Annotated in this window: 52 protein-coding genes (2 of these 52 cut by a window edge); 45 read left to right on the top strand and 7 right to left on the bottom strand. The window is 54.6% G+C overall.

All coding sequences use genetic code 11. The features are described from left to right. The 4 genes from M6D81_RS05800 to M6D81_RS05785 form a co-directional block, all read left to right on the top strand. A protein-coding gene (locus M6D81_RS05800) for a glycosyl hydrolase family 95 catalytic domain-containing protein (protein ID WP_262675878.1) crosses the window boundary here: on the top strand, window positions 1-436 show its final stretch. Its footprint begins 1,814 nt before the window's first position; 436 of the gene's 2,250 nt are visible here — the last part of the coding sequence; its start codon lies off the left edge, out of view; its stop codon occupies window positions 434-436. 22 nt (window positions 437-458) lie between these two features. Continuing rightward, window positions 459-1,577 (top strand): alginate lyase family protein, encoded by a 1,119-nt coding sequence (locus M6D81_RS05795; protein ID WP_262675877.1) that lies wholly within the window; start codon window positions 459-461, stop codon window positions 1,575-1,577. 87 nt (window positions 1,578-1,664) lie between these two features. Next, entirely contained in the window at window positions 1,665-3,314 is a 1,650-nt protein-coding gene (locus M6D81_RS05790) for an alkaline phosphatase family protein (RefSeq protein WP_262676013.1), read from the top strand. Further along, on the top strand, window positions 3,286-3,447 hold the full coding sequence (locus M6D81_RS05785) for a DUF1572 family protein (RefSeq protein WP_262675876.1): 162 nt from the start codon (window positions 3,286-3,288) through the stop codon (window positions 3,445-3,447). Before M6D81_RS05790 ends, M6D81_RS05785 begins: the two co-directional genes overlap by 29 nt. 201 nt (window positions 3,448-3,648) lie before the next feature. Here the strand turns inward: M6D81_RS05785 and M6D81_RS05780 are convergent, their stop codons facing one another. Continuing rightward, a complete protein-coding gene (locus M6D81_RS05780) occupies window positions 3,649-3,972 on the bottom strand; it encodes an iron-sulfur cluster biosynthesis family protein (RefSeq protein ID WP_262675875.1) in 324 nt (107 codons plus the stop codon). A 175-nt stretch (window positions 3,973-4,147) separates the two neighbouring features. Between M6D81_RS05780 and M6D81_RS05775 the strand changes: the two genes are divergently transcribed. From M6D81_RS05775 to M6D81_RS05740, 8 genes are all read left to right on the top strand, one after another. Beyond that, window positions 4,148-5,620 (top strand): carboxypeptidase M32, encoded by a 1,473-nt coding sequence (locus tag M6D81_RS05775; RefSeq protein ID WP_262676012.1) that lies wholly within the window; start codon window positions 4,148-4,150, stop codon window positions 5,618-5,620. Between the two features lie 128 nt (window positions 5,621-5,748). Continuing rightward, a complete protein-coding gene (locus M6D81_RS05770) occupies window positions 5,749-6,759 on the top strand; it encodes an ABC transporter substrate-binding protein (protein ID WP_262675874.1) in 1,011 nt (336 codons plus the stop codon). A 31-nt stretch (window positions 6,760-6,790) separates the two neighbouring features. Continuing rightward, window positions 6,791-7,588 carry an ABC transporter ATP-binding protein gene (locus tag M6D81_RS05765; RefSeq protein ID WP_262675873.1) on the top strand — a complete coding sequence of 266 codons (798 nt, stop codon included), beginning with the start codon at window positions 6,791-6,793 and terminating at the stop codon, window positions 7,586-7,588. A 124-nt stretch (window positions 7,589-7,712) separates the two neighbouring features. Further along, a complete protein-coding gene (locus tag M6D81_RS05760; RefSeq protein ID WP_262676011.1) occupies window positions 7,713-8,477 on the top strand; it encodes an ABC transporter permease in 765 nt (254 codons plus the stop codon). Between the two features lie 62 nt (window positions 8,478-8,539). Beyond that, a complete protein-coding gene (locus M6D81_RS05755; RefSeq protein ID WP_262675872.1) occupies window positions 8,540-9,502 on the top strand; it encodes an aromatic acid exporter family protein in 963 nt (320 codons plus the stop codon). Window positions 9,503-9,650: 148 nt separating this feature from the next. Next, on the top strand, window positions 9,651-9,851 hold the full coding sequence (locus tag M6D81_RS05750) for a hypothetical protein (protein WP_262675871.1): 201 nt from the start codon (window positions 9,651-9,653) through the stop codon (window positions 9,849-9,851). A 350-nt stretch (window positions 9,852-10,201) separates the two neighbouring features. Continuing rightward, window positions 10,202-10,771, top strand: coding sequence for an outer spore coat protein CotE (locus M6D81_RS05745; protein WP_262675870.1), 570 nt, complete (start codon window positions 10,202-10,204; stop codon window positions 10,769-10,771). Between the two features lie 419 nt (window positions 10,772-11,190). Further along, window positions 11,191-12,429, top strand: a complete 1,239-nt coding sequence (locus tag M6D81_RS05740; protein ID WP_262675869.1) for a putative amidoligase domain-containing protein — start codon at window positions 11,191-11,193, stop codon at window positions 12,427-12,429. A 348-nt stretch (window positions 12,430-12,777) separates the two neighbouring features. Here the strand turns inward: M6D81_RS05740 and M6D81_RS05735 are convergent, their stop codons facing one another. Together M6D81_RS05735 and M6D81_RS05730 are read right to left on the bottom strand one after the other, a co-directional pair. Continuing rightward, the gene (locus tag M6D81_RS05735) at window positions 12,778-13,230 is read right to left on the bottom strand and encodes an SRPBCC family protein (RefSeq protein WP_262675868.1); all 453 of its coding nucleotides are present in this window, start codon (window positions 13,228-13,230) and stop codon (window positions 12,778-12,780) included. A gap of 2 nt (window positions 13,231-13,232) precedes the next feature. Further along, window positions 13,233-13,571, bottom strand: coding sequence for an ArsR/SmtB family transcription factor (locus tag M6D81_RS05730; protein WP_262675867.1), 339 nt, complete (start codon window positions 13,569-13,571; stop codon window positions 13,233-13,235). Window positions 13,572-14,203: 632 nt separating this feature from the next. Here M6D81_RS05730 and mutS point away from each other — a divergent pair. The 12 genes from mutS (at window position 14,204) to glnA (ending at window position 29,434) form a co-directional block, all read left to right on the top strand. Then, window positions 14,204-16,972, top strand: coding sequence for a DNA mismatch repair protein MutS (gene mutS, locus M6D81_RS05725; protein ID WP_262675866.1), 2,769 nt, complete (start codon window positions 14,204-14,206; stop codon window positions 16,970-16,972). A gap of 39 nt (window positions 16,973-17,011) precedes the next feature. Continuing rightward, entirely contained in the window at window positions 17,012-19,054 is a 2,043-nt protein-coding gene (gene mutL, locus M6D81_RS05720) for a DNA mismatch repair endonuclease MutL (RefSeq protein WP_262675865.1), read from the top strand. Further along, on the top strand, window positions 19,051-19,848 hold the full coding sequence (locus tag M6D81_RS05715) for a class I SAM-dependent methyltransferase (protein WP_262675864.1): 798 nt from the start codon (window positions 19,051-19,053) through the stop codon (window positions 19,846-19,848). Before mutL ends, M6D81_RS05715 begins: the two co-directional genes overlap by 4 nt. After that, the gene (miaA, locus tag M6D81_RS05710) at window positions 19,835-20,809 is read left to right on the top strand and encodes a tRNA (adenosine(37)-N6)-dimethylallyltransferase MiaA (RefSeq protein WP_262675863.1); all 975 of its coding nucleotides are present in this window, start codon (window positions 19,835-19,837) and stop codon (window positions 20,807-20,809) included. Before M6D81_RS05715 ends, miaA begins: the two co-directional genes overlap by 14 nt. Window positions 20,810-20,825: 16 nt before the next feature. Next, on the top strand, window positions 20,826-21,071 hold the full coding sequence (hfq, locus tag M6D81_RS05705) for an RNA chaperone Hfq (protein WP_262675862.1): 246 nt from the start codon (window positions 20,826-20,828) through the stop codon (window positions 21,069-21,071). Window positions 21,072-21,252: 181 nt separating this feature from the next. Beyond that, the gene (locus M6D81_RS05700) at window positions 21,253-23,787 is read left to right on the top strand and encodes a PBP1A family penicillin-binding protein (RefSeq protein ID WP_262675861.1); all 2,535 of its coding nucleotides are present in this window, start codon (window positions 21,253-21,255) and stop codon (window positions 23,785-23,787) included. 177 nt (window positions 23,788-23,964) lie between these two features. Then, entirely contained in the window at window positions 23,965-24,522 is a 558-nt protein-coding gene (locus M6D81_RS05695; RefSeq protein WP_262675860.1) for a ribonuclease FAU-1 family protein, read from the top strand. Next, entirely contained in the window at window positions 24,519-25,196 is a 678-nt protein-coding gene (locus M6D81_RS05690; protein ID WP_262675859.1) for a YdcF family protein, read from the top strand. Before M6D81_RS05695 ends, M6D81_RS05690 begins: the two co-directional genes overlap by 4 nt. A 95-nt stretch (window positions 25,197-25,291) precedes the next feature. After that, the gene (locus tag M6D81_RS05685; protein ID WP_262675858.1) at window positions 25,292-26,266 is read left to right on the top strand and encodes an AAA family ATPase; all 975 of its coding nucleotides are present in this window, start codon (window positions 25,292-25,294) and stop codon (window positions 26,264-26,266) included. A 73-nt stretch (window positions 26,267-26,339) separates the two neighbouring features. Continuing rightward, window positions 26,340-27,605, top strand: coding sequence for a methionine gamma-lyase family protein (locus M6D81_RS05680; protein WP_262676010.1), 1,266 nt, complete (start codon window positions 26,340-26,342; stop codon window positions 27,603-27,605). Between the two features lie 60 nt (window positions 27,606-27,665). Then, on the top strand, window positions 27,666-28,073 hold the full coding sequence (locus M6D81_RS05675; RefSeq protein WP_262675857.1) for a MerR family transcriptional regulator: 408 nt from the start codon (window positions 27,666-27,668) through the stop codon (window positions 28,071-28,073). 32 nt (window positions 28,074-28,105) lie between these two features. After that, window positions 28,106-29,434, top strand: coding sequence for a type I glutamate--ammonia ligase (glnA, locus tag M6D81_RS05670; RefSeq protein ID WP_262675856.1), 1,329 nt, complete (start codon window positions 28,106-28,108; stop codon window positions 29,432-29,434). A 254-nt stretch (window positions 29,435-29,688) separates the two neighbouring features. Here glnA and lexA read toward each other — a convergent pair whose 3' ends face one another. Next, window positions 29,689-30,309, bottom strand: coding sequence for a transcriptional repressor LexA (gene lexA, locus M6D81_RS05665; RefSeq protein WP_262675855.1), 621 nt, complete (start codon window positions 30,307-30,309; stop codon window positions 29,689-29,691). Between the two features lie 218 nt (window positions 30,310-30,527). On the opposite strand from lexA, the gene M6D81_RS05660 reads away from it, so the two are divergent. From M6D81_RS05660 to M6D81_RS05645, 4 genes are all read left to right on the top strand, one after another. Beyond that, window positions 30,528-30,851, top strand: a complete 324-nt coding sequence (locus tag M6D81_RS05660) for a LysM peptidoglycan-binding domain-containing protein (protein ID WP_262675854.1) — start codon at window positions 30,528-30,530, stop codon at window positions 30,849-30,851. Between the two features lie 247 nt (window positions 30,852-31,098). Beyond that, window positions 31,099-31,293, top strand: coding sequence for a DUF896 domain-containing protein (locus M6D81_RS05655; protein ID WP_262675853.1), 195 nt, complete (start codon window positions 31,099-31,101; stop codon window positions 31,291-31,293). Window positions 31,294-31,365: 72 nt separating this feature from the next. After that, entirely contained in the window at window positions 31,366-31,875 is a 510-nt protein-coding gene (locus M6D81_RS05650) for a hypothetical protein (protein ID WP_262675852.1), read from the top strand. Window positions 31,876-31,896: 21 nt separating this feature from the next. Then, the gene (locus tag M6D81_RS05645; protein WP_262675851.1) at window positions 31,897-32,685 is read left to right on the top strand and encodes an HAD family hydrolase; all 789 of its coding nucleotides are present in this window, start codon (window positions 31,897-31,899) and stop codon (window positions 32,683-32,685) included. A 72-nt stretch (window positions 32,686-32,757) separates the two neighbouring features. Here the strand turns inward: M6D81_RS05645 and M6D81_RS05640 are convergent, their stop codons facing one another. Beyond that, window positions 32,758-33,297: a 1,2-dihydroxy-3-keto-5-methylthiopentene dioxygenase gene (locus M6D81_RS05640; RefSeq protein WP_262675850.1), complete on the bottom strand. Its 540-nt coding sequence runs from the start codon at window positions 33,295-33,297 to the stop codon at window positions 32,758-32,760. Between the two features lie 151 nt (window positions 33,298-33,448). Here M6D81_RS05640 and metH point away from each other — a divergent pair, with 151 nt between their 5' ends. The 13 genes from metH (at window position 33,449) to M6D81_RS05575 (ending at window position 52,710) form a co-directional block, all read left to right on the top strand. Then, a complete protein-coding gene (gene metH, locus M6D81_RS05635; protein ID WP_410795698.1) occupies window positions 33,449-36,880 on the top strand; it encodes a methionine synthase in 3,432 nt (1,143 codons plus the stop codon). 119 nt (window positions 36,881-36,999) lie between these two features. Continuing rightward, window positions 37,000-37,941, top strand: a complete 942-nt coding sequence (gene rnz / locus M6D81_RS05630; RefSeq protein ID WP_262675848.1) for a ribonuclease Z — start codon at window positions 37,000-37,002, stop codon at window positions 37,939-37,941. A gap of 128 nt (window positions 37,942-38,069) precedes the next feature. Continuing rightward, entirely contained in the window at window positions 38,070-40,355 is a 2,286-nt protein-coding gene (locus M6D81_RS05625; RefSeq protein ID WP_262675847.1) for a DEAD/DEAH box helicase, read from the top strand. Continuing rightward, window positions 40,352-41,707, top strand: a complete 1,356-nt coding sequence (locus M6D81_RS05620) for a ribonuclease H-like domain-containing protein (RefSeq protein WP_262675846.1) — start codon at window positions 40,352-40,354, stop codon at window positions 41,705-41,707. The genes M6D81_RS05625 and M6D81_RS05620 overlap by 4 nt, the downstream gene beginning before the upstream one ends. A 44-nt stretch (window positions 41,708-41,751) precedes the next feature. Beyond that, window positions 41,752-42,570, top strand: a complete 819-nt coding sequence (locus tag M6D81_RS05615; RefSeq protein WP_262675845.1) for a TIGR01457 family HAD-type hydrolase — start codon at window positions 41,752-41,754, stop codon at window positions 42,568-42,570. Window positions 42,571-42,600: 30 nt separating this feature from the next. Next, complete coding sequence (locus M6D81_RS05610; protein ID WP_262675844.1) at window positions 42,601-43,407, top strand: Fpg/Nei family DNA glycosylase; 807 nt, start codon at window positions 42,601-42,603, stop codon at window positions 43,405-43,407. 42 nt (window positions 43,408-43,449) lie between these two features. Then, window positions 43,450-43,776 (top strand): cyclic-phosphate processing receiver domain-containing protein, encoded by a 327-nt coding sequence (locus tag M6D81_RS05605; RefSeq protein WP_262675843.1) that lies wholly within the window; start codon window positions 43,450-43,452, stop codon window positions 43,774-43,776. 1 nt (window position 43,777) lies between these two features. Further along, window positions 43,778-44,797, top strand: a complete 1,020-nt coding sequence (locus tag M6D81_RS05600) for an SAM-dependent methyltransferase (RefSeq protein WP_262675842.1) — start codon at window positions 43,778-43,780, stop codon at window positions 44,795-44,797. A 4-nt stretch (window positions 44,798-44,801) separates the two neighbouring features. Next, complete coding sequence (locus tag M6D81_RS05595; protein ID WP_262675841.1) at window positions 44,802-46,505, top strand: serine/threonine-protein kinase; 1,704 nt, start codon at window positions 44,802-44,804, stop codon at window positions 46,503-46,505. 101 nt (window positions 46,506-46,606) lie between these two features. Continuing rightward, window positions 46,607-47,305: a response regulator transcription factor gene (locus M6D81_RS05590; protein ID WP_262675840.1), complete on the top strand. Its 699-nt coding sequence runs from the start codon at window positions 46,607-46,609 to the stop codon at window positions 47,303-47,305. Further along, the gene (locus M6D81_RS05585) at window positions 47,302-48,657 is read left to right on the top strand and encodes a HAMP domain-containing sensor histidine kinase (RefSeq protein WP_262675839.1); all 1,356 of its coding nucleotides are present in this window, start codon (window positions 47,302-47,304) and stop codon (window positions 48,655-48,657) included. The genes M6D81_RS05590 and M6D81_RS05585 overlap by 4 nt, the downstream gene beginning before the upstream one ends. A 142-nt stretch (window positions 48,658-48,799) precedes the next feature. Continuing rightward, window positions 48,800-50,317: a glycine betaine uptake BCCT transporter gene (locus M6D81_RS05580; RefSeq protein WP_262675838.1), complete on the top strand. Its 1,518-nt coding sequence runs from the start codon at window positions 48,800-48,802 to the stop codon at window positions 50,315-50,317. 419 nt (window positions 50,318-50,736) lie between these two features. After that, window positions 50,737-52,710 carry an endonuclease MutS2 gene (locus tag M6D81_RS05575; RefSeq protein WP_262675837.1) on the top strand — a complete coding sequence of 658 codons (1,974 nt, stop codon included), beginning with the start codon at window positions 50,737-50,739 and terminating at the stop codon, window positions 52,708-52,710. 48 nt (window positions 52,711-52,758) lie between these two features. Here the strand turns inward: M6D81_RS05575 and M6D81_RS05570 are convergent, their stop codons facing one another. Continuing rightward, window positions 52,759-53,397, bottom strand: coding sequence for a thiamine diphosphokinase (locus M6D81_RS05570; protein WP_262675836.1), 639 nt, complete (start codon window positions 53,395-53,397; stop codon window positions 52,759-52,761). A gap of 206 nt (window positions 53,398-53,603) precedes the next feature. Between M6D81_RS05570 and M6D81_RS05565 the strand changes: the two genes are divergently transcribed. Together M6D81_RS05565 and M6D81_RS05560 are read left to right on the top strand one after the other, a co-directional pair. After that, window positions 53,604-54,284, top strand: a complete 681-nt coding sequence (locus M6D81_RS05565) for a trimeric intracellular cation channel family protein (protein WP_262676009.1) — start codon at window positions 53,604-53,606, stop codon at window positions 54,282-54,284. Further along, a complete protein-coding gene (locus M6D81_RS05560; protein WP_262675835.1) occupies window positions 54,274-54,783 on the top strand; it encodes a low molecular weight protein-tyrosine-phosphatase in 510 nt (169 codons plus the stop codon). The genes M6D81_RS05565 and M6D81_RS05560 overlap by 11 nt, the downstream gene beginning before the upstream one ends. 32 nt (window positions 54,784-54,815) lie before the next feature. Here the strand turns inward: M6D81_RS05560 and M6D81_RS05555 are convergent, their stop codons facing one another. After that, window positions 54,816-55,553 carry an alpha/beta hydrolase gene (locus tag M6D81_RS05555; RefSeq protein WP_262675834.1) on the bottom strand — a complete coding sequence of 246 codons (738 nt, stop codon included), beginning with the start codon at window positions 55,551-55,553 and terminating at the stop codon, window positions 54,816-54,818. A gap of 270 nt (window positions 55,554-55,823) precedes the next feature. On the opposite strand from M6D81_RS05555, the gene pdhA reads away from it, so the two are divergent. Beyond that, a complete protein-coding gene (gene pdhA / locus M6D81_RS05550) occupies window positions 55,824-56,891 on the top strand; it encodes a pyruvate dehydrogenase (acetyl-transferring) E1 component subunit alpha (protein WP_262675833.1) in 1,068 nt (355 codons plus the stop codon). A 20-nt stretch (window positions 56,892-56,911) separates the two neighbouring features. After that, window positions 56,912-57,671, top strand: the 5' portion of a protein-coding gene (locus M6D81_RS05545) for an alpha-ketoacid dehydrogenase subunit beta (RefSeq protein ID WP_262675832.1). It continues 218 nt past the right edge of the window; the window shows 760 of its 978 coding nt (coding positions 1-760); its start codon is at window positions 56,912-56,914; its stop codon lies off the right edge, out of view.

Raw genomic sequence — 57,671 nt, 5'->3', positions numbered from 1 at the left:
AGCGGGCGCAGAGGCCATTCACGACATGCTCCTACAGAGCCGGGGCGATACCGTCGCAGTATTCCCTGCCATGCCTGGCGGGTGGCGGGAAGCAAGCTTTCACCAATTGCGTGCGGAGGGGGCATTCCTCGTCAGCGCCGTCAGATCGGAAGGACGCACAGCCTGGATAGCCGTACGTAGTCTGGCCGGTTCGCCGTGCACATTAATGACGGATATGACCGGCTGCGTGAATATTGTTCGGGGGACCGCCAGACCGCTCGGCGATGGCTGCTTCGAGCTGAAGCTGAACGCCGGGGAGGAGCTGCTGCTGGTTGCCGAAGATGATGAAGGGGAGGAATTGGTGCTAGAGCCCGTTGCTACAGTACCTCATATGTGCGGTTTCTTCGGAAGCTATAAGCCGTGGAGACGATACGGACTGCCAGTCGAGAGGAAGTAGCGGACACAAAGGGGGGAGCGCGGTGACCATTGCCAATGAAATGCACTTGCGGTGGATGGACTGTGACAGGATTATCGCGAAGGCGGAGCGAAGCATGGCCGCGCCGCTCCTCAGCATAACCGATTATGCGGCGGAGATGAGCGAAGGAGGCCAGTGCGACTACTATTCCAACGGCGACTATTGGTGGCCGAATCCGGATACGCCGGACGGCCTTCCATACATAAGAAAAGACGGCCAATCGTATCCAGGCGCATTCACCGCCCATCGGGAAGCGCTGCGCGGCATGCGGACGAGTGCCGCCAATCTGGCCGCCGGATATGCCGTGACCGGGCGCGGAGCATATGCGGAGAGAGCGGCGGCGTTGCTGCGCCGCTTCTTCCTGGACGAGGAGAAGCGGATGAACCCCCACTTGACCTATGCGCAAGCGATACCCGGTGTATGTACGGGCCGCGGCATCGGGCTTATCGATACGCTTCATCTTATTGAGGTGCCCGCTGTCGCGCGGGTCATTCAGCGGTCCGGCGCATGGCCTGCGGAAGAGCATGAAAGGCTGCAAGGCTGGTTCTCGTCTTATCTGGAGTGGATGCTGTCGCATCCTTACGGCATTGAGGAGCGGGACACCGACAATAACCATGCGGTATGCTGGCTCGTTCAAGCAGCCGCATTCGCGAGGTTCACCGGCAACGGTTCCGTGCTGGCCATGTGCCGCGACCGTTACAGGAACGCTCTGCTTCCGCACCAGATGTCCGCAGACGGCAGCTTCCCGCGGGAGCTGGCACGTTCGAAGCCTTACGGCTACTCCATATTCGTGCTCGACAACATGGTGACGTTATGCCAGCTGTTGTCCGGCAAGGGAGATGACGACCTATGGCATTTCAGCCTGCCGGACGGACGTTCCATCTCTCTGGCGCTGGACTTTCTATATCCTTATCTGGCGGAACGTTCATCCTGGCCTTATTCGCACGATATCGAGCATTTCGACGATTGGCCGGTCGGCATGTCGTTCATGTTGTATGCGGGCATCGCGTTGCAAGATGAGCGTTATCTGGCGCTCTGGCGGTCGCTTCCTGCGGATTCGGACAATGCCGAGGTCAGACGCAATACCGCGATGCGCCAGCCGCTTCTGTGGCTGATGCAATGACGATCTCAAGCCCACTTGGGATGACATGTCGCCGCTTGAGGCACAATGTTCATAGAACATTTGTCATAGCGGGGGGACGAATTGAAGGTGAAGCTGTCTCATGTCTTAGCCGTGCTCGTATTCTTATTGCTGATTGGCTGTTCCGGCGGGAGGCCGGGCCAAGAGCAAGATCTGCTCCGGATGAAATCTAGCCGAGAGACGAAGAAAGTGATCTTTATTCTTGTTGATTCTCTGATGGCAAGTTCGATAGATGAGGGCATCGCTGAAAATCGGCTGCCGACCTTCAAATATTTGGTGGAGCACGGCCAATATTACAGGGATATGGTCAGCTCCTTCCCTACCATGTCAGTATCGATTGACAGTTCCTTGCTTACCGGAGCGTATCCCGATGTCCATCGTGTACCCGGTCTCACCTGGTATTCGTCGCAGGAGCAGCGGGTCATCAACTACGGTACCGGGCCGATGGAAGTGTTAAGGAACGGCATTGATTCTACACTCGCCGATGCGCTGATCCATTTGAACGGCAAGCATCTGAACACTCGAATAAGAACAATATATGAGGAACTGGATGAGCTTGGGCTTACTTCGGGCACCATTAACGGACTCATCTATCGAGGGAATACTGAACATAAGCTCACCATACCGAAGTGGATTCGCAGAACGGCGAATATGGCAGAGACGATCACAGTGAAAGGGCCGGACTTCCTGACCATGGGAGCGCTGTCCAATCCGTTGATAGGCAAGAAGAAGTTGAAGGACGGCTTGGTGAATAAGCTCGGATTCAATAACGGTTATGCGATAGGAACGTTGAACCATTTGATCGCGACTGACAAGCTGCCGGATTTCTTGCTGGTGTATATGCCCGATCTGGATCAGTCTCTGCATCAGAAGGGACCTGCGGATCTTGACGGGGTTGAGAAGGTCGACCGTCAGTTGCAACAGGTTATAAGAGCATTCGGCTCTCCGGAGAAAGCGTTGCGGGAAGCGGTTATTATTGTTGCGGGCGACAGCGGTATGACGCAGTTGCTGCCTGCCAATAAAGGGGCAGTTATCGAACTGCCGCTCTTGCTAGGCAAAGAGAATGTCATGCGAACAGGCGAAAGCGCAACCGAAAACAATTCCATAATACTCGCGGTCAACGAAACGATGGCTTATGTCTATTCCCTGGAAGGGCAACGGCTATTAGAGGGAATCGCATCCGTTCTTCGGCAGGACCCTCGCATCGACTTCATAGCATGGAAAGCGGAGGACTGGGTATCTGTCGTTCAGGGGGGTTCGGGCAGCAGATTAAGATACAAGCGGAACGGCGGTCTGACAGACGCTTACCAGCAATCGTGGCAAGTGGAGCAGGATTACAGCGTACTGGATCTTCAGGTGAATGAGCGTGCCGGAACGGTTGCTTACAGAGAATATCCCGATGCGATGCGTCGATTGTCGGCTGCTCTGCAATCTCACGAGGGTTCATACCTTGTCGTCACGGCTAAGCCCGGTTACGAGCTGGCGGACATGAGCTCGCCCAGACATGTTGAAGGCGGCGGACATGGCTCGATCCGACGGAAGGAATCCCTGGTCCCGCTTATCATATGCGGAACGGACCTGAAGCCGGATTATTTGCGAATGGTCGATCTGAAGCCTTTTTTGCTGAAGTTGTTGACAGATGTGGGGGAAGAAGGGAGGATGAGTGTAAAGAACAAGAGGAGTGGCGGCGATGAGCGTGTTCCTGATGGAGTCCAATAAGTTGCTGGATACGTATGGGAACTGGATTGAGCGGTCTATGGATAAAATTGATGAAGCGCAGCTGTGGGCCAGAATGCGGCAGGATACCAACAGTATCGGAAATCTCTGCTTGCATCTGGCCGGGAACGAGTAGCATCATATCATATTGCCGCAGGTATCGGCGGCATTCCGTTCACAAGGGAGCGATCTTCCGAATTCACGGCGGCAGGCAGCATGAACAAGGAAGAGCTGCTTGCGAAAATGAAGATGGCGCGCAGCACTTGCCGATAAATACTGGATTCGTTGAACGATGATGATCTGGGCAGGGTTGTGCTGGAATGGCGCCATTAGCCTGCTACGGTGCGGTCATGAACCGCATGCTCGTCGTATAGATCTGATTGTCGCTCTTCAGGCTGAACGTATCCCTCGCCGCATCGTAATCGATGCGCATGCTTGGCTCGTAGAATACTTCGTGTCGCCGCTCATAGAGGAACGGCAGCGGACGCCCTTCTCCTTCCGAATCGTGCTGCGACGGCTCGACTACTAGCTGCAGTGCGGGCACGCCGCTGACGACGCAGCCGCAGCCTTCCGTATCATGCAGAAATTTCAGCTTGATCGCATCCTCTTCAAGATAGGGAGCCAGCTTGCGTACGGCGGAATCTGTAAACGTAATTATCATGATAAGGTCATTCCTTTCTTGCATCCTGTTGTCCATCAGGTTTAAGATGATTATAAGGAGTCGGCAGTTGATATACAAGCTGCCGACTTCTTATCCATGAAGAATGATGAGGAAGGCAGGTGTCGCAACAGTGGCCAACGGAGTGCAAGACACATTAGTCCTGTTCCGGGACAGAATGAATGCGATTAGCAGCTATGGCGAGGCGCTGGGCGTTCTCTACTGGGATCTTCGCACGGGAGCTCCAAGACGGGGAATGGACAGACGATCGGAATCCATCGGCGTATTGTCGGGAGAGATGTTCAAGCTGTCGACGGCGCCTGAGCTGGGCGAATGGCTGTCCCGGCTGGAAGAGAAGCATACATATGAGACATTGTCGGAAATCGACCAGCGGCTCGTTATGGAGACGCGCAAGGAATACGACCGCAGCGTGAAGATTCCTCCCAAGCTGTATCAGGAATACGTCGTGCTGGCGTCGCAGTCGGAATCCAAATGGGAGGAAGCGAAGGCGGAGAACGACTACGCAGGATTCCAGCCGTATCTGGAGAAGGTGATCGGCTATACGAATCAGTTCATTGATCTGTGGGGCGCAGGCGCGACTCGTTATGATACGCTGCTGGATCAATACGAACCGGGCATGACGGTAGAGGAGTTGGATCGCGTATTCACTGGTGTGCGGGAGCAGCTCGTGCCGCTCGCAGCGAATATTGCGTCCTCGCCTCATCAGCCGGATACGTCATTCCTGCGACAAAGCTTCGATAAAGCGGCACAGAAGGAATTCAGCCTGCACATCTTGCGGCAGATGGGCTACAACTTCGAGTCGGGCCGTCTGGACGAGAGCGCGCATCCGTTCGCTACAGGATTGAATCCTGGCGACGTGCGCATTACAACCCGCTACCTGGAGAATGATGTGACCAGTGCCTTGTTCGGAACGATTCATGAAGGCGGCCATGCGCTCTACGAGCAGAACATCATGAAGGAACTGGTGGGCACGACATTGTGTACGGGAACGTCGATGGGCATTCACGAATCGCAATCTCGCTTCTGGGAGAATGTCATCGGACGCAGCCGTCCGTTCTGGGAGCACAATTTCGAAGCGCTGCAGAAGAGCTTCCCGGGACAGCTCGACGTCACGGTGGACCAATTCTACCGCGGCAACAACGTCGTCACTCCTTCGCTTATTCGCATAGAAGCTGACGAGCTAACCTATAATCTCCATATTATTATCCGATATGAGATGGAGAAGCTTATATTCAACGAAGGCTTGAAGGCGGCGGATCTGCCCGCCATGTGGAACGACAAGTATAAGGAATATCTGGGCATTACGCCACCAAGCGATGCGGAAGGCGTCCTTCAGGATGTTCACTGGTCCGGCGGAGCGTTCGGCTACTTCCCTTCCTACTCGCTCGGGAACATGTATGCCGCACAGTTCGCGGATACGCTGGAGAAGGAACTGAAGGGCATATGGGATATGGTCGGACGAGGCGACCTGCTGCCGATCAGGGACTGGCTGGCGGAACGCATATACAAGTACGGCAAGCTTCGCACGCCCGCCGAGCTGGTGCAGGCCGTGACGGGCAAGCCGCTTGACCCTCAGTATCTTGTGGACTACTTGAGCCGGAAGTACAGCGACATATACAAGCTTTCATAACGTTACGACAGGACTGTTCCTTCCTTCTGCCTGCTGCAGAGGAGGGAACAGTTTTTTTGTGCCAATCACCGCTCATCCCGTAGCTGCATAGGCTGTTGTACACCACTATGTTGGCAGGAGGAAGAAGGATGAGCAGACGGCAGATCGTATCCGCGCTGCTTGCAGTCGTACTGGCGGGAGTAGCTGTGCTCGCCGGATGCAGCAAGGGCGGCTCGGAGCAGAAGGTTATTCGAATCGGCGAGGTGGCGCGTACTTTGTTCTATGCGCCGCAATATGTCGCGATTGAGGAAGGTTTCTTCGAAGAGGAAGGGTTGAAGATTGAACTGACGACGACGCCCGGAGGGGATAAGACGATGACCTCGCTGTTGTCGGGGGTGATCGATGTTGCGCTTGTAGGCGCTGAGACGTCGATCTATGTATATCAGCAGGGAGCGGAAGACCCCGTTGTCAGCTTCGCCCAGCTGACGCAGACGGACGGCACATTCCTGGTGGCGCGCGAGAAGCCGGATGACTTCAACTGGGATGAATTGAAAGGGACAGTCTTCCTGGGACAGAGGAAGGGAGGCATGCCGCAGATGGCGGGAGAATTCACGCTGAAGAAGCACGGCATCGATCCCCATGCGGATCTGGAGCTCATTCAGAATGTGGACTTCGCCAACATCGCTGCAGCGTTCTCGTCGGGAACGGGAGATTACGTCCAGTTGTTCGAACCTACCGCATCCATCTTCGAGAGGGAGGGAAGAGGCCATGTCATCGCATCCTTCGGGACGGAGAGCGGCCACTTGCCCTACACCGTGTTCATGACGAAGCAAAGCTACATGGACAAAAACAAGAAGTGGGTGCAGGCATTTACGGATGCCGTGTACAAGGCGCAGCAATGGGTAGCGGAGCATTCTGCCCAGGAAATAGCAGAAGTTGTGTCACCATACTTTGAAAATGTGGATCGCGACATCTTGATCAGCTCCATCGACCGATACAAGTCTCAAGGCTCATTCGCCTCCGATCCCATCATCGACGAAGCGGAATGGAACAATTTGCTGGATATCATCATGAGCGCAGGGGAGCTGGAGAAACGAACGGAGCACAGCGTGCTTGTCAATACCGGCTTCGGACAGACGGCGATCGATTCGGTGAAATAGCAAGCGACATCAGGCGAGGGGGGAGATTGAAATGTCGGAAACGCCGGTACTTCAGCTTGTAGACCTCTCCCATGTGTATGTGAACGAGAAAGGGGCGGCGCTGGTTCTGGAAGGCTTGCGGCTGTCGCTGTCGCGCGGAGAGTTTCTAAGTCTGGTAGGTCCCAGCGGCTGCGGCAAGACGACTGTGCTCAATCTGCTTGCAGGATTGTTCCCGCCTACGATGGGACGGGTGCTGCTTGGCGGGGAGACGGTCACCGGGCCGTCTCCCAAGGTGGGCTACATGCTGCAGCAGGATTATTTGTTCCCGTGGCGCAGCATCCGCGACAATGCTGCGATCGGACTGGAAATTAACGGAACGAAGACGAGGGCATCGATGAGCGCGGTCGATGAAGTGCTGTCGGAGCTGGGGCTTGGCGGATATGGAAGCCGCTATCCGCATGAGCTGTCCGGCGGCATGCGGCAGCGGGTCGCGCTGGCCCGGACGCTGGTGACGGAGCCGGAGGTGCTGCTGCTGGATGAGCCATTCTCTGCGCTGGATCTTCATATCAAGCTGCAGTTGGAGGAATTGGTGCAGCGTACGCTGAAGCGTCTGGGCAAGACTGCAGTGCTCGTGACCCACGATCTGGCCGAAGCGGCGGCAATGAGCGACCGTGTCATCGTCATGGGGCGCAACCCCGGCCGATTCAGGAGCGAGCTGGTCGTGCCGGAGGAGATCAGAACGGCAACTCCGATGGACGCGCGCAAGCTGCCGGCCTTCCAGGACATATTCGAGCAACTGTGGTCGCAGCTCCATGCGGTGGAACGAGAAGGGGGTGAGGACAGTGGGTGAGCGGCGCGAGCCTATCGGCGATGAAGCGGTCGACCCGAGTGGGAGAGGCCCTGCGGAGATAGCCGGCATACAGGAAGACCGCAGAGCGTTGTTGAACGGTCTTCATGGCGATTACAAGCGGCGAATGAGCAGAATTTCCGCAGGTGTCGGCACGACGCAGCTTTTATTGCTGCTGCTGTTCCTATCGTTCTGGGAAGCAGCTGGTCGACAGAGATGGATCGATCCGTTGCTGTTCAGCTACCCGACGAAAATATTCCATCAGCTGTACACAACGATGGCAGATGGCTCCATCTGGCCGCATGTGGCCATGACGGTCGTCGAGACGGTAACCGGCTTCGCGCTGGGTACGGTCATCGGCACGGCCATTGCCGCTGCGCTCTGGTGGTTCCCGTTCCTGTCGCGGGTAATGGACCCCTATCTGGTCGTGCTGAACAGCATGCCGAAAGTGGCGCTTGGCCCCATTTTTATCGTGCTGCTGGGTCCAGGCTTGATGTCGATTGTGACGATATCACTGTCGGTCACGGTCATCATTACAACGATCAACATCTATAACAGGTTCCGGGAGATTGACAGCGGTTATATCAAGGTCGTCCGCTTGCTTGGCGCGTCGAAGCCCCAGCTGTTCCGGCTCGTCATTCTGCCGGGCTCCTTTCCCGTCATCATCTCCACGCTGAAAGTGAACGTAGGCTTGTCCTGGGTCGGCGTGATCGTGGGAGAATTTCTGGTGGCAAAGCTGGGACTCGGCTACTTGATCATATACGGATTCCAGGTATTCAACTTTACGCTCGTGCTCTCCAGTCTGGTAGTGATAGGCGTCGTCGCGACGATGATGTACCAGCTGGTGGCTGCGCTGGAGAGAAAGTTGACGCAGGGCTGGCGGGAACGGTAGGATGAGATAGGGCCAATATCGGCCAAGTATCGACATCTTATCCGGACTTGAGGGAATGCATCATGGGAATTCGCGTCATCAAGACGGCCGTTGCAGCAATCGCGGCCATTTACACGGCAATGTATTTAGGAATAGAACCGGCGTTATCCGCCGGAATTATGGCTATACTCGGCGTTGAAGTGACGCGGATGAAGGGGCTGAAGAGCGTCTCCATCCGGTTCGTCGCATCGGTGCTGGGTCTTTTTTTCGGCTCTCTCATCTTTACGCTGCTCGGTTTTCAATACTGGTCAGTGGCGATTTTTATAATGATCACTTTTCCGATATTGGCAAGGTTCCAGCTGAAGGACGGCATATTGACGAGCGCTGTCATTGTGTTTCACATCTTCGATCACGGCGAAGTGAACGGAGCGCTGATCGCCAATGAGATTGTGCTGCTGCTCGTCGGACTTGGCTGGGCTACGGTTATTAATTTTTTGTACATGCCCAAGGAGGAGCATGGCTTGAAGCAGCTGCGCGAAGAGACGGAGCGGATGTTCGGCGAGATGTTCCGGCAGATGGCGCTGACGCTGCGCGATCCCGCCCACTTATGGGGAGGAGAAGAGCTGTTAGCCGTCGAACAGGCGATCGGGGAAGGAAGCCAACTGTCTCTGCGCAGCAAGGAGAACCGGTTATGGGGGCATGAGCCATACTGGGCCATCTACTTCGAGATGCGGAAGCAGCAGCTGGATTCCATCAGCTCGATGCTGACGGATCTGGCTTTCGTCTATGAGAAGCTGCCTCAGAATGAATGGATGGCGCAGCTGCTGGAGCAGCTGTCCGGCGATGTGAAGTCCGAGGTGTACCGCGGCGGAGCGGAGCGCAAGCTGTACGAGATGAAGCGGAGGTTCAAGGAGATGCGGCTGCCGGCAACCCGGGAGGAATTCGAGGTAAGGGCTACGCTGTACAATCTGCTTCGGGAAGTAGAGCGATACTTGTCCATCGCGAAGCGGCTGCAGAAGAAGCCGAGGGAGACGGTTGTGAAGTGATTATTGAGGCTGCATCGATTTATGCATAAAGTAATGGCATCACGAAAATATGTATCGGTGTAGTTTGATAGTGGTAGAAAGTGTTGATGTAAAATATGGATAATAATGATATAGTGTGAGTAATATTAGAAAATGAGGTGTTCAAATTATGGCACTGATTAAAAACTTCATACTGGTCGTAATTCATTTAGTTGGGGAGCTATGGATGGGATGTTTCAGGCGCAGCTCTGATTTTTACGATAAACATGCCGTTACGAAGACGAAAGCTGGATATACTCTATTTGTCATACTTACTTTCATTGCAACAATCGGAATTGCTGCTTTGTTTTATGCAAGGATTAATCAATAACTAAATGGAAAGAAACAATTTACGTTATACGAATACAGCCTTCTTTATCCATCACATAAGCAATGTAGATTTGAACCTGATACGAAGCTTGGAAAACTGATCTCTATTACACGTACATTCTCAAAGGACTTTGAAAAAATTTTCTCATAAGGCGCCGAACGGCAGCATACATATGGACTATCAGCGTCCGGCGGCGTGGTAGTCGATGGCGAGTTATGGTGTATTGCGCGTAGGCGATATCCTTGGGATGGGACGTGTAAAATTTCTCGCTTTGCAGACCTGTTTAATCAACAAACGCCTATGACCTGCATACACTTTAAATGAATGATTGTATGGAGGAGGTTAAGTCAATGACTATTGCAGATAAACAGCTCCAGTGCAGAGAAATAATTACGAAAGCTGTCTGCGGCAAGGGTCGTAAGTTTACTACAGTCACCCATACCGTTACACCGCCTCATAAGCCTACCAGCATTCTGGGCGCATGGATTATTAATCATCAGTATGAAGCGGTTCGTTCAGGTGACGGAATTGAAGTGATCGGTACTTACGACATTAATATCTGGTATTCTTACAACAATAACTCGCAAACGGATGTTGCCAAGGAATCCGTACAATTCGTGGAAAATGTGCCGCTCTCATATGTGGATCCGAAACATAGGGCCTCGACGGAGGAGGTTGCCGCAGAGGTGCTTCAGGAGCCGAATTGCATTGAAGCCAATATTTCATCGAACGGCTCCAGCGTCGTCGTTCGCGTCGAGCGCGAATTCGCGGTGGAGATGATCGCCGAGACGAAAGTATGCGTAGCTGTCGTTCCAGGCGGTTGCAGCGACATGGACGACAAGGATATGGCTTTCACGCTCGGCGAAGAAGACGGGGACTACGAGGATCTGGATTCCGACCTGCTCGACGACGAGCTGTAATTTTTTTTGCGGCCTAGTACCGCATTATATGCCGGGCATACGGCAGGCTTGAGGGCGGAAGCCCTCTTTTTGTTTGGTGGAAGCGGATTGGGCGGTGAATAAGCTCCTGACGCCTTCGGCAAGCGCGTGTGGAAGCGGTGTATTCGCGGGAAGGAGTGGTATGGCGAATGGCGACATTATGGATATGGCAGCCGGGGACTGACGAGGAATTCATGCCCGCTGCAACTCTGCATTGCAGCGAGCAGCAGTCGCCTTCCCGTGCGGCGCGATGGTCGCCTCCAGGGCAGCCAGCTGAGATCTCCGGGGTCAAGCCGGGGATCGGCGACGCAATCCTCCCGGCTTGGCCAAGGGATACGATGCTAGAATCCCGTTGTCGGGGAGCGTGGCTGCTGAATACGGGAGCTTCAGTTGCGCTGACGATGGACGAGTCGAAGCAGAGAGCGTTGTGGCGGCGATGCGGCTTGCCCGTCCGTGATCGGCTGGAGAGCGAGCGGACGTATCTGGTGCGGGCTGTCTGCTTGGCGCCGGTGTCGCTCCGGCGCTCCGATAACGACGGCGGCGAGCTGCTGTCGCCGCCGCAATGGCCGGCCGGTGAGCACAGCTGGCCGGCAGATGCGCTGCTGCGCCGCGTGGCGTACACCGCTGTGCGGGCGCTGTACGCTCTCCGCCTGGATGCCGGAGAGGCGGAGGTGGCGCTTGGCGGCGACGGGCGCGTGGCGCTGCGTCGCGCCCGTCCGCTGGGCGCCGCCGAGCTGCCGCAGGCGGTGCTGGAGCCGCTTGCCGAGTGGTATGCGGCAAGCGGTGGCGATCCGGGTCGGCAGAGCATTCTGCTTGGCGCCGATCCGGAGTTCGCGCTGCTGCGGCCGGACGGCAGGCTGGCCTCGGCCGCGCGCTTCTTCGGCGCTGGCGCCGCCGGTGCGACCGGCGCCGACGCGCTGCTGGTGAGCCGGCGGCTGCTCTACCCCGTCGCCGAGCTACGGCCCGCGCCGGCTGCCGACCCCGCCGCGCTGGCCGCGAATGTGCTGCGCTTGCTGCTGCGCGCCGCCGCGAAGGTGAACGACCCGTCGCTGCGCTGGGTCGCGGGTGCGATGCCCGTGCCGGGGCTGGCGCTCGGCGGGCACATCCATATTAGCGGAGCGCCGCTCACTGGGCGCTTGCTCCGCTGCCTCGACAGCTGCGTGGCGTATCCGCTTGCGCTGGTGGAGGACCCCGCCGGGCGAGGGCGTCGTCCCCGCTACGGCGGGCTCGGGGACTTCCGCTATCAGCCGCATGGCGGGTTCGAATACCGTACGCTGCCGAGCTGGCTCATCGCCCCGGCAGCGGCCAAGGCCGCCTTCGCGCTGGCGTTGCTGTGCGCCCGCGAGGCGCATCGGCTGCCGCGCATACCCGCTGATGACGGGCGATATGCGGCGGCCTACTACGCCGGCGACCGCTCGGAGCTCGCCGGCTGCCTGGATGACATCGCCTCGACGATATCAGCGACGGAGAGCTATTCGGCGCTCTCTGTATACATCGAGCCGCTGCTTGATGCAGCTCGGCAAGGCAAGACGTGGGATGAGAAGCTGGACTTTCGCCACAAGTGGCGCATCCCGTTGCAAGCTGCTCCAACAGATGGGATGCCGACCTGGTCCAAGGGGATGCTGCGAACGAAGGAATGAAGCAGCTTCGTTATTAGGCTTGGACAGAATAGTACAGTTCGTATTTCCTGTTCCCATTTAGTTGATTCTCTCAGCCAGTTTCAATATAATTCCTTCCGGTCCGCATAACTTATATGTGTTTTCTAAAGTCAAGAAAAAACGCTTTAACAGCAGGAAGATCATTGACGATTATGCCTATATGGTCAATTTGACGAATTTTCATAATTCCACTTCCTTATACAAGCTATTCCTTCCCCACATTTACTCGCTCGTCCATGGATTTCAAAGCATCAATTTTTTCTTTTTTGCGATATCAAGTGGCAAGAACATGCTGTCTGTGGGAAATAAGTCTGAATTGTAGATGCGATTTTATAGTTTTGGGTTGTTCTGACCGCGCAGGTGTGTCGTCAAATTGTCGAATGTTCCGGACCAGCCGTCGTACACGAACTGATCACCGGGGTGACCCGCATATCCGCGTAGGTGGAAGATCATCTCGGTGTTGTCGCCTTTCTCGATAAGGGTCAGGGTTACGACGGGGGAATCCTCGACGGGAGCATCGGGGTAACCCCAGGTGAAGACGAGCCGTTCGAAAGGAATGACGTCGAGGAACACGCCTCCGGTGTGAAATTCCTCCTTTGTCTCGGCATTGATCATGGTATAACGGTAGCGTCCACCTTGACGGACGTCAAAGGAGATGGACTCCAGGGGTGTTGATGGCAGCCAGGCGGCAAGCTCCTTCTCTTCAGTCCAAGCGCGCCACACGAGCTCGCGGCGGGCATTTAGTGTTCGTGTAATGGTGAATTCCGATGGGGATGCAGACATAATTATTGTTCCTCCTTTTTGGTCATCGTTTTGAGGTGTTCTTCCAGTACATCGAAGCGTTGATTCCATTCGCGGCGGTGCTGATCGACCCAGGCTGATGCCTCATCAAGAGGCTCCGTGCGCATCGTAAGGGTCCGCCACTGGGCGTTCGCAGTTCGTTCGATCAGTCCTGCTCGCTCCAGCACTTTGAGGTGCTGGGAGATTGCGGGGGCGCTTATCTCGAAGTGTTCAGCGACTTCCCCGACTGTAGCGGCTCTCTGTGACAGTCTGGTCAGGATATTCCGGCGTGTCGGATCGGCGAGAGCGGCGAAGATGAGGCTGAGTGTGTCTTTCGCAACCAATTAAACAACCCCTTAATTAAGGATATTATTAAATATAATAAACAGTGAATGATCGTGTCAAGCTTTCTGGAATTTCTTTTGACACGTAGCTCGTTATCTCATCTAATACTATCGTTAAGCAGTGGTTAAACTGCTCGCGTTTCTATGCAGCCAAAATGAGCGTTAAGTCCCGCTTTTCAGTATACCTCGTGCTCCAATGTGACCATTTTGAGCGATAGAGAACTATTTGGAGGCGCACGTGGCACACTTGGCAGGGCTATGTAAGCATAATGAGCGATAGCGCACAATTTTCAGCTATTTTTCAGGGCTATGTGAGCAAAATGAGCGATAGAGAACTATTTGGAGGCGCACGTGGCACTCTTGGCAGAGCTATGTGAGCATAATGAGCGATAGCGCATAATTTTCAGCTATTTTTCAGGGCTATGTGAGCAAAATGAGCGATAAGGCCCGCTTTTCAGTATACCCCGTGCCCCAATGTGACCATTTTGTGCGATAGGCCGCTCTCTCCGGGGCGAACGAAGCAATTTGGCAGTTCGATGTACCATTAATTAGCTCCCGCATAGTGCATAGCCCTCCGTCGATTGTTATAATGAAGAGATGGTGTTCATTATCAATTTTCGGGAGGAACGCAAGTGGCTGGTTACACTCCGATGATTCAGCAATATTTGGCTATAAAAGAAGAAGCGAAGGACGCTTTTTTATTTTTTCGTCTCGGCGACTTCTATGAAATGTTTTTCGACGACGCCGTGCTTGCCGCCAGAGAGCTGGAGATTACGCTTACTGGACGGGATGGCGGAGGAAAGGAAAAGATTCCCATGTGCGGCGTGCCTTATCACTCCGCTAGCAATTATATCAGCAGACTGATCGACAAAGGCTATAAAGTGGCTGTCTGCGAGCAAGTAGAGGACCCTTCGGCAGCCAAAGGCGTCGTGCGCAGGGAGATTGTAAGAGTCATCACGCCGGGCACGGTCATGGAAGACAAGTCGCTGGACGGGACGACGAACAATTTCATCGCATCCGTCGTAAGCGTAGACGGCATGCTGGGCCTCTCTGCATGTGACCTGTCCACGGGCGAGCTCTATGTGACCTCTTTCCCTGAAGGCATGACTGCGCTGCTGGACGAGCTTACGGTCTATGAGCCGTCAGAGCTTGTCGGCGACGGGGAATTGCTCGCGAAGCTGAAGGCGGAAGCGGCATGGAACAGGCAGCTGCCGATGACGGCGTGCGGCGAGAAGGGCGAAGAGCAGCTGCGGCAGAAGTTCGACGAGGGGCAAGTGCAGGAGCTTAGCGCCGCCAGACGCAAGGCGGTCGCCGCTCTTGTAAGCTACCTGGAGGAGACGCAGAAGCGAGCCTTGTCCCATATGCAGTCGATCACCGCCTACGAACCGAATCAGTTCATGGTGCTGGACCATTATACGCGACGCAATCTGGAGCTGACGGAGACGGTGCATAGCCGCAGCAAGAAGGGCTCGCTGCTCTGGCTGCTGGACCGCACGGGTACGGCGATGGGGGCGAGGCTGCTGCGGCGCTGGATTGACAAGCCGCTGCTGTCGGCCTCGGCGATAGCCCGCCGGCTGGATGCGGTGGAGACGTTGTACCGGAATCTCATATTGCGAGAGGATATGCGCGCTCAACTGCAGCCGATCTACGACTTGGAACGGCTCGTTGGAAGAGTGGCCTACGGCAATGCGAACGGCCGCGATTTGAACGCGCTGAAATCCTCTCTGCGCCGCATTCCGGAGTTGAAGGAGATGTGCTTGAGTTCCGGTGCCGACGTGCTGATCAGTCTCGTCGAGAATGCCGACGATTGTGCCGATCTGGCGGATATGATCGACACCGTGCTTGTGGAAGATGCGCCGTTGTCGATTCGGGAAGGCGGGCTGATCCGATCCGGCTACGACGATTACCTGGATCAGCTGCGCGAAGCCAGCACGAACGGGAAGAAGTGGCTGGCGGAGCTGGAGCGAAGAGAACGCGAGGCGACGGGCATCAAGTCGCTCAAGATCGGCTACAACAAAGTGTTCGGCTATTACCTCGAAGTGTCCAAGGCGAACCTGTCCATGCTGCCGGAAGGCAGGTACGAGCGGAAGCAGACGCTTGCCAATGCGGAGCGGTTCGTTACTCCGGAACTGAAGGAGAAGGAAAGGCTCATCCTGGAAGCAGAGGACAAAATGGTAGACGTGGAATACACCCGATTCCTGGAGCTTCGCGATCACATCGCGTTGCATCTGCATCGCCTGCAGAAGGCTGCCGTGCTTATTGCGGAGCTGGATGTCTATCAGTCCATGGCTACCGTAAGCGCCGAGCGGAGGTACACGCGGCCGGAAGTGGGCGAAGCGTACGATCTGACCATAGAGGATGGACGCCATCCCGTTGTAGAGGCTGTGATGGAGGGGACGAGCTTCATAGCGAACGGCACGAGTCTGGCCCGTCCCGATCACTCGATCCTGCTAATCACCGGTCCCAACATGGCGGGCAAAAGCACGTACATGCGTCAAGTGGCGCTTATTGGCATCATGGCTCAGATCGGCTGCTTCGTGCCGGCGAAGCGCGCCGTGATCCCGTTAACGGATCGCATCTTTACAAGAATCGGTGCAGCGGACGACTTGATCGGCGGGCAGAGCACCTTCATGGTGGAGATGAAGGATATCCAGGTTATGACGGAGAAAGCGACGGTGTCCAGCCTGGTCATTATCGACGAACTGGGCCGGGGCACTTCCACTGGTGAAGGGATGGCGATTGCGCAAGCCGTTATCGAATACATTCATCATCACGTAGGCTGCAAAGCGCTTGTATCGACGCATTTCCACGAGCTGGCGCATCTGGAGCAGTCGCTGCCGTCGCTTGTGAATGCAAGGATGGCCGTCGAGGAAAGCGGCGACGACGTGACATTCCTGCGCAAGCTCATTCCGGGCGCTGCGGATACGAGCTACGGCATTTATTGCGCGCAGCTTGCCGGTCTGCCATCTTCCATCATCGGGCGGGCTTATGATCTCCTGGAGCATTCCTTAGCGACAGACATCGCCGAGACTGCCGTGGAGCGCTCCGTTGAGTATGCAGCTAAGCCTGCCGCCGATCATGCGGCTGGAGAGACTGTCTTGCCCATCTCCGGGCCAACGCAGGATCAGAGCGGGGACTCATCGGCAACGCCGGCAGCCTCCCGAACGAACGGCATACCGAATTCATCCGCGGAGCCTTCAACCGAAGAGCGGCGGAATGGAATCGTACAGCTGTCGATGTTCGAAGAAGCGGCTGTTGCACAAGAGTACCAGGACCGCAGGAAAGGGAGCGCCAAGGGGGACCAGCTCGTCGAGAAGCTGCGCAAGCTGGATCTGTTCAATATGACGCCGATGCAGGCGATGCAATGGTTGAATGAGATGAAGCAGAAGCTGAACGATTAGTGACGGTTGGCTAGCAGGATTCGGAGAGGGGAAACGGATATGACGAAGATTCGAGTGCTGGAGGAGCAGCTTGCCAACCAAATCGCGGCGGGAGAAGTTGTGGAACGTCCTGCATCGGTCGTTAAGGAGCTGGTGGAAAACGCCGTTGATGCAGGAAGCACGACGATCGATGTGTCCATTGACGAAGGCGGCTTGACGCTGATTAAAGTAACGGACAACGGAGGCGGCATCGCAAGAGAAGATATGGAGACTGCCTTCCTGCGTCATGCGACAAGCAAAATTGCAACGAGCAGCGATCTGTTCCGCATAGCCAGCCTGGGCTTCCGAGGGGAGGCGCTGCCCAGTATCGCCGCCGTATCGCGGATGGAGTGCATATCCGCGGACAGTGATACCGGTCTGGCCAGAAGGCTGCGGATCGAAGGCGGCTCCATTACGGCGGACGAGCCCGCCAATGCGCCGCTCGGCACCAGCATGAGCGTAAGCGATCTGTTCTACAATACGCCGGCCCGATTGAAATATATGAAGTCCATCCCGACGGAGCTGGGGCATATATCTGACTATATGAACCGGATAGCCCTTGCCCATCCCGGCATTGCCATTACGCTGGAGCATAACGGGAGTGTGCTGCTGCGCACGACGGGAACGGGAGACCGATTGCAGGTGATAGCAGCGGTATACGGCCGCAATACGGCGAAAGCGATGCTCAAGGTAGAAGCGGCGGACAGCGACTACACGTTAACGGGATACGTGTCCAAGCCGGAGTTGACTCGCGCGAATCGCAACGGCATTACGGCAATCGTGAACGGACGCTACATTAGAAGCCATAGCATCAACGGAGCGCTGCTGCAAGCCTATCATACTCTGCTTCCGATCAACAGATATCCGCTTGCCGTACTGGAGCTCGGCATGCATCCCAGTCTGCTGGATGTTAACGTGCATCCGTCGAAGATGGAGGTGCGCTTCAGCAAGGAAGTCGAGCTGAGAGCGCTGTTGGAGAAGGCGGTGAAGGAGGCGCTGCATGCACAGCGTTATACGCCAGGATTGGATGCAGGCCGCAGAGAGCGCAGCGGACCGCAGTACGTGCAGGATACCATCTCCTTTCATGTGAACGACCGCACACCAACGCCCTCACAGCCGGCCATTCCGGCCGCTTCCGCTGCGAGAGAGCGTAATTCCGGTTACGGCGGCGGATTCGTCGAGCGGGAGTATGTTCCTGCCGGTGCGACGGAACGGCTATATGCTCCGCCCAGGCCGGAGCGATCCGAATCGTTCCGCGAGCGGGGAGCAGCCGATGGCTCGGCAGGAGAACGTTATGTCGCCGGCGGCGACGGTTCTATCGGTGACGCAAGCTTGCCGCGGCCAGAGCTTGAAGACGCGCCGCCGCCACCGATAGAATCGGCAGTGCCATCCTCTCACGCCGCCTCTGCAACCGATTATGACCCGCAAGCTGCTGCATCAGCTGCAGTCAGCCAGTCTTCCGCTTCGGAGGCGAAGGGCTTCCCGGAGCTGCACTGGATCGGTCAGCACCATGGCACTTATTTGATCGCGCAATCGGAGGACGGCTTATACTTGATCGACCAGCATGCCGCGCATGAGCGAATTAATTATGAGTATTATCTTCATAAATTTGGGAATCCTGTAGCTGCAAGTCAGCAGCTTCTCGTGCCCATCACATTGGAGTTCACGCCGGGCGATGCCGCCCAGCTGAAGGAATTGCTGCATCTCATGTCCGCTGCCGGCGTGGAACTGGAGTCGTTCGGCTCCCAGACCTTTCTCGTACGGGCATGTCCGGAATGGCTGCCGAAGGGACAAGAGGAGTCGATTCTGGAGGAGATGGCCGATCTGGTCATCCGGGAGCGCAAGCATATCGATATCGGCAAGTTGCGGGAGGAAGCGGCAATTATGTGCTCGTGCAAGGCGTCTATTAAGGCGAACGACCGGCTGACGAGAGAAGAAGGAGAAGGGCTGCTGCGTCGGCTGGCAGATTGCGATCAGCCGTATACGTGCCCGCACGGCAGGCCGATTATCGTTCATTTGTCTACTTATCAGCTGGAGAAAATGTTCAAGAGGGTGATGTCATGATCGTTACGACATCCGTCAAGCCCTCCGAGAAGCTTCTTGCGCAAGCGAGAAAGCTGTCGGAGGAACTTGGCGTTCCTCTCATTGCCAGACGAAACGCGACGGTGCGCAAGCTCGTGGGGGCGCAAGACGATCAGCGGGTTATCGTAGCGACCGAAGAAGGCGTCAGATTCTATGACGGGAAAGGCACTCAGCCGGATACGCCGCTATTTTACCATCCCAGCATGGCGCTGGTTCGGGTGAAGCGGCTGCGCACCGGAGAGAGCGACCCGTTAATTGCCTATTCGGGCTGCAGCAGGGGCGATGCCGTTCTCGACTGTACAGCCGGATTGTGCTCCGATTCGCTTGTGTTCGCTTATGCCGCAGGCGAGGAGGGCAGCGTCACGGCGCTGGAGAGCGAGCCTGTACTGCATGCGATTGTGAGCGAAGGCTTGGCGACTTATGAATCCGGTCTTCCCGATGTGGACGCGGCGATGCGCCGAATATCGCTGCAATGCCGCAATCATACGGATTATTTGGAGCAGCAGCCGGACAACAGCGTGGATATCGTATATTTCGATCCCATGTTCCGACGGCCGGTATATGAATCCAGCTCCATCGGCGCCATTCGCACCGTTGCGAACAGCGGAGCGCTGCTGCCGGAAGCGATCGGCCACGCGAAGCGCATTGCGCGCAAGTCCGTCGTGCTGAAGGAGCAATATGGCAGCGAGGAATTCGAGCGGCTGGGCTTCCTGGAGCTGCCGTCCAGGAAATCGACGAAAATTGCATACGGAGTGATTCAGGTTGGAGAAGGATAAAGGGCCGTTGCTTGTTTTGCTGGGACCGACTGCAGTCGGCAAGACGGCGTTAAGTCTGGAAATTGCGAAAAGTTGGAATGCGGAGATTATATCCGGCGATTCCATGCAAGTATACCGGGGAATGGACATCGGCACGGCGAAGATTAAACAATCGGAGATGGATGGCGTCCCCCACCATATGATCGATATATGCGATCCCGCACAGCCCTTCTCGGCGGCTGAATTTCAGGATCGGGCGCGTGCCGCCATCTCTGATATCCACAGCAGGGGGAAGCTGCCGTTCATCGTAGGCGGTACCGGACTGTATGTAGAGTCGCTGTGCTATCAATACCAGTTCGCCGATATCGGCTCGGATGAGACGTTCCGGCAGCGACAAGAGCAATATGCCGAGGAGCATGGAAGCGTAGCGCTGCATGCGAAGCTGGAGGAGATCGATCCTGAAGCGGCAGAACGTCTTCATCCCAACGATCAGCGGAGGATTGTTCGGGCGCTGGAAGTGTATCATCTGACTGGGGAGACGTTCAGCAGTCAGCAGGCGAACCAGAAGCGCGAGTCGCCGTACGAGCTTCTGCTGCTCGGGTTGACAATGGACCGTGCGGAATTGTATCGTCGTATAGAGAAGCGCATTGACGTCATGCTGGAGGAGGGTCTTGTCGGAGAAGTGGAGAGGCTCCTGGGCATGGATGCGCCTCCGCATACCGTCCCGATGCAGGCGCTCGGCTATAAGGAGATAGCCGCTTACTTGCGCGGAGAGATGTCCTATGAAGCCGCTGTGGAGCGTCTGAAGCGGGATACTAGAAGATTTGCCAAGCGCCAGCTGTCATGGTTCCGCCATATGAAGGATATACACTGGATTGATGCGGGGGAAAATTTTCACAACAATTTGATTCGGATTCATGCTATAATAGCAGGAAAGTTTCAAGGTCATCTTGAATATAAATCTAACCAATCTTTTTTTTGACGGGGGTAACGTCCAAATGAACAAATCTATCAATATTCAAGATACGTTCCTGAACCAGCTTCGCAAAGAGAACATTCCGGTTACCGTGTTTTTAATGAACGGCTTCCAAATACGCGGCGCCATTAAGGCATTCGATAATTTTACCATTATTATTGACAGCGAAGGCCGTCAGCAAATGGTGTACAAACATGCAATTTCCACATTTGTGCCTCAGCGCAACGTATCGCTTATGCAGCAGGACAACAGCTCGTCGGATAGCTGACTCTTTTTGCCAAATGAAACTTTCCGATGACTTCTTGCGTTTTATTAGATAGCGGCATGCAGGAGCAACCCGCCTACGACGGGTTGCTTTTGTTGTTTCGCAGCTCGCAGTGCTGATTATTGGACGGAGAACGCCGCTTGGACATCGAAGGCGGCACAATTGGGTACAGGGGGGAAACATCATGGCTGGACAGTCGAACAAACAACCTTTAAAGACAAAGACAAAGAAAAAGAAAAAACGTTTTTCGGGACGCAAATGGTTCTACGGACTATTCTTCGCGGCAGTGCTTGGCATCGTCTGTGCGATCGTGGGATATCTGCTCATCATCCTGAACGGCGAACGCATACTGGAGGAGCATGGCGACAAGCTGGAATTCGGCGAGGCGTCCATTATCTACGATGCCAACGGCAACGAAATCAATAAGCTGTACGATTATGAAGAACATCGCGAAATGGCGGAGTTCAAAGAAATTCCGGAACAGCTGCTGAACGCCGTCATTGCGACGGAGGACCAACGCTTCCGCGAACACTCCGGTCTGGACTTCTGGGCGATCGGACGAGCGGTCGTGAAGGACGTCATCGCCCGCAGCGCCGTGGAAGGCGGAAGCACGATCACCCAGCAGCTGGCGAAAAACGTGTTCCTGTCGGCGGACAAGACCTTCTTCCGGAAGGCGACGGAAGCATCCATCGCAGTAGCGTTGGAGCAGCAGATGTCCAAGGATGAAATACTGACGATGTATTTGAACCGCATCTACTTCGGCAAGGGCATACATGGCGTGAAGGCGGCGTCGGAATATTACTTCGGCAAAGACCTGTCGGAGCTGGAGCTCTGGGAATCCGCAACACTTGCGGCGATGCCGAAAGCGCCGAATCGCTACAATCCGGTCAATAACCCGGAATTCTCCAAGGAGCGCCGCGCGGTTGTCCTGAAGCTGATGTACGATCAAGGTTATATTAGCGAACAAGAGATGAACGAAGCGAAGGCGCCAGATTACGAGGTGCCTGCCAGCCAGGCGGAGTACAAGGTAGGCTCATATCACGGTTTCGTCGATTTCGTAATCGAAGAGGCTGTCGAAGTGACGGGCCTATCGGAAGAAGAGCTGCGTGTAGGCGGTTATCATATTTATACGACGCTTGATCCCAAGGCGCAGGACGTCATGGACAAGGAGTTCAACGATGCAAGCAATTTCGAGGAAAGCATCGATGAGAATATCGTTCAGGGCGCCATGGTCATCATCGACCACCGTACAGGGGAGATTAAGGCGTTGAACGGCGGCCGGGAGTATGAACAGCGTGGCTGGAACCGCGTAGACAAGCCGAGACAGCCAGGTTCGGTATTCAAGCCGGTTGTTTCCTACGGGCCGGCTCTGGAGTCCGGGAAGTTTTTCCCATGGACGATACTGGAGAACGATAAAAAATGTTTCAACGATTATTGTCCGAGAGATCGCTGGGGCCCGACGCCGGTCAGCATGAAGCAGGCGATGAAGGATTCCCGCAATCTGGCTTCCGTCTGGCTGCTGAATCAAGTCGGCATCAGCGAAGGTATCGCTTTCGCGGAGAAGCTTGGCTTTACGCTGGAGAAGGAAGACCGCAATCTGACGATAGCGCTGGGCGGACTGACGAAGGGTGCTTCGCCGCTGCAGATGGCGACAGCTTACAGCGTCATTGCCAATGACGGGAAGTCGGTCGATCCGCACACAATTAGAAAAATTGAAAGCAATAAGAATAATAAGAAATACACGTACACGTACGAAGCTCCAAAAGCGGAGCAGCTGATGTCCCCCGAGACGGCCTGGTATTTGACCGAAATTATGCAGGCGGTCGTAGAGAAGGGCGGTTCCGGTCAACGCGCCGCATTCGGCCGCCAGCTTGCAGGCAAGACGGGTACGACGCAGCACGGCATTCCTGGCTATACGGGATCGGGCATCCGCGACGCCTGGTTCGTCGGCTACACGCCGGAATGGACGGCTGCCGTCTGGATGGGGTATGACAATACGGATAAGGACCATGTGCTCATGAAGGGCAGTCCGCAAGCCGCAGCCTTCTTCGCGAAAGTGATGGGGCCGGCAATGGAGCATGTGGACAAGGGCAGTTTCAAGCGTCCGGAGAACGTGAAGGAACAGAAGCCGCCGGCGGCTGTATCGGGATTCCAGGCCGCCTATGTGGAGCAAGGCGTCCTCGTGGAGCTATCATGGGACGCTAGCGAGGATAGCAATATCTCCTACGAAGTATACCGCAGAGAGGTCGGCGTCACAGAATTCAGTTTGTTCTCAGAGGCCGTGCTGACGAAGCTGACGGATATGACGGTATTCCCGGGCAAAACGTATGAATACTATGTCGTGGCGCACGATTCCGCATCGAACTTGAGAAGCGCGAATTCGGCTGCCGTCGCAGTAGAAATTCCGGACGGAGAGCTGGGCATTCCGGAAATTCCGCTGGACCCTGATATCGACAATCCCGATCTGGGCACCGGCGAGCCCGGGGACAACGGACAGGGTGATGGCGGACAGGGTGATGGCGGCCAGACTGACGGCAATGGCAATCAGCCTGACGAAGGAACGGAGGTCCCTAGCGAAGGCGAGGGGCAGCCGGGCACAGAGACGCCGGGCACTGCGCCGGTCGAAAGTACGAATCCGGACTCAGGTCAGGGAGGTAATGCGGGGGCGGCGGACACGACGCCTTCTGAGGCTCCTTCTTCGCCCCCGGATGCAGCGTAATCATTGGTTCTTGCAGCCGGAAGGTCCATCTCGCGGGATGGGCCTTTTGTTTTTTTTTTCGGCGCGGCGGATAGGCTGGCTTGGTTTATTTTACTCGTTCACTGGAGATGGACATTGAGATATGGTAATCTTTTTCTATAGGATGCATTCCTAAATGAACGGAAAGGTAAGTTCCTTATGAAAAGAAAATTTTCCGATCGAGCGAACTGGCGCCGTATATTGCGTAAAAGCTACTCTTGCATGGCGCTTGACGGCGACGAGTTCAAAGGGCTGGTAACCTTTTACCGTATTCACGAATTGCGCGAGCCGTTATGGAAGGAATATAACGGGCACAGGCTGTGCCTGGCGGATCGCGGATATTTATGGATGCAGCATTTCCCCAAGGGGGAGCACTTCGTCGTCACGACGATGTTTGACGATAAGGGCCGTGTTGTACAATGGTATATTGACGTATGCAAGACACAAGGATTGACAGATCAGCAGGTTCCTTGGTTCGACGACTTGTATTTGGATGTAGTTGTGCTGCCAAGCGGCGAAGTTTATTTGATGGATGAAGATGAGCTGGAGGATGCTCTCAGGCAAGGTGACATTAGCAATAAGGATGTAGCGCTGGCCCGCAAGACGGCGGGACGGCTCTTGTCCAGCATCCGGAACGGCAGATTTCGCTACTTCACGCTCAGCTTGAAGCATCGCAAGAGCTTGTTGCGAAGAACAGGGGAGCTAAGCGAATCATGAAGACGGCGACAAGGAGCAGGAAAGGGCCGCGCAGAAGGAAGAAACTCCTTCGGTCGTGGCCTCTCTTTTTTCGCATAATCTTGGCGGTCATGTGTCTAGGATTGCTATGGGCCGGTTATGTTTTCTGGATCATTCAGGACTATAACATGAAGAAGCAATATGCTCCCGCTGACGCAGGAATTGTGCTGGGAGCAGCGTTGTGGCGCGATCAGCCAAGCCCTGCGCTTAAGGAACGGCTCGACTTGGCGCTGGCTCTCTATGAGCAGGGTGTTGTCGACCGGCTGATTTTAAGCGGGGGGCTCGGAGGGTTGGTCTCGTCGATTACGGAAGCGGAAGGCATGCGGAACTATTTGACGGACAGAGGTGTGCCGGAGGACGACTTGCTGCTGGAGAACAAGGCAAGCAGCACTTATCAGAACTTATATTACAGTAAGGAAATAGGAGAAAGCGAGAGCGTACAGTCTTACTTGATCATTACGCATGACTATCATGCGGCCCGTGCCGGCGATATCGCGGAATTTCTGGATATGGGGGATGTGCAGGTGGCCGGCGTAACATCGCAAGTGCTCAGCCCGGTGTATCACTCATTAAGAGAAATACTGGCCTACACGAAGTGGAAGCTGGACGCCTTGACGCTATGGTCCGGCTTGCGGGACGATGCTTCGATGATATGAACCTGCCAACTCTGCTAATATAGGACAGATCCATAGAATACACTTGTAGTGCGGTGTTTACGCGAGCTTCTCTACAAAGGACAGGTGATGTGTCAATGAACGAGCACGTCATATCAGCCTCCGGCAACGGATCAACCAGACCATCGCGGCAAATCAACGTCGTGCTCAGAAGCCAGGAAAGCTACGGTCTGGCTGCATCCGCGCCGGTGCTGCAGGATGAGCCCTTGCCGCAGGTCAAGCCGTTGCCGGATATGGATCACTTCGCCGACATCGAGAAAGAGCTGGAAGCGATGGTCGGGATGGATAACGTGAAGTCACTTGTGTATGAGATCTATGCGCTTCTCTATGTTAGCCGGATGCGGTCAGAAGCCGGTTTGTACGGAGGCTCCCAAGTTTATCATATGATTTTCAAGGGCAATCCCGGAACGGGAAAGACGACGATCGCCCGCATCGTCGCCAAGCTGTTCCAGAAGATGGGGGTACTGTCAAAGGGACATCTGATCGAAGTGGAGCGGGCGGATCTAGTGGGCGAATATATCGGCCATACCGCTCAGAAAACAAGGGATCTGGTGCGCAAGGCGCTTGGCGGCGTATTGTTCGTCGACGAAGCGTACAGTCTGGCCAGAGGCGGGGAGAAGGACTTCGGCAAAGAAGCGATCGATACGCTCGTGAAGGCGATGGAGGATCACCGCAACGGCTTCGTCCTGATACTGGCAGGTTATCCGCTTGAGATCGAGCAATTCCTGCAGACGAATCCCGGGCTGCCATCGCGCTTCCCGATCCAGATTGAATTCCCGGACTATTCCATCGACCAACTGATCCAGATCGGCGAAGGCATGGTGAAGGAAAGGGATTACGTGCTTATGCCGGCTACGGTCTTCAAGCTGAGGCAACTGCTCGTGCAAGAGAAGCAAAGCGAGCTGTTCTCCTTCAGCAACGCGAGGTATGTGCGGAATATGATCGAGAAGGCGATTCGCCATCAAGCCGTAAGGCTGATTGGACAATATGCCAACTCCGTGCCGGGAAAAGGCGAGCTGATGGCGATACGACCGGAGGATTTGAAGGTTTGACGAGGAAAGGAAGAACAGGTATATGGGTAAGCAGCAGGAGAATGACTTGGCTGTAGAGCAAAGCAATAACGAGATGTGGCGGGAGCTGGAACGGCTGACGGAGCAAGTGGAGGACATGGCTCGCGATGCATTCGGCAAGGTAGAGAAAATCGTGGAAAAAAACCAATGGAAGGTTATTGAGGCTTTCAAGCGCCATCGGGTTAGCGACTATCACTTCTCGGGCTCTACGGGCTACGGATACAACGACCGCGGACGCGAAGTGCTTGACGAGGTGTATGCCGAGGTGATGGGAGCCGAAGCGGCGCTGGTCAGGCCACACTTCGCTTCGGGAACCCACACGATCGGCTGCGCTTTATTCGGCGTATTGCGTCCGGGAGATGAACTGCTATATATTACGGGCAAGCCTTACGACACGCTGCACAAGGTGATCGGGAAGCCCGGCGATGGCACGGGCTCTCTCCGTGATTGGGGCGTCTCTTACAGGGAGGTGCCTCTGCTGGTGTCGGGAGAGATGGATTGGAACGCGATCAGGCTCGCGGTCAACGAGCGGACGAAGGTGATCGGGATTCAGCGATCACGAGGCTATGATTGGCGGCGCTCCTTCCCGATTGCTGACATTGCGGAAGCCGTGAGGCGTGTGAAGGAGATGAAATCCGACGTCATCGTCTTCGTGGACAACTGCTATGGCGAGTTCACCGAGCTGCAAGAGCCGACCGAAGTCGGCGTCGATCTGATGGCAGGTTCTCTCATTAAGAATCCTGGCGGCGGCTTGGCGGAGACTGGAGGGTATATTGCCGGCAAGCGGCAATATGTGGAGGGAGCCGCCTATCGGCTGACCGCCCCCGGCATCGGGGGAGAGGTCGGAGCGATGATGGGAACGCTGCGCTCCATCTATCAAGGCTTGTTCCTTGCCCCTCATCTGGTTGGACAAGCGGTGAAAGGCAGCATACTGGCTGCCGGCATGGCGGATAAGCTTGGATTCGAGACAAGCCCCCGCTGGGATGAGCCCCGCACGGATTTGATTCAGGCGCTTCGCTTCACCGGCCCGGATCATCTCATCGCCTTCGTGCAGGGGGTTCAAGCTGCGGCTGCCGTAGATGCTCATGTCGTTCCGGAGCCATGGGACATGCCGGGTTATGAGCATCCCGTTATTATGGCGGCGGGCACGTTCATCCAGGGCGGCAGTCTGGAGCTGTCGGCCGATGCGCCGATTCGAGAGCCGTATATCGCCTATATGCAAGGCGGATTAACTTATGCGCATGCGAAATACGGCATTCTTACCGCTCTGCACAGAATGGTTATGCGCGGATTAATTGTAATCAAACCTAACATTTCTTGACACGTTTATGTAGCGACGCTACAATGAGGGTATAAACGAGGATTGGAAGGTTGGTGCGACATGGCTGATGAAATCCGTCGAAATATGGCGTTATTTCCAATTGGCATTGTAATGAAGCTAACTGATCTGACAGCCAGGCAAATTCGCTACTATGAGCAGCATGAGTTGATCGTCCCTGCGAGAACGGCAGGCAATCAACGGTTATTCTCGTTCAACGATGTAGAGCGTCTGCTGGAGATCAAATCGCTAATTGAGAAAGGTGTCAATATTGCAGGAATTAAGCAAGTCATGAATCCGGTATCCAATGATTCGGAGGAAGCGACGATGGTAAGCGCGAAATCCGAGGAAACCCGCCGCGAGCTCAGCGAGCAGCAATTGCGCCGTTTATTAAAGCAGCAGCTGCTTGAGAAGAAACCTGGACAGACTTCCATGATTCAAGGTCAGCTTCAAAGCTACTACAAGCGCTAGACAAAATCACTTGGATTCGAGGAGATGATAGCATGGGTTACACGAAAGAAGATATTAAACGTATCGCACAGGAGCAAAACGTCCGTTTCATTCGTCTGCAGTTCACGGATCTGCTCGGTACGATCAAAAACGTTGAAATACCTGTAAGCCAGCTGGATAAAGCGCTTGACAATAAAATGATGTTCGACGGTTCTTCCATCGAAGGCTATGTGCGTATTGAAGAATCCGACATGTACTTATACCCGGATCTGGATACTTGGGTTGTATTCCCGTGGGTGTCCGAAGATCGCGTGGCCAGACTTATCTGCGACATATATATGCCTGACGGCACGCCATTCGCGGGCGATCCGCGCGGCATCCTGAAGCGCGTACTGACGGAAGCGGAAGAGATGGGCTTCACTTCCATGAATGTCGGGCCGGAGCCGGAATTCTTCCTGTTCAAGACGGACGAGCGTGGCGAGCCAACTACGGAGCTTAACGACCAGGGCGGATACTTCGATCTTGCGCCAGTGGATCTGGGCGAGAACTGCCGCCGCGAGATTGTACTTACGCTGGAGGAGATGGGCTTCGAGATTGAAGCATCCCATCACGAGGTTGCTCCTGGCCAGCATGAGATCGACTTCAAGTATGCGGACGCTGTGAAAGCGGCCGACCAGATTCAGACGTTCAAGCTGGTCGTGAAGACGATCGCGCGCGTACATGGCCTTCACGCTACATTTATGCCGAAACCGCTATTCGGAGCCAACGGCTCGGGTATGCACTGTCATCAATCATTGTTCCAAGGCAACACCAATTCCTTCTACGACGAGAGCGACAAGCTTGGCCTGAGCGATACAGCTCGCCAGTATATGGCTGGCGTACTCAAGCATGCCAGAGCATTCGCGGCGATTACGAATCCGACCGTCAATTCCTACAAGCGTCTGGTGCCTGGTTATGAGGCGCCATGCTACGTCGCATGGTCGGCGAGCAACCGTTCGCCGATGATTCGCATTCCAGCTTCGCGCGGCTTGTCTACCCGTGTCGAAGTGAGGAATCCTGACCCTGCGGCCAATCCGTATCTTGCGCTCGCCGTTATGTTGAAGGCAGGACTGGACGGCATCAAGAACAAGCTGTCGCTTCCTGCGCCGACCGACCGCAACATATATATTATGTCGGAGGAAGAGCGCGTGGAGTCCGGCATTCCGAGCCTTCCGCTCAACTTGCGAGAAGCGCTTGATGAGATGCTTCGCAACGATGTTATCTGCGATGCGCTCGGCGAGCACGCACTGTCCCATTTCTACGAGCTGAAAGAGATCGAGTGGGATATGTATCGTACACAGGTGCATGAGTGGGAGAGAGAGCAGTATTTGAGACAATATTAATCGATGTGGAAGGGCGGAGACCGTATGGTCTCCGCCCTTGTTCTGTCTGGAAAGTGCTCCTCCGCTCTCCAATAGACTCCTATCGCTCAAAATGCTCACATAGCCCTGTCCGGAGTGTCTCGTCCCGCCCCGCCTCAAGTAGCCGCGACACAACTGATCGTTGGAAGCTGCCATAAAAAAGCACAAGCTCCGAGGACTGCCGCCTCGAAGCTTGTGCTCGTATTCATTAGGATCAGATGTTCATGCCCAGGTTATTAATGCATGTCCCGGAACAGTCCCACAACCTTGCCCAGAATGCTGACGGCATTCAGGCGAATAGGCTCCATCGTGGAGTTCTCGGGCTGCAGGCGAATGTGGTCCTTCTCCTTATAGAAGGTCTTCACTGTAGCCTCGTCGTCTTCCGTCATCGCCACGACGATGTCACCGTTGTTGGCCGTCTGCTGCTGCCTGACAATCACATAGTCTCCATTATGAATGCCGGCTTCGATCATGCTGTCGCCTACGACGTTCAGGATGAAGACGTTATTGTCGCCCACGAACTGGGTGGACATCGGGAAGTAATCCTCGATATTCTCAGTGGCCGTAATGGGGATGCCCGCAGTAACCTTGCCGACGATCGGCACTTGCTTGACAGGCAAAGGGATGACATTGCTCTCGCTGTCTCCATGCAGGATCTCGATCGCCCGCGGCTTGGTCGGATCGCGTCTTATGTAGCCTTTCTTCTCCAACCGGTCCAGATGTCCGTGGACAGTAGAACTGGAGAGCAGCCCTACCGCTTCCGCGATCTCGCGAACAGATGGCGGATATCCCTTTTCACGTACTTCTTGCTTGATGAACTCTAATATAGCCATCTGGCGTTTGGAAACTTTCGTCACCGTCATCAACTCCATTTCTATAGTTGTGTAAAATTATAACACAGAACCGAGGTTCGTACAAACATAAGTTCTTGAGATCGTGAGTTCTCATTTTGCGGTTGACCGGAACGCTTGTTCGTGGTATTCTCATATCAGAACAAACGTTTGGGGTGCTGATAATGATGCTGATGAATGAAAGTACATACCAATCCATATATCGTGTACAAGCAAGAACGAGAATGAATAAGATAGGCTATCAAGGGCTGAGGAACGTATGGACAAGCCGTACGATTAAGGTGACTGCAAGCTTACTGCTCATAGCTCTGTTATTGACGAGCTTTCTCATGCTGGGCGTTACGGCAACGGGAACAAGCGTGGCGCCACCGAGCGGGGAGGAGGATGTCGTGACTGTTGCGAGCGGGGATACGCTATGGGCGATCGCAGGCCGCGTCTCCGATGACAGCGAGGACATACGCTATGTCGTGTTCAAGATCAAGCATCGCAACGGACTGGCTTCTTCTACGATACATCCGGGGCAGCAGTTGATTATACCGGAACGATAATATATACACATACCCTTTGTGCACACAGTTATTCATGTAATATTGAGGAGAGAGCTTTCCATTCCACTTCGATAGTGGCTTGGAAGGCTTTTTCGCTCTTTTTGACTGACATAGGAGGTTCGCTTGATATCGAAGCGACTGAACACATTATGGGGCGGGGCGTGCTGAAGCCTTGACAATGATAGGGGTGAAGTGTCAAAGTATGAATTAGACTTTTGCTTCTGGGACAGAGGGGAGTGGTAGAGAGATGGATATGGAGAAATTGATCGCAAGAATAAACGAGCTGTCGAGAAAAAATAAACAAGACGGACTTACGCAGGAAGAAATCGTTGAGCGTGATGAACTGAGACGCCGATACTTGGACAACTTCAGAAGAAACTTCCGGCAGCAGCTGGATTCCATTAAGTATGTGGAAGATGAAGACGACAATATAAAGCACTGACGTTAAAAGTACGAACATGGCTTGCAGTGGTAATAAGCTGCCAATGAAGCGCCTATTATAGGAGGAGTTAGCGTGTCACGTTCTTGGGAGCGCAAAGTGCGCAAAAACATGAGTCATCTGAACAAGCAGCAGAAGAAGCAAGGCAAAGGGGGAAGCGTGCTTGGTGCCGAACGAAAGGATCGCTTTGTCGGTCGCAACTATATGGCACCTGTGCTGCTTCTTATATTTGTCGCACTGTACAGCGTCGTTATGTGGAATGATCCGAAGTTCGAAGCGACGACGATGTTCTGGGTAACGATAGCCTTGTACATTGGATTGGCAGCGTTGTTCTTCTTCCGTAAGCCATATCTGACAATCGGCAAGGACTATGTGCAGACGCGTCGGTTGACGGGCGACAAGAGGATTCAGGCATCCGGCATCAAGCAGATTGCCGTTCAGAAAGGGATCGTTATGATTACACCGGTGAAAGGCGCCAGCTGGTCATTCACCAGGCTGATCAATCGATATCCCACCGGTGAGATGGCGGAGAAGATGAAGGAGTTTGCCGCTAAGCACAATATTCCATTTTCAGAGAAAGAATAGAATAGGAGAGATTGGACACAGATGGCGAAACAAGCTGTATTATTTGATCTGGACGATACGTTGTTATGGGACGAGCGCAGTGTGAAGGAGGCGTTCCAAGCGACATGCGAGGCGGGAGCTGAGGCTGCAGGAGTAGATGCAGATGAGTTGGAGGAAGCCGTTCGCAAGGAAGCGAGAGTGCTTTACGAATCGTATGAGACATTTTCTTTCACGAAGATGATCGGCATTAATCCGTTCGAAGGGCTCTGGGCACACTTCGCCGCAGGAGAGCAGGAAGAATTCCGCAAGCTACAGCAGCTGGCTCCCGGTTATCGGAAAGCGGCATGGACGCAAGGGCTGAAAGCGCTTGGCGTGGAGGATGAGCAGCTGGGCTCGGAGCTTGCCGAGCGGTTCCCGGCTGAACGGCGGTCGCGTCCTATCGTGTATGAGGAGACGTTCCGCGTGCTGGACGCGCTCAAGGGCAAGTACAAGCTGCTGCTGCTGACGAACGGATCGCCAGACCTCCAGAAGGAGAAGCTGGATGGCGTGCCTGAGCTTGTACCCTACTTCGATCATATCATCATTTCCGGCGAATTCGGTGAAGGCAAGCCTGCGGCATCCATCTTCCGTCACGCGCTGGACAGGCTCGGCATCGAGCCGGATCATGGCATCATGGTCGGCGACAAGTTGACGACGGACATACTGGGCGCGAACACGATCGGCATGACTTCCGTATGGATCAACCGCCGAGGCGTCAAGCGCAACGACGACATTATTCCTGCTTACGAAATAACGCATCTTGAGGAATTGCTCCGGCTGCTGGAGCACTAACGGCGGATACAAGAAAAAAGCCCCTCACTAACGCGGTTGGCGTTGCAAGGGGCTTTTCTCATTTCACATGCATTACTTGTTGAATTGCGGGTCGGAATAGGAATGAGCGATCCAGCCTTCCGTCTCAATGAACAAGCGGACCGCTACAATTTGACGGTTGTCCATAAGGGTGAAGAAGTGAGGCTTGTTCTCCGGAACGGAGATGACGTCGCCCGCTTCCAGCTCCACATCGAAATAACCCACATCGTCAGTACCTTTAATGATGAAAATACCGCGACCGGCGGTAATGGCACGCACTTCGTCTTCCGTGTGCGTATGTACATTCTCGAACTTCTTAAGCAGTTCTTCCAGATTCGGCGTCGCGTCGGACAGCGCGACGATGTCCCATGTCAGATAGCCGCGGCGAGCAGCCAGGTCGCGAATTTCGGCATCGTACGTTTTTAGAATTTGTTCCTTCTCTTCATCGTTAAGCACGAATTTATTTTGAAGCTCTTGCGGAAGCTTGTTGGCATCCCAATGCTCATACAGCACTTCTTGGCTATCCAGGAATGCGCGAACATTTTCCTCTCCGGAAATCCGCTCGTCTGTGTTACGAATTCTTACCTCTGCCATGCCATTCCCTCTTTTCCAATAGAAATTAAATGATATAATGATTATAATGCAAATGCCTTTAATTGTCGATTGGTTCTTTCTTTTCAGAAAACAGCGAATCTGATAAACTATGGTGTAATGATTTCGGGAAGGGTGTAGCATCGTGTCAACAATGACTTTACAGCAATTGCTTCAAGAGCGCATTCTCATATTGGATGGCGCTATGGGCACTATGATACAACAAGCGAACTTGAGCGAGGACGATTTCGGCGGAGCGGATCTGGACGGCTGCAACGAGATGCTCGTGCTGACGCGTCCTGACGTCATAAGTCGCATTCATGAGCAATATTTGGAGGCGGGTGCGGACATACTGGAGACGAATACGTTCGGCGCGACCAGTATCGTCCTGGAGGATTACGATATTCCGGAGAAAGCGAGAGAAATCAATCTCGCTGCGGCGAAGCTGGCCAGAGAGGCAGCCGACAAATACAGCACGCCCGACAAGCCTCGCTTCGTAGCCGGTGCGCTGGGTCCCACGACCAAGACGTTGTCAGTAACGGGCGGGGTGACCTTCGATCAGCTTGTCGCCAGCTATCATGAGCAGGCTGTGGCGCTTATCGAAGGTGATGTCGACGCGCTTCTGCTGGAGACGTCACAGGATACGCTGAATGTGAAGGCGGGCAGCATCGGCATCCGCAAGGCATTCCAGACGCTGGGCAAGGAGCTGCCGATCATGATATCGGGTACGATCGAGCCGATGGGTACGACATTGGCGGGCCAGACGATCGAATCGTTCTATGTCTCCCTGGAACACTTGAGACCGATTTCGGTAGGGCTCAACTGCGCGACGGGTCCGGAGTTCATGAGGGATCATGTCCGAACGCTCAGCGAGATCGCGGGCACGGCCGTCAGTTGCTATCCCAATGCGGGATTGCCGGACGAGAACGGTCACTACCATGAATCGCCTGAATCGCTGGCGCACAAGCTGTCGGCATTCGCGGAGCAGGGGTGGCTGAATATCGCGGGCGGCTGCTGCGGCACGACGCCGGAGCATATCCGCGTCATGGCGGAGACGATGGCTCGCTATGCCCCCCGCAAGCAAGCGGGTGCTCACCCCGATGCGGTATCCGGCATAGAGACGGTGTTCATCGAGGATGACAATCGGCCGATTATGATCGGCGAGCGGACGAACATATCCGGTTCGCGCAAGTTCAAGCGCCTCATTAAGGAAGGCAGCTTCGACGAGGCTTCGGAGATTGCGCGGGCGCAGGTGAAGGGCGGCGCGCACGTTATCGACATCAACCTGCAGGATACGGACATTGATGAAGCGTATGCGGTCAATCAATTCCTGCCGCAAGTCGTGAAGAAGATTAAAGCGCCGCTTATGCTGGACTCCACATACGACCACATTATTGAGCTGGGTCTGAAGTACTCGCAAGGCAAGGCAATCATTAACTCCATTAACCTGGAGGACGGGGAATCGAAGTTCCAGCAGATCGTACCGTTAATTCATCAGTACGGCGCGGCTGTCGTTATGATTCTGATCGACGAGCGCGGGCAAGCGGTATCTCGCCAGGCGAAGATGGAAGTGGCTGATCGCTCGTACGATTTGCTCGTGAACAAATACGGTGTCAATGAAGAGGATATTATATTCGATCCCAACATGTTCCCTGTCGGCTCAGGCGATCCGCAATATATCGGTTCGGCCGTCGAGACGCTGGAGGGCATCCGGATGATCAAGGAGAAGTATCCCCGCACGAAGACGATTCTCGGCCTGAGCAACATCTCGTTCGGCTTGCCGGATGCGGGCAGGGAAGTGCTGAACTCCGTCTATCTGTACCATGCGACGAAGGCGGGCTTGGACTACGCCATTGTCAATACGGAGAAGCTGGAGCGCTATGCTTCCATTCCGGAGGATGAACGCAAGCTGGCGGAAGAGCTGATATACAACACCAATGACGATACGCTGGCTGCATTCGTTGCGGCGTTCCGGAACAAGAAGCTGGAGAAGAAGGAGAAGATCTCCAATCTGTCGCTGGAGGAGCGTCTCGCGTCCTACATCGTCGAAGGCACGAAGGAAGGTCTTGTGCCGGATCTGGATGAAGCGCTGATGAAGTATAAGCCTCTCGAAGTCATTAATGGCCCGCTTATGAGCGGAATGGAGGAAGTCGGCCGGCTGTTCAACAATAACGAACTGATCGTCGCCGAGGTGCTGCAGAGTGCGGAGGTCATGAAAGCGTCCGTCTCCCATCTGGAGCAGTTCATGGAGAAGTCGGATTCCTCCGTAAAGGGGAAGATTATCCTTGCCACCGTGAAAGGCGACGTGCACGATATCGGGAAAAATCTCGTCGAGATTATACTGTCCAACAATGGATACAAAATAATTAATCTGGGCATCAAGGTGCCGCCGGAGCAGCTGATCGAGGCGTACCGGCAAGAGAAGGCCGACGCCATTGGCTTGTCCGGCTTGCTGGTTAAATCCGCCCAGCAAATGGTCGTAACCGCGCAGGATATGCGCAATGCCGGAATCGACGCTCCTATCCTCGTGGGCGGTGCAGCGCTGACACGCAAATTCACGAAGACGAGAATCGGTCCGGAATATGACGGACTAGTGCTCTATGCAAAGGACGCGATGGACGGTCTGGACATTGCGAACAAGCTGATGGACCCCGACCACCGGAAGCGGCTGGAGGAGGAGCTGGCAGCCTTCAAGGCATCCGGCGCCGCCGAAGAGGAAGTCGCAAAGCCGATGCCGAAGCTGACGCGCGCGGTAAGATCCAACATATCCAAGGATGCGCCGATATTCACGCCACCTGATCTTGAGCGTCACGTCTTGCGCAACGTGCCAATCCCTCAAATTATCCCTTACGTAAACATGCAGATGCTGCTCGGTCATCACCTGGGCGTGAAGGGGACCGTAGAGAAGCTGATTGCCGAAGGCGACGATAAGGCGATCCATCTGAAGGAGACGGTGGACGACATATTGAAGCAAGGCATTGCGGAAGCGTTCATTCGGGCGCATGGCATGTACCGGTTCTTCCCGGCGCAATCTGACGGCAATTCCGTCATCATCTACGATCCGGCGGATCATGCGAAGGAAATTAAGCGATTCACGTTCCCTCGCCAGCAAGTGGAGCCTCATCTGTGCCTTGCGGACTTCTTGAAGTCAGTGGACAGCGGTGTAATGGATTATGTCGGATTCCTGGTCGTTACGGCAGGCGAAGGCATTCGCGATCTCGCCGGCAAGTGGAAGGATAGCGGAGATTACTTGCGCTCTCATGCACTGCAGGCGATTGCGCTGGAAGTGGCTGAAGGACTCGCGGAGCGCGTCCACCATATGATGCGGGATCAATGCGGCTATCCCGATCCGCCGGAGATGACGATGAAGCAACGGCTAGGTGCTCGTTACCAAGGCATCCGCGTATCCTTCGGCTACCCGGCATGTCCCGATCTGGAGGATCAAGGCCCGCTGTTCGAGCTGATGAAGCCGGAGGATATCGGCGTGGAGCTGACGGAGGGATTCATGATGGAGCCGGAAGCATCGGTATCCGCCATGGTGTTCGCCCATCCGGAAGCGCAATATTTCAATGTAGACAAAGCATGATCATGTTCCGATAATTGCAAAGCTTAAGCATAGCAGTGAGAGCCTTCCGGGTTATCCGTTCACGGATTCCGGAAGGCTCGTTGTGCAAGAAGGCGGTAAGAGGAAAGAGGGAGCCAACTATGAAGCTAACGTTTCTGGGGACGGGAGCCGGAAGACCGAACAAAACGCGCAATGTAACGGCGGCAGCCCTGCAGCTGCCGGAGCCGGCATGCAGCTGGTGGCTGTTCGACGCCGGTGAAGCGGCGCAGCATATGCTGATGCAGCTGCCGCTCAAGCTAAGCAAGCTTAGCGTCGTCTGCGTTACCCATCTGCATGGCGATCATCTGTATGGCTTGCCCGGCTTGCTGAGCAGCCGCTCGTTCGACGGCGGAGTGGAGCCGTTAAGGTTATTCGGCCCGAAGGGCATCCGCGCTTATATCGAGACGACGTTCAAGCTGACAGGTACGGTTCTCGATTATGACCTCATCATCGAGGAGTTGGAAGAGGGTCGCACAGGCCTCCTCTATGAAGGGGACGGATGCAACCTGGAAGCCGCTCCGCTGGAGCACCGCATCCCTTGCTTCGGCTACAGGGTGATAGAGCCGGATGCGCCGGGACGGCTATTGACAGGGAAGCTGGAGGCGCTTGGCGTGCCGAAGGGGCCGCTCTACGGGAAGCTGAAGCGGGGGGAGACTATCACGTTGCAGGATGGCACGATCGTACGGCCTTCCGACGTCATTGACGGGAAGCTGGTCGGCAGAATCGTCACGATATTGGGCGACACGAGTCCTTGCGCCAATGCCGTCAAGTTGGCCGATGGAGCGGATCTGCTCGTGCATGAAGCGACCTTCGCCGCCGGCATGGAAGAGAAGGCGAGAGCTTTCGGCCACAGCACGACGATGGATGCGGCGAGAACGGCGAAGGAAGCCGGCGCGAGACGTCTAATCATGACTCACTTCAGCGGCAGGTACAGTCTGGAGGATCTGTCCGGGCTTCGGGAGGAAGCCGCAAGCTTGTTCCCGTCGGCGGACGTCGCCACCGATCTTGCCGTCTTCGAGGTGGAGAGGTGCAAGATGGGATAAGCTGACGCTCAGGAGCAACAATTAGCAATTGCAGCACGAACGTGTATTCTGTACAATAAAGGGATACATACAAGGAAAGCTGGGGTGAGGTCGTTGCCCTGGCTTGCTTACGGTGAGAGGTGACGGGAATGAACCGCTGGACAGGCAGGGCGGAGACGCTCGAGGATTGGCTCGGAGAACTGAAGGCGAACGAGGAGGTTATGGGCAATGTGACGCATTGGCGTACGCTGCCGCCGCGGACGGCGGCCACGACCCCTCTGCCGGCCGACTTGCATGAAGGATTGCGACAAGCCCTCGTTGCGAAGGGCATCGGTGAGCTGTACACCCATCAGGGGGACGCTTATCGCGAGGTGCGAAGCGGCCGTCACGTCGTGACGGTCACACCGACGGCATCAGGCAAGACGCTGTGCTACAACTTGCCGGTGCTGCAGAGCTTGCTGGAGAATGGGGAGGGAAGAGCGCTCTATATGTTCCCGACCAAGGCGCTGGCGCAGGATCAAGTTGCGGAGTTGCAGCAGCTTGCCGATCTGATGGATGCGAACATCAAGACACATACGTATGACGGCGATACGCCGCCTAATGTGCGCACGGCTATCCGCAATGCGGGTCATATCGTGGTGACCAATCCCGACATGCTTCACTCCGCCATACTTCCCCATCATACGAAGTGGGTGAAGCTGTTCGAGAATGTGAAGTATATCGTCATTGACGAGGTGCATGCGTATCGTGGCGTATTCGGCAGTCACGTCGCGAACGTCATTCGCCGGCTGAAGCGGATATGCCGCTTCTACGGCTCCAGCCCGCAGTTCATCTGCGCATCTGCGACGATCGACAATCCCAAGGAGCATGCGGAGCGGCTAATCGGCGAGAGCGTTGCACTCGTGGACCGCAATGGCGCCCCCGTAGGGGAGAAGCATATCATCTTCTATAATCCGCCCGTTGTCAATAAGCAGCTTGGCATCCGTCGCTCCAGCGTCCTGGAGACGCGCAAGCTTGCCGCCATGCTGCTGAAGCAAGGTGTGCAGACGATCGTATTCGCCAGAAGCAGAGTACGCGTCGAGCTGCTGCTTACTTATCTCCAGGATATGATTCGCGACAAGCTTGACCAGAGGAGCATCAGAGGTTATCGCGGCGGCTATCTGCCGAAGCTGCGGCGGGAGATCGAGCGGGGACTGCGAAGCGGTGAGATAAGAGGGGTTGTCAGCACGAATGCGCTGGAGCTTGGTATCGATATCGGACAGCTGCAGGCATGCGTGCTGAACGGCTATCCCGGCACGATCGCCAGCACCTGGCAGCAGTCCGGCCGGGCGGGCAGACGGCAGGAGAGCTCCGTTACCTTTATCGTGGCGAGCAGCAATCCGCTAGATCAGTATATCGTGCAGAACCCCGACTTCTTCTTTAATCGTCCGCCGGAACGCGCGCTTATTCATCCCGACAACCTGCTGATTCAGATCGATCATGTGAAGTGTGCGGCATATGAGCTGCCTTTCCAGCAAGGAGACACGTTCGGTTCCGAAAGAGTTGAGGATATGATGGAATTTCTGATGGAAGAGAAGGTTGTTCATAAGGCGGGAGAGCGCTGGCATTGGATGCAGCAAAGCTTCCCCGCTCACAATATATCTCTGCGGACTGCCGCGCAGGAGAACTTTGTCATCGTCGATATGACCAGCGGCAGCCGCGTGCTGGGCGAGGTGGATCGGTTCAGCGCCCCGACGCTTATTCATGAAGAGGCGATATATATTCATGAAGGAGTGCAGTATCAGGTGGAGAAGCTGGACTACGACGAGAAGAAGGCTTATGTGCGGCAGGTTGACGTCGATTATTATACGGATGCGAATCTCGCCGTGGAACTGAAGGTGCTGCATGTGGACAAGGAGAAGCAGTCCGGCGCTCTGCTGCGGCAATATGGAGAAGTGACGGTGAATGCGAAGGCGACCATATTCAAAAAAATCCGGCTTCGTACCCATGAGAACGTAGGTTCCGGTCCGATTCACTTGCCGGAGGAGGAGCTGCATACGAGCAGCTACTGGTTCTCCTTCAGCGAGGAGGAAGCCGGACGGATGAGCAGGAACGAGATGCAGTTCGCGCTGCTCGGCATCGCCAATGTGCTCGTCCACATCGCGCCGCTCTACTTGATGTGCGATCCGTTCGATATTCGCGTCGTGCCGCAGGTGAAGGCGATTCTTACGGAGCGGCCGACGATCTACTTCTATGACCGCTATCCGGGAGGCATTGGACTAAGCGAACGGCTGTACCAAGTACATGACGAATTGATGGAACGAGCGAAGGGGCTGGTGCGCGGCTGTAGCTGTGTGAGCGGCTGTCCCGCTTGCGTCGGACCGATTGAAGAAGTCGGCCTCACAGGCAAGCAGCTCGCGATTCGCCTGCTCGATGGGACGGAGGGACGATTATGAGCAGCTTGCGCGAAAGAATGAATCGTCTGCGGGGCGAGAAGAGCGGAGAGACGGGAACAGACAAGGCTCAGCCGGCCGATCTCGCTGCGGAAGATGCGGCAGGAGAAGCTATCCTGGACGAACGATACACGGCTTCGGAATCAGATGAGAAGGAAGAGCGGCTCCATCTCGGCTGGTCCAGCTTTGGCGTAGCCATGTGCGAGACGGAACAAGGCAGCTTCCTGCTCAGGCGCAAGCTTCATTCGCATCGCTTTCACCACGGGACGCACGCATTGGGCGAGTTGATGAAGGCTGCGCACGGATTGTCTCCGTTCCATCCCTCGGAGGAAGCGCCTCAGGCAGGGAAGATATTGTATCTGGATCTGGAGACGACCGGACTTGGCGCAGGTGCAGGCAATCTGGCGTTTATGGTCGGCATTGCTTACATGGAAGAGACGGGCTTCATTACGGAGCAGATGATGATCAGGCACCCGGCGGAGGAGTATGCAATGTTGCATTATTTGGTGGAAAAGCTGAGAGATTTCGCATACCTGGCGACATATAATGGGAAGACATTCGATTGGCCGCTTCTGCAAAGCCGGATGGTCATGAACGGCTTGCACAGGGGGCTGTGGGAACCGCTTCATCTCGACTTCCTGCACCCGTCCCGCTCCATCTGGCGCAATACGCTGCAGTCCTGCAGGCTCAGTCATGTGGAAGAGGAGCGGCTAGGCATCTATCGGAGCGAGGATGTGCCGGGCTCGCTTGCACCCCAGCTGTATTTTCAGTACTTGTCAGATGGCGATCCGCTCCCGTTGGAAGGCGTATTCAAGCATAACGAATGGGATCTGATGTCGCTAGCCTGCCTGTCCATCCGGTTCGGGCAGCTGCTGGAGGAAGTCATATTCACCCGGATTCCTTATCCCGATCACCCGGAAGAGCTGGTTCGGACGGGGCTGTGGCTGGAGAAGATGGGGAGAGAGGAATTGTCAGCGGAACTTTACGAGAAGGTTGCGGGACATACTCAAGCGGAAGCGGCTACGCTGAATATGCTTGCTGCGCGCGACAAGAAAGCTGGCAATTGGCAAAGAGCTGTGGTATTGTGGCAGAGGGCCTGTTCGCGAATGGAAAACGAGACCGGCTACTGCGCATCGCATCAGCAAGCGTGTGTTGAGCTGTCCATGCATTGCGAGCACCGGTTGAAGGATTTCAAAGGCGCTCTGCACTATGCGAAGGATGCGCTGGGCCGAGCTGAAGGCTATATGGGAATGCTTGTCCGCGATAAGAAGCGGCGACAAGAGCTGGAAGCACTGCAAGTGCGCGTAGAGCGTCTGAAGCGCAAGCTTCAACGCAGCGCTGCGCACAGTGGGTAAATATATGAATGAATCATATATACAAAATAATGAGGTTGAATACAATGACAGATTCGATACGTGTGATGAAAGGGCTGCTCATCGATCTTGACGGAACGATGTATCACGGTATACATCCTATTCCGGATGCGGATCGGCTCATAGCCTGCCTGCAGCAGGTGAAGTTGCCTTACCGATTCGTGACGAACAACTCTTCCGCGACGCCAGCGGCGGTGGCTGAACGTCTGTGCGGTATGGGAATACCGGCCACAGCAGACGATGTATGCACATCGGCTCAAGCGGCAGCGGAGCATATCGCTACACAGCGGCGCGGAGCCGCCGTGTTCGCTATAGGGGAAGAAGGACTGAAGACGGCTCTGGCCGAGGCGGGATTAAGCCTTGTGGAGGATCATCCGGATGTCGTCGTACAAGGGATCGACAGGAAGCTGACATATGAGCGGATATCGGCTGCGGCTTCCTTCATCCGCGGCGGCGCCGATTATATATTGACGAATCCGGATGATCTGGTTCCGTCTACTGACGGCTTCATTCCGGGTGCAGGCTCCATAAGCGCGATGCTGGCTGCGGCAAGCGGTACGAAGCCGCACATTATCGGCAAGCCGTCACCGGTGCTAATGGATTATGCGCTTCGCAAGCTAGGCGCTGACGCTTCCGCGACTTGGGTAATCGGAGATAATATGGCAACCGATATAGCGGCAGGAGTTGCTGCAGGCTGCGGCACCATATTGGTGCTCACCGGAATTACGAACGGGGAAAATTACGAATCGTATGCAGAGAAGGCAGGCTGCAGCCCCGATATGATCTGCCAGAATATGAACGAACTTATTGCAATTATCTCGGAACGCCTGCAACCGACATCATAATTGTAGAGACAGGAAGGGTGCGTAAATCAGATGCATGAATTGCCGGAACTATACCTATATCGAGCGATGCTGGCAGAGCGCTATGCAGGCGCCCGGATAACGGCCTGGAATTTCCATGACAAGCTTGTGGACGGGGACGGTATGGAGGAAGTCATTGGCTCCACCGTCTGGTATGTGGAGCGGAGAGCGAATCACCTTGTCTTCCATCTGGACATTGGCAAGCGTCTAGTTCTATACATGTCGAACAAATCCTATCTGTTCAGCGGCGCTCCGGATGATCATGGATGCCAAAATGCTATGCTGACGATCGGCTTCGGCGATGACCGTACGCTGGCCATATACGGTCTGAACAAGGGCGATGTTCAGCTGCTGTCAGTCAAGGCGGTAGAGGAGCAGTTGCGGGGATATGGGCTCGATCCGCTGGACAAGGGATTTAATGGGGACATGCTTCGAAAGCGTCTGTCCAAGAAGCGCAGCTCCATGAAAGCCGCTCTGATGGACCAGAAGACAATTGCCGGAATTGGTGCGGTATACAGCGACGAAATCATGTTCGCTGCGGGCATCCGTCCCGACATGCGGGCGAATAGCCTGAGTGCCGAATTATGGGAACGCTTGTATCGGGCGATCGTGTCTGTGCTGCAGGAGGCCATATCGCATGGCGGCATTACGAAGCAGCCGATGCATGACCAAGACAGCTTGTCGGGTGGCTACGCGGAGCGTCTTCAAGTATACGGGCGCGAAGGAGAAGCTTGCAAGCGATGCGGCGGTACTGTCAGCAAGGTGCTAGCGTCCGGTCGCAAAGCTTATGCATGCCTTTCATGCCAGCTTGAGCAATGAGCAACGAATAGGCGGAGTTTAATTGGGGGAGGAGGGGTGGCCGTGATTCATGTTTATTTGGATGATTATCGAAGCTGTCCGCGCGGCTTCGTGCTTGCGCGAAGCGCGGAGGAATGCAAGCTGCTGATCGACCACGAGGATATCGACATCCTGTCACTGGACTACGATCTGGGGTGGGGGCAGGATACGGGCTACGAAGTGGCAAGGCATCTGGTAGAGACCGGAAGGTATCCGAAGCGGATCTACCTGCACACGTCAAGCGTATCCGGCAAGCTTCAAATGTATCATCTGCTCTCCTCCCACATACCGGACAATGTCAAGCTGTACAATGGGCCGATGTCGGAATTTGAAAATGAAAGAGGAAAATGAATTGAGCGAATGGATCGGAACGGCGAATAAAGGCTATTCGCCATATGCGATGGAAGAGCTTCGGAGATTGGCAAGCGGTGCCGGGTTCGTACAGCTGCTTCCCGGAGAAGCCTTTCTTATGCGCTGTGAGCCGGAGGCGGACGAACTGCACGCTGCGATAGCGCAGCACGAACCTACATTCTTAAGACATATTCAACCGGTTGACCGCAAGATGGACATTCACGGCGATGCGGAGGATCTCGGCACGTTGTCCGATATGATTCGCCAGTCCAGACTGCGCTTGAAGAACAGGAAGGTCGCCGTACATATCAGGAGAAGCCAGTCGTCGCCATTCCCGTATTCCGCTGCGGATACGAAAGCGGTGCTTGATGCTGTACTGGAGGAGATCGGCGCGGAGCCGGCAGTCCAAGGGCCAGAGGTCATCATCGCAATATTCGCTGCGGACGATACGCTGTATGCGGGCTTCGGCACGCCAGGCGAGATGCTCTCCGATTGGCCGGGCGGAGCTATCCGCTTCAAGCGCGAGGAGGGACAAATATCAAGAGCCAAGTTCAAGCTGTTGGAGGCGGAACGCACCTTCGGACTGGATTATGGCGCATATCGGCATGCGCTGGATATTGGGGCTGCTCCTGGCGGCTGGACATCCCTTCTACTGGAGCGGGGGCTGCAGGTAACGGCAGTCGATCCCGCTGAACTGCACCACTCCTTGCGAAATCATCCCGACCTCGTACACTTGAAGCGGAATGCCGCCGATGTATCCTTGGCGCCCCGCACATTCGATTTGCTCGTATGCGACATGAGCTGGAGCCCGATTCTGATGACCAAGCTCATTCTGGACTTGAAGGATGCACTGGCGCCATACGCGACGGCAGTCATCACCGTGAAGCTGATGCATCGCAAGCCGATGGGAACCATTCGTGAGGTGAAGGAGCGTCTCGGCACTGCATTTGAAGTGCTGCGTGCGAAGCAGTTGTTCCACAACCGGGATGAAATAACCTTGGTGTTGCAGAAGAAGCAGTGATATAATGGAAATGAATAGTGCCTGGAAAGCATCCCGGCAACGCTTGTATGAACGTACAAGCGTTGTCGGGATTTTTGATTTTGTCGATAAGGGAGAGATGAATGTGGAGACGTGGCAACGCGGCGACGTTCTGAAGGGGAGATACCGGATCGAGCGTGTTATCGGACGAGGAGGGATGGGCATCGTATTCGCGGCCCAGGACTTGAAGCTGGGCGGAGTCATACGTGCGATCAAGGTAGCGAAGCAGTTGCAGTCCGAACGAAGTCTTTATTCGGAGGAAGCGGATACGCTGATGAGATTGAATCATGAATGCTTGCCGTTCGTGTCTGATTTCTTCCCGACCGAAGATGGCGATCCAGAAATGATCGTTATGGAATATATCGATGGACATACGGCAAGCGAGCTTGGGGCTTCGTGCGGCTATCGTTTCTCCTTTCAGGAGTTATTAGATATCGCACTCCAGCTTAGCTCGGCACTTCTTTACTTGCATAGCCTGCCGAATCCGATTATTCATCGGGATCTGAAGCCGACGAATGTCATGATCGACAAGAGAGGGCGTGTCAAGCTGATCGACTTCGGCATATCCAGAACGTTCAAGGAAGGCCAGCTTCGGGACACCGTTCAGTTGGGGACGGCAGGCTTCGCGGCTCCGGAGCAAAACAACGGGGGGCAGAGCGATGCGCGCACGGATATATACGGTCTCGGGGCTCTGCTGTTCTATCTCGCATCCGGCGGCAAGCCCCCTTCGACATTGTCGCCCGACAAGCCGATCGCCAGTTATCCCGCATATAGCGCAGAGCTTCCGAAGCCGTTCCGACTGGTGCTGGAACGTATGCTGCAGAGGAGGCCGGAGCATCGCTACAGCTCGATGGCTGAAGTGCGGGAGGCGCTGCATGCGTTCGCCGAACGGTCAGCAAGCGCAGAAGCAACGGCGGGCAGCTGTCTGGGCACGGCTCCCTCGGCGTCCCGGCTGTCCCGGCCGTTGCTTGTTAGCGTCGTATCGCTTGCTTCGGGAGCGGGCGCCTCGACATTGTCCCTTGCGCTCACTAGTCTGCTGGGGGCAGCCCGGATCAACGTGGCGGCTGCGGAGCATTATTTGCTGCGTCCGGAATGGCATGAGCTGCTGCAGTCGAGCGAAGAATCGCCGCTTCTTCAATCGGAGCAGCCGTATCGACGTGTCAGCGGCCGATCGCCCCATGTACAATGGCTGGCGCTTAATCCATATGAGATGAGCGGGATCAACGGAGAGGATAGGGAACGTTGCTTTCATCACATGCTCGCCAGAGAGCAGACCGATATTCAGATTGTGGACTTCTCAAGCTGCTGGAACAACCAGCGGGCGTTGGCCTTGCTTCGAGAATCCAGCCATCTTATCATCGTCGCTGATCCGTTCGTGTACAGATGGCAAGCCTCCGCGATGGCGCAGGCGGTCAAGCTGTCCCGGGAAGTTCGCTCAACAGGCGGCGCCGTCAGCTGGGCGGCCAATAAGGATGGGAAGTTCCGCGGCCGCAGCCAGTGGCTGGCATTGTGCCCGGAACGGCCTATCGCCATCATCCCGCTAGTGCCGCAGCAGGATCTGCTTGACGCCGTTTGGTCGCGGCGAGAGCTATTGGAACGGCCATCCGTTCGCACAGCAATGGAGAAGGGGCTGGAGCCGATTGTCACGACCATCAAGCAGATGCTCGCACGGAGCAAGATCGCGAATTGAAGTTACATCATTTACCATTATGAGAACACTCAACTTGCAATTGCGCAATGGCTTCATTATGATGTTATTAGTCATGTTAAGGAGGAAGGTGCGCCAAAGCAATGAACGAACGAATATTGGTTGTGGAAGACGAAGCGGGAATAGCAAGAATATTGCAGCTGGAGCTGGAGCATGAAGGCTATACCGTAGGCGTGGCGAAGGACGGGCGTACCGGATATGAAATGGCTTCCTCGGGCGAATGGCAGCTGGTGCTGCTGGATGTCATGCTCCCGGAGATGAGCGGCATTGAAGTGTTGCGATTAATTCGGCAAGCCGGCAATCCGGTACCGATCATCCTGCTGACGGCCAGAGATACTGTGCCGGATAAGGTGAGCGGCTTCGAGCACGGTGCGAACGACTATATTACCAAGCCGTTCGCGGTGGAGGAGCTTCTGGCCAGGGTCAGAAATATTTTACGCATCTTTCAGCAGTATCCTAGGGAGTCGGAAGGCTCGGACGTTATTAAAGTCGGGGATTTGCTGATTGAGCTCAGAACGCGCAAAGTTTACCGGAAGGACATCCTGATTGAACTGACGCCTCGAGAGTTTGAGCTGCTCGTCTATCTGGTAGAGAACCGGAACGAGGAGAAGTCGCGTGAGGACATCCTGTCAGAAGTATGGGGATACGACTTCATAGGCGAGACCAATCTGGTCGACGTCTATATCCGATACTTGCGGCAGAAGCTGGACAAGGGCTACCGTCACAAGCTGATTCATACGGTGCGCGGAGTAGGATACATGATTAAGGAGCCCGATGCATGACACTGCGTAAAAGGTTTACGCTGTTCACGATATTCTGGCTCATTCTCATACTCATTTTTTTCAATATCTTCGTCTATTTCTATGTCATCAAGATTACGACGGAGAGCGAAGAAGAAGTGATCGCTACCAAAGTGGAACTTATGCGGGAAAACCCCCGCATCCAGAGCGGCAGGGGATTGAATTCTCCCGAGCTGCTGAACGAATATTATAACGTCAACGAAATGATCCGAATCATTGTTCCCACCAATCGCGTCGTTAATATTACGGGTTCCAATCCCGTCTTGCTGGAGCTTCCCGCAGAATTCAAGCCGTATCAGCATACCGGCATGATTACGAAGGGCGGCGAACGCATATTGTTCATGCGGGTACCCCTGTTCGAGGACGGCAAAGTGATCGCCATGCTTGAAGTAAATCGTATTCTGGACGAATTGGACGACTACTTGCAAATTCTGATCGCAGCGCTCAGCGTCACGACAATCGGAGCCATCCTGTTCGCGATATTCGGCACATTCTGGTTCACATCCAGATTGACGGCGCCGATTCAGACGCTGGTCACTACGATGAGAGAGATCGACCGCAGCGGCAAGCTTCGCCAGATTACGATCAGCAATCGGGAAGACTCGGCAGAGCTGCAGCAGCTTATTCGCGCCTTTAATCAGATGATTGAGCGGCTTGATCGGACATTCGCCAGGCAGAAGCAATTCGTTGCGGACGCTTCACATGAATTGAAGACGCCGTTAACGGTTATAAGCAGTTATGCCGGCATCCTGAAGCGATGGGGGCGTGACGACGAGAGTGTGCGTGACGAGGCGATAGAAGCGATCGCGAAGGAATCGGTGCGGCTGCAGAACTTGACCAAGTCGATGCTTATGCTTGCTGAAGCGGAGCAGGAGGACTGGCTGAAGCTGGAGATGTTCGATGTCGTCCCGTTGCTGGATGAACTGGCCAAAATGATGGAGACGACATTCCAGCGTCCGATTCGCGTCAAGGCGTTGTCCGGCAGCGTCAGAATGGTAGGGGACAAGGATAAAATCCGCCAGCTGTTCGTCATTCTGCTGGACAATGCCATAAAGTACTCCAAAGAGCCGATAGATATCTCTATCTCCTTGATGAAAAATATCGTTCAAATTGAAGTGAAGGATAAAGGCATCGGCATACCGGAGAAGGAAATACCGCATCTGTTCGAGCGTTTCTACCGCGTTGACGGGGCAAGAAGCAGAACGACAGGAGGAGTGGGGCTAGGGCTATCGATCGCCAAGCGGATTGTGGATTTGCATGAAGGCAAGATCGATGTGTTCAGCTTGAAGGATCTGGGTACGACGATTACCTTGCAGTTCAAGCAAAGAAAGTAAAAGAGATAGAGCATCTCGCAACATGGAGATGCTCTATATTTTTGCCCGGAAATGGAGATGCTAACGACTAACGTGTGACAAGTATCGCCGTCCTGTTGACCTGACGATTACATACACACTTACAACTGGAGGGGGAAATAGGATGGTTTTTTATATGGCCTTGGTCATCATTCTTCTGTTTGTCATTTGGGGAGTGCTGATGCCAGATCGGCTGTCCGAGGTGGCCAATATCGTATTTCAGTTTACGATACAGCAATTCGGCTGGTTTTACTTAATGGTTATGTTCGGCTTCCTGGTCTTCTCTATCGTCCTTGCGTTCGGAAAGTATGGCAATATCAAGCTTGGCGACGATGACGACGATCCTGAGTATTCCATGACGGCCTGGTTCGCCATGTTGTTCAGTGCAGGGATGGGGATCGGCCTTGTGTTCTGGGGAGTCGCGGAGCCGCTGTCTCATTATTTGACGCCGCCTGAAGGCATCGTGGGAGGAACCGCCGAGGCAGCGCGAACGGCAATGAGGTATTCCTTCTTCCATTGGGGGCTTCATCCGTGGGCGATCTATACGATTGTAGGTTTAACGCTGGCTTATCATCAATTCCGGAAAGGGAGAAAGAGTCTGATCAGCGCCACATTCTACCCGTTAATCGGAGATAAAGTGGATGGGCCGATCGGGAAAGGGATCGATGTGCTGACCATTATTGCGACGGCATTCGGTGTAGCGACATCGCTGGGGCTGGGAGCGCTTCAAATTAATGGCGGGCTTAGCGCGTTGTTCGATGTCCCTCATTCAGCTTTGACACAGTTGTGGATAATCGTTATTGTTACCATCCTGTTTTTGACGTCCAGCTTGCTGGGCGTAGACCGCGGCATTAAAATTTTGAGCACGACGAATTTATATATCGCTTTTATCATGCTGCTGTTCGTCTTCCTCGTAGGACCAACCGCCTTCCTGCTGGATACGTTAACGAACACACTTGGCTCTTATGTGCAGAATCTGGTGCAAATGAGCCTTCGCTTATCGCCGTTCTCCCAGGATACTTGGATCGGCAACTGGACACTGTTCTACTGGGCGTGGTGGATCGCTTGGGCACCGTTCGTCGGCACGTTCATCGCCCGCGTCTCCAAAGGGCGGACCATTAAGGAGTTTATACTTGGGGTGCTGATCGTTCCGACTCTGGTCAGCTTCGTCTGGTTCTCCATCTTCGGAGGAATGGGACTTCATCTGGAACGGGACAAGGGCATTGCTATCGCACAAGCTGCGCAAGAGGACGTCACCTCGGCTTTGTTCATTACGCTGGAGCAGCTTCCGCTTAGTGCGATCTCCTCGTTCATTGCGATCCTTCTGATCGTCATCTTCTTCATTACATCGGCCGATTCCGCAACGTTCGTGCTGGGCATGCTGTCCAAGGGAGGAGACCCTAACCCTGGCGCAGCACCGAAGCTGGTATGGGGAGTGCTTCAATCGACTGTCGCCATCGTGCTGCTCATTAGCGGAGGGCTTGCCGGATTGCAGACTGCATCTATCGTGACGGCGCTTCCGTTCGCGATTATAATCGTCGGCATGTGCGCAGCGCTGCTGAAGAGCTTGCGCGAAGAGGACAGACACAGGAGGATTCGCGAGAGGAAGCGGCAGAGAAAGCTGGATGAGTTAATTGATTAAATCATTTGCTTGACGGTAAGCCGTTATTCCTGTATGATGTAACTGTTGTAATTTTAAGGGGGAAATTTGATGTTTGCGAGTGTTCTTAACTCTTAATTGGATATGATCAGAGTGGATATAAGTTTCTGCAAGTGTATGCATCGTTGAGATGTCATGCTCTATTGCGTTGGCTTTATTTCACTGTCTGATCCCATGAGTTGAGAACATGTGGATTTCCGCCTGCATTCATTTTGATGACGGCCCAATCACCGTGCTCTTGGAGCACGGTTTTTTTTATTTCCTTTCGCTTGCGGTTGCGGTGCGATTTATTTCGCCTTGCCGGAGGTCCGAGAGGGAGGGACGTCAGAATGATATGAACAGGACAGGAACGCGCCCGCGTTCTTGTCCTGTTTTTTTTTATTTCAAAGGAGGTAAAAACAATGAACACTGCATCACTGGTCAAACTGGAGTATAACAAACTGATTGAGCAAATGGCAGGCATGACCATGTCCGGAGAAGGAAGAAAGCTGGCTGAAAACATGAAGCCGAGCACGGATTATCAGCAAATAGCAGCCTGGCAGAGGGAAACGAACGAAGCGTTGCAATTGTTGGTTAGCGGAGCCAGCATTCCGATCTCCGCAATGGAAGGGATCGAACCGTTCCTGGCGCTGCTCGGCAAAGGGAGAATCTATCATGAGACGGAACTGGAGCAGCTGGCCGTCTGGCTCGGCTCGATCACTCAGATGAAAAAGTATATGAACAGCAAGCGGGACCTGGCGCCGACGATCGCATCCTATGCCGAATCCATGCACGATTGTCCTGTGCTGCGGGAGGAGCTTGCGAGATGTATCCGATTCGGCCTGTTGACGGACGATGCAAGCGCCGATCTGGGCTATATTCGCAGGCAGATATATGGGGTCGAGGATAAAATAGAACGTAAAATGCAGCACTCGCTGGGCAAGTATCGCAGCTCCCTGCAGGAGGGAATTATTAGCAAGCGAGGCGGACGCTTCGTACTGGCCGTGAAGAAGTCGCTGAGGAAAAATGTGCCAGGCGCAGTGCTGGATGAATCCGCGAGCGGGCAAACGATATTCGTCGAGCCTCAGGATGTGTCGGAGCTTCAGACGGAGCTGAGCCAATGGAAAGTGGCGGAGGAAAGGGAAAGATCGACAGTATTGGCAATGCTGTCCGAGCTGGCGTCCCGATATGAGCAGGAACTTAAGCTTAATGTGCAGGCGATGGCCTCGTTCGACTTCATTACCGCCAGGGCAAAGCTGTCCAAATACTGCGATGGCAAGCTTGTGCGTCTGACCGACAAGCCGGTGATGAGACTGGTCTCGGCAAGGCATCCGCTGCTGGGACGGGACTGTGTGCCGCTTACAGCGGAGCTCGGCATGCACTGGAGACAGCTTATTATTACCGGACCCAATACGGGCGGCAAGACGGCAACGTTGAAGACGATCGGATTGCTTGCGCTGATGAATCAATCGGGTCTGCTAATTCCCGCAGATGCCGATAGCGAGCTCGGGATATTCCGGAACATCATTGCGGACTTGGGCGACGGTCAAAGTCTGGAGCAGTCGCTAAGCACATTCTCTTCCCATGTTATGGTGCTGAAGGAGATGGTGGATATGGCTGATTCACGCTCCCTGCTGCTGCTGGATGAGATGGCTGCCGGTACTGATCCGTCCGAAGGGATAGCGCTATCGATCGCCGTATTGGAATTGCTGCTCGAGAGACAGTCGCTGGTTGCCGCTACCACTCATTTTAATGAAATAAAGACATTCGCGTCCGCAACGGAAGGCTGTCAGAACGGCCGAATGGCATTTGATCCCGATACGCTCAGACCTCTCTACCGTCTAGAGATCGGGGAAGCAGGAGACAGCCACGCCTTCGCGATCGCAAGGCGATTCGGACTGCCGGAGCAGATCATGAAGCGAGCGGAGTGGCTGTTAGAGCGTAAGCGCATAGCGGCAGGAACAAATGAAGATGAGCGAAGCGATTCCTTCGCGAAGCTGCTGGGCCAATCGAAGCAACTAGGCACTGGAGAAGAGGCGAAGCGGGTGAAGGAGAAGCCGAAGCCGAAGCCGAAGCGAAACGAGGAAAGGCGAAAACCGCCCAAAAAAGCGTTCCAGAAGGGAGATCTCGTATGGATCTACCCTCTCAAGCGCTCTGGCGTCGTGTACCGTCCGGCCGATGAACGGGGGCAGGTCATCGTACAGGTGATGGGGGAGAAGCTGTCCTTCAATCATAAGCGTCTCAACCATTATATCGGGGGCGAGAACCTGTATCCGGAGCAATACGACCTGGATATCGTGTTCGAATCGAAAGCGAATCGGAAGGCCCGCAATCAAATGAGACGCAAGCATGTGGAAGGGCTGCAAATCGTGACGCCGCCTGATGAGCATTCGTAATCCAGGCTTGCAAGCACGTCGGATGAAGGAGGAGCTTCCGGCGTCTTGCTAATCGCGGCTCTGAATGACGATAAGCCTGCCGCTTGCCAGTTGAACGGTACCCGATTGTCCCAGCAGGACATTGCTGATGCCCAGGGATTGCCCGACGGTCAGGCTTGCGTCACGCAGCGGATATTGAAATCCGGATAACGTGATACCGGTCACTTCCTGGCTTAAGGGCAGCAAGGATACGGTATCATAAGGGCCGCGCCGGATGGCTGCAACAGAAGAAACCACGCGAATCTCGTTATGTTCGTCAATGATCTTGGCGTCGATGCCGTTCTCCTCCGCCAAAGCAAGCAAATGGACGTTGGCGAGCGAATGGTCGAATCTCGTTCCAATTGCGCCAAGCAGAACAATTTCTCGAGGCTTCATTGCCATGGCGTGCTGGAACGCCATTTCGGTGTCGGTGTAATTTTTGTCTATAGGATCGCAGGTAATGACAGTGGGGCAAGCTTGGCGAATTCGGGCCATCTCCTCATCGGTAATAGAATCGAAATCCCCGATGGCCACTGCGGGAATTCTGCCATTGTCCAATAGGAAGACGGCTCCGCTATCCGCTCCAATCAGAAGGGCGTCGTCGGGTATGTGGCGGATCGCCCAGTGCCCCAGTGTGCCTCCTGTCGCGATGATGATCGTAGAGTTCATATGAGGTCTGCTCATCCTTTCATGCTAGGCATATTCATGCTTATCAGTATATCGCTTGTATCAAGCTGCGACAATGCATGCGAGAGCGGCAATGACAGAAAAATGTCGTTGCGAAAGTGCGTAGAGGGGACTACAATGTATAAGGTGTAAAGTACAAAGCAGCTGGGTGCAGAATCGGATAAGGGAGCGGGGATAAGGCTGTGAGCATGGACATTTTCGACATATTCAGCTTGATCGGTACGATAGCGTTTGCAGTCAGCGGCGCGATTGTCGCCATGGAAGAGGAATATGATATTTTGGGCGTTTACGTGCTGGGACTTGTGACTGCTTTCGGAGGCGGTGTCATTCGCAATTTGCTGATCGGGGTGCCCGTTACCACCTTGTGGAGTCAAGGGTATCTGCTAACTACGGCTACCGTGGTCATTACAATCGCTTTCATCCTGCCGATCAGATGGATATTGCGCTGGCGGCGAAGCGAGGTGTTCTTCGATGCGATCGGCTTGTCCGCATTCGCAGTGCAAGGCGCGCTGTATGCTACCGAGATGAATCATCCGCTCAGCGCCGTAATGGTCGCTGCCATGTTGACAGGCATTGGCGGAGGTATTATCCGCGATGTGCTTGCAGGCCGCAAGCCGCTGGTGCTTCGCGATGAGATTTACGCTGTCTGGGCGATTATTGCCGGACTCGTCATCGGATTAGGGTGGTTCAGCTCGCATCTGATGCTGCTGCTGTTGTTCGTAGCGGTGACTGCGTTCCGAATATTATCGGTACATTATAAGTGGAAGCTGCCGCGGCGCTCCTTGAGAGGAGCCTTTGCAGCGTCGGACGCCAAGAGACGGCGCTTCTTAATGAATAGCGAGAAGAGAGGCTTGAATCATGAAGAATAAGTCAGCGATATTGTTTGTATGTCTTGGCAACATATGCCGTTCGCCGATGGCGGAAGCGGTCATGCGAGAGATGATAGCGCAGGCGGGATTGTCCGATGTCATCACAGTCGATTCCGCGGGGACAGGGGATTGGCATATCGGCCGCCCGCCTCATGAAGGGACGCAAGGCGAGCTGAAGAAGCGCGGAATTTCCTTTGCAGGGATGAAGGCACGGCAGGTAACGGCGAATGACTTCGCGTCGTTCCGCTACATGGTGGCCATGGATACGAAAAATCTGGCCGATGTGAGAGGGCTTCAGAACAATGTGGAACTCGGCGGTCTTCACGATGCAGACGCGAATGTACGTCTGTTCACCTTCATGGAGCTGCTGCCGCAGCGCGGCATTGCGGATGTGCCCGATCCTTATTACGAAGGGAACTTCCCTTATGTCTATGAGCTGGTGGAAGAGGGATGCAGAGAGCTGCTTCGCATTATAAAAGCTGACCTGGAGAGCGTCTAATTCGCTCCTTAGGTCAGCTTTCTCAATTCCACTCATTCCACCTCGATGAAGTGCTTCAATGCAGCCGGCACATCCTTCTGCCAGTAACCCCATTGATGCTTGCCGTCTCGTTCCTCGTAGTATAGATGTGCGCCCCTTTGCTCCATCAAGGCCCTTGCATTGCGATTCAACTCCACGAAGTCGAATACTCCCCGATCGGTCTCAAATGCCGTCTCTTGCAAGCCGATAATCATATAGAGGGACAGCCAGCTCAAATCCTCGCATTCCGCTATAATCTGCTGCGATACAGGATAGAAGGCGCCTGAGAGCGACATGATGCGAGTGAATAATTGGGGGTATGAGAGCGCAATATGCAGGGACACGCTGCCGCCCAGTGAGTCTCCTGCGAGCAGGCGATCTTCCTCGCTTCGGCGCGCAGCGAAGCGCTCCTCGATGAAAGGTACCAGCTCTTCTCCGAAGAAACGAACATATGCCGCATGACGGCTGCCGTCCGGCGCATATTCTTCCGTGCGCACGGATTTGTCCACATCTACGCCTACAATGATGAACGGCTCCAATCCTTCGTCCAGAATGAGTGCGGTGGCTGATGTTGCAATTCTTCCGAAATTGAAGAAGTCTTCACCGTCCTGACAATAGACGACAGGATAGCTCAGCAATTCGTTATAGCCCGGCGGCAGGAAGACGCGGAGGTTGCGGCTCCCTTCGGGCAAATGCTTGCTAGGTACAGTCTCTTTTAATATGGTGCGTTTCAAATAACGTTGATCGGTCATCGTCTCGGACTCCTTTTTACATAGTGAATGGAATAACGCAGTAGTGGGTAAACAATAGTAAGGTGACGCCGAATCTCTCTTGTATTATGCTGTTATATTCAAATATAATGACTGTAGCATATACAATTACTTAACATAATGTGCGGAATCGGTGAAAAAATGGGGTGTTTTTCGTTTTTTGCTTTGACCACGTTCGTTAAACAGGTTTATAATAATTCTATAACAGAGGGTAGTGTTTTTCAAATATTTAGATTGAGGTGAGTGTTCAAAATGAGCAAACTGCCATATGAAGTGCAATCGGAGCCGGTAACACCATTATCCGTGCTGTCGCTTGATGGAGACATAGAAAATCCGGACATGATGCCGGACCTTACTGACGAGCAATTGAAAGAAATCATGTACCGCATGGTATTCACAAGAACTTGGGACGAGCGTGCGGTAAACCTCGGCCGCCAAGGCCGTCTGGGCTTCTATGCGCCAGTATCCGGCCAGGAAGCGTCCATGGTCGGCAGCGAATACGCGCTGAACAAGGACGATTTTGTCTGCCCGGGCTATCGCGATATGCCGCAGCTCGTGTGGCACGGTCTGCCCCTGTATCAGGCATTCCTTTACTCCCGCGGTCATCAGCATGGCGGACAGATTCCTGAAGATGTGCATGTGCTGATGCCTCAAATTATTATCGGTGCGCAAATCCTTCACGCTACTGGCGTCGCCATGGCATTCAAGAAGAAGGGCGAGAAGCGTGTAGCCATTACTTATACAGGCGACGGCGGTTCCTCCGAGGGCGACTTCTACGAAGGCCTGAACTTCGCCGGCGCATTCAAGCTGCCGGTCATTTATGCTGTTCAGAATAACGGATATGCGATTACGACGCCTTTCGCCAAGCAGACTGCTGCGCAATCCATCGCGCATAAAGCGGTTGCCGCAGGCATCGCGGGCGTACAAGTGGACGGCATGGACGTGCTGGCAGTGATCAAAGCCGTTCAGGAAGCTGCCGAGCGCGGCCGCAACGGCGACGGCGCGACGTTGATCGAATTGCTTACTTACCGCTTCCGTCCGCATTCCATGGCTGACGATGCGACCAAATATCGCACGAAAGAAGAAGAGGCGGAATGGGCGAAGAAGGACCCTCTTATTCGCTTCGGCAAGTTCCTGGAGAGGAAGGGTCTGTGGAGTGAAGAGGATACGAACCGCGTGAAGGAAGAAGCGAAGGCGACGGTTAACGAACATATCAAGAAAGCGGAAGCGACAGAGAAAATGACGGTCCCTGGCCTCATTGACTCCATGTTCGAAACGACGCCGCAGCATCTTGAAGAGCAGAAAGCCGATTTTCAGTAGAAGGGGAGGAATAGGGAATCATGGCTCAAATGAATATGTTGGAAGCAATTCGCGATGCGATGCGCATAGAGTTGAAACGGGATTCGAATGTAGTAATTTTCGGTGAGGATGCAGGTAAAGTTGGCGGGGTATTCCGTGTGACGGAAGGTCTGCAGGATGAGTTCGGCGAAGATCGCGTCTTCGATACGCCGCTTGCGGAATCCGCCATTGCCGGTATGGCTGTCGGAATGGGCATTCAAGGATTCCGTCCCATTGCGGAAATTCAGTTCGTCGGCTTCATCTACGAAGCACTGGATCAAATGTTCGTGCAAGCGGCGCGCATGCGCTATCGTTCCGGCGGACGCTACAACTCGCCGATCGTATTCCGTACACCGTTCGGCGGCGGTGTGAAAGCGGCCGAACTGCATACGGATTCGCTGGAAGGACTTGCTATTCAGACACCAGGCATCAAGGTCGTCATCCCGTCCAATCCATATGACGCGAAGGGCTTGATGACGGCGGCAATCCGCGACAACGATCCCGTCTTCTTCATGGAGCATCTGAACTTGTATCGCGCATTCCGCGCAGAGGTGCCGGAAGGCGAATATACGGTAGAGATCGGCAAAGCCAACATCGTGCGCGAAGGCAGCGATGTGACGATTCTGGCGTACGGCATGATGGTGCACACGGCTCAGAAGGCTGCGGACGAGCTGGAGAAGAACGGCGTGAAAGCAGAGGTTATCGATCTTCGTACGCTTATGCCGCTGGATATCGATACGATCGTCGCTTCCATCCAGAAGA

Source organism: Paenibacillus sp. J5C2022, from assembly GCF_025567625.1.
Lineage (GTDB): Bacteria > Bacillota > Bacilli > Paenibacillales > Paenibacillaceae > Pristimantibacillus.
This window is presented reverse-complemented; position numbering and strand designations above follow the sequence as displayed.

Bases quoted from the DNA above. Each gene is read 5' to 3' on its own strand.
- M6D81_RS05645 (WP_262675851.1), top strand. From the start codon at position 31,897: ATGGCGAAACAAGCTGTATTATTTGATCTGGACGATACGTTGTTATGG.
- M6D81_RS05615 (WP_262675845.1), top strand. From the start codon at position 41,752: ATGACAGATTCGATACGTGTGATGAAAGGGCTGCTCATCGATCTTGAC.
- M6D81_RS05580 (WP_262675838.1), top strand. From the start codon at position 48,800: ATGGTTTTTTATATGGCCTTGGTCATCATTCTTCTGTTTGTCATTTGG.
- M6D81_RS05565 (WP_262676009.1), top strand. From the start codon at position 53,604: ATGGACATTTTCGACATATTCAGCTTGATCGGTACGATAGCGTTTGCA.
- metH (WP_410795698.1), top strand. From the start codon at position 33,449: ATGACTTTACAGCAATTGCTTCAAGAGCGCATTCTCATATTGGATGGC.
- M6D81_RS05560 (WP_262675835.1), top strand. From the start codon at position 54,274: ATGAAGAATAAGTCAGCGATATTGTTTGTATGTCTTGGCAACATATGC.
- M6D81_RS05655 (WP_262675853.1), top strand. From the start codon at position 31,099: ATGGATATGGAGAAATTGATCGCAAGAATAAACGAGCTGTCGAGAAAA.
- M6D81_RS05770 (WP_262675874.1), top strand. From the start codon at position 5,749: ATGAGCAGACGGCAGATCGTATCCGCGCTGCTTGCAGTCGTACTGGCG.
- hfq (WP_262675862.1), top strand. From the start codon at position 20,826: ATGAACAAATCTATCAATATTCAAGATACGTTCCTGAACCAGCTTCGC.
- pdhA (WP_262675833.1), top strand. From the start codon at position 55,824: ATGAGCAAACTGCCATATGAAGTGCAATCGGAGCCGGTAACACCATTA.
- M6D81_RS05700 (WP_262675861.1), top strand. From the start codon at position 21,253: ATGGCTGGACAGTCGAACAAACAACCTTTAAAGACAAAGACAAAGAAA.
- M6D81_RS05555 (WP_262675834.1), bottom strand. From the start codon at position 55,553: ATGACCGATCAACGTTATTTGAAACGCACCATATTAAAAGAGACTGTA.
- M6D81_RS05685 (WP_262675858.1), top strand. From the start codon at position 25,292: ATGAACGAGCACGTCATATCAGCCTCCGGCAACGGATCAACCAGACCA.
- M6D81_RS05595 (WP_262675841.1), top strand. From the start codon at position 44,802: ATGGAAATGAATAGTGCCTGGAAAGCATCCCGGCAACGCTTGTATGAA.
- M6D81_RS05660 (WP_262675854.1), top strand. From the start codon at position 30,528: ATGAATAAGATAGGCTATCAAGGGCTGAGGAACGTATGGACAAGCCGT.
- M6D81_RS05735 (WP_262675868.1), bottom strand. From the start codon at position 13,230: ATGTCTGCATCCCCATCGGAATTCACCATTACACGAACACTAAATGCC.
- M6D81_RS05695 (WP_262675860.1), top strand. From the start codon at position 23,965: ATGAAAAGAAAATTTTCCGATCGAGCGAACTGGCGCCGTATATTGCGT.
- M6D81_RS05640 (WP_262675850.1), bottom strand. From the start codon at position 33,297: ATGGCAGAGGTAAGAATTCGTAACACAGACGAGCGGATTTCCGGAGAG.
- M6D81_RS05745 (WP_262675870.1), top strand. From the start codon at position 10,202: ATGACTATTGCAGATAAACAGCTCCAGTGCAGAGAAATAATTACGAAA.
- M6D81_RS05765 (WP_262675873.1), top strand. From the start codon at position 6,791: ATGTCGGAAACGCCGGTACTTCAGCTTGTAGACCTCTCCCATGTGTAT.
- M6D81_RS05590 (WP_262675840.1), top strand. From the start codon at position 46,607: ATGAACGAACGAATATTGGTTGTGGAAGACGAAGCGGGAATAGCAAGA.
- M6D81_RS05620 (WP_262675846.1), top strand. From the start codon at position 40,352: ATGAGCAGCTTGCGCGAAAGAATGAATCGTCTGCGGGGCGAGAAGAGC.
- M6D81_RS05750 (WP_262675871.1), top strand. From the start codon at position 9,651: ATGGCACTGATTAAAAACTTCATACTGGTCGTAATTCATTTAGTTGGG.
- M6D81_RS05715 (WP_262675864.1), top strand. From the start codon at position 19,051: ATGATCGTTACGACATCCGTCAAGCCCTCCGAGAAGCTTCTTGCGCAA.
- M6D81_RS05755 (WP_262675872.1), top strand. From the start codon at position 8,540: ATGGGAATTCGCGTCATCAAGACGGCCGTTGCAGCAATCGCGGCCATT.
- M6D81_RS05760 (WP_262676011.1), top strand. From the start codon at position 7,713: ATGAGCAGAATTTCCGCAGGTGTCGGCACGACGCAGCTTTTATTGCTG.
- M6D81_RS05780 (WP_262675875.1), bottom strand. From the start codon at position 3,972: ATGATAATTACGTTTACAGATTCCGCCGTACGCAAGCTGGCTCCCTAT.
- rnz (WP_262675848.1), top strand. From the start codon at position 37,000: ATGAAGCTAACGTTTCTGGGGACGGGAGCCGGAAGACCGAACAAAACG.
- glnA (WP_262675856.1), top strand. From the start codon at position 28,106: ATGGGTTACACGAAAGAAGATATTAAACGTATCGCACAGGAGCAAAAC.
- M6D81_RS05625 (WP_262675847.1), top strand. From the start codon at position 38,070: ATGAACCGCTGGACAGGCAGGGCGGAGACGCTCGAGGATTGGCTCGGA.
- M6D81_RS05740 (WP_262675869.1), top strand. From the start codon at position 11,191: ATGGACGAGTCGAAGCAGAGAGCGTTGTGGCGGCGATGCGGCTTGCCC.
- M6D81_RS05775 (WP_262676012.1), top strand. From the start codon at position 4,148: ATGAATGCGATTAGCAGCTATGGCGAGGCGCTGGGCGTTCTCTACTGG.
- M6D81_RS05690 (WP_262675859.1), top strand. From the start codon at position 24,519: ATGAAGACGGCGACAAGGAGCAGGAAAGGGCCGCGCAGAAGGAAGAAA.
- M6D81_RS05610 (WP_262675844.1), top strand. From the start codon at position 42,601: ATGCATGAATTGCCGGAACTATACCTATATCGAGCGATGCTGGCAGAG.
- M6D81_RS05585 (WP_262675839.1), top strand. From the start codon at position 47,302: ATGACACTGCGTAAAAGGTTTACGCTGTTCACGATATTCTGGCTCATT.
- M6D81_RS05570 (WP_262675836.1), bottom strand. From the start codon at position 53,397: ATGAACTCTACGATCATCATCGCGACAGGAGGCACACTGGGGCACTGG.
- M6D81_RS05675 (WP_262675857.1), top strand. From the start codon at position 27,666: ATGGCTGATGAAATCCGTCGAAATATGGCGTTATTTCCAATTGGCATT.
- M6D81_RS05680 (WP_262676010.1), top strand. From the start codon at position 26,340: ATGTGGCGGGAGCTGGAACGGCTGACGGAGCAAGTGGAGGACATGGCT.
- M6D81_RS05575 (WP_262675837.1), top strand. From the start codon at position 50,737: ATGAACACTGCATCACTGGTCAAACTGGAGTATAACAAACTGATTGAG.
- mutL (WP_262675865.1), top strand. From the start codon at position 17,012: ATGACGAAGATTCGAGTGCTGGAGGAGCAGCTTGCCAACCAAATCGCG.
- M6D81_RS05785 (WP_262675876.1), top strand. From the start codon at position 3,286: ATGAGCGTGTTCCTGATGGAGTCCAATAAGTTGCTGGATACGTATGGG.